Genomic DNA, 57,671 nt, shown 5'->3' on the forward strand with positions numbered 1-57,671 from the left:
CGGACATTCACTGTCTGATCACACCAATCACAAGGAGGAATAATTTTGCAGCAATTTTGGGTTGTCTTACAGGAGCTTCGCAAGTGGTTCGAATCATTTGGTTGGTATCGTCAATTAAGGAAGTATGACATGCAGTTGTTATTCGGCGGTCTGGGAGTCGGATTTCTGTATGAGATCCTATATTTGATCCTTCCTTATCAAAGTACCTCGGGACTGATTACGCTGTTCTATACCATCCCTCTACTGGCACTGGCTCATCAAGCCTTTCTGCTTGGAGCCTGGCTGACACTGACTTCCGGGAATATCAAGTACCTGCCTTACGCATTATGGCTTGAAGCTGTACTCATCATCTTCCCCTTCTCGCATATTACGCTCTCTGGCTTAATTCCGGCTGCCGTATATGCACTTCTTGGATACTTTGTCTTCAAATATACAGCTACTGCTTATACGGACAAATCGGGTACTCCTTAAGGGAGGTAACCTGATCACAATTGACAGGGGCCGTCCCGCAAGATCTTGGATCTTATGGGACGGCCCCTGATTTTAGTTAAGGTGTTCGGTTGGTGTTAGGGCAGCTCTCAGGATCGTACGCTGCTCTCGGGAGCTGCTGAGCTACATGAGCAACACCAGTTACACCAGTTACACCAGTTACACCAGTTACACCAGCTTCCGGTACAGTTGTCTCAAATAGCGTGAGCGTGTGATGAGGAAGTAGACAATCTGAATGAACAGGAATGAGGCAAATATCGCAACAGCGTATTGAAAGACCGAGTAGGAGATCAGCTGCTGAAGGGCTGCCATTGCGACGGCGCTGTGGATCATCGCCAGCACAAGAGGCAGGAAGAACATCAGAACTAGCTGCTGGGTTACGGTTTTATTGAGTTCCTTCCGGCTTAGCCCCACTTTGGCGATCATTTTGTACTGCTGCTCATCTCTTTCGGAATCAGCGTATAGACGGAAGTAGATGAAGCTGGCAGCGAAGGTGAAGAAGACAACACCTACGAGTCCGCTCAAGATGAGCAGAATGCCGTTAACCTGCTGGGACTCAGTCCATTTATCGACCAAAGAAGATAAAGTGTAGTGACTGTTGTCCTGAGGGATTAACTTCTTAAGCTGCTCTGAGACGGCCCGGCTATTTTGCCAGTCCTCTACGACAAAATGATAGGTTTTGTTGATATTTTCCTTGGCCTGCTTGGCAAAGATCGTATGGAAATCCTTATCTGTAACAATGTATAAATTCCACATGTTTGGAAGAACGACATATTCAAGCGCTTTTTTGACCTTGAATGTGTCCTTATAATCTCCCCTGATCACTCTCACTTGTTGCCTAGGAACTCCCTGTTTCTTGTAAGTCTTGGCCATATCTAACGAGGATGGTGCCAGAATGGTCATCTGATCCTGCAGCTGCTCGGCAGGTTGGCCCAGCGTCTTCGCAAGGCTGTTGTAATCACTCAGCTTGATCAAGGTTAGACCATTGTCGGACTGATCCGGTGAGACCGAACCCATCTTGTAGGCAAAATGATTCTTGGTCAGCTCCTGCTGAATCAGCCGGATGTGCTCCTGTTCTTTGGTATTCCCATAATATGAGGAGTAGCTGAACGAGTATGGATTAGTCATTTCAGCAAGACCGGGTGCCCCGATCGCCAGACAGGTTCCAATTGCGGTGAAGGCAACCGCTGAAATAATCGAGACCATGAAGAACATGATCGCATTGTCTTTCATCCGGTAGGTCAGCTCCGAGAAGGTGAGCAGGTTGGTACGCCGGAAGAACAGGCCCTGATTCCTCTTCAGCATACGAATGACATATACGCTTAGCTGTGTGAACAGGAAGTAGGTACCCAAGATAACGAGTGCGACACCAAGCACGAGAAGAGCGAGACTGAAGACCTCCATGAGTACGAAATAGAATACGCATCCATATCCAGCAGCAATCAGAAGCACAGCAAGGAGAGCTAGCAGCCAGGATGCCTTTGGCTCAGGCTTCGGTTTGTCGGAAGATTTGATCAGCTCTACCAGCTCCACCTTGCGTACCATGAGAGAGGTGAAGAGCGAGATGACCAGGAACATCACCGCGAACGCGCCGGCGGTCAGCCAGATTGCTTTCAGCGGAATGTAGAACCTGAGTCCTCGTTCAATCGCCAGCAGGTTCGCACAGATCAGCAGGATGAGCTTGGAGAAAATAAGGCCTACCGCAATTCCCGCAACAATAGAGCCAAAGCCGATCAGAATGTTCTCGATGAACAGCAGCTTATGCAACTGCCTCCGCGACATGCCCAGCAGCAACAGAATACCAAATTCCCGCTTGCGCAGCTTCAGGAAGCTGCTAACTGAATACAGCAGGAAGAAGAAAGAGAAGATGAAGACAATATACTGGCAGATTATCATGCCCATACTCGCCAGCGCACTCATCGTTCTGCTAGTGGATGCCAGCTCTCCCTGAAGATCCGGATGGTAGAGAAGCAGCGCATAGATGAAGAAGATCATGACTGCGAAGGCGCTGCTTAGAAAATGGGCAATGTAAGTCCGCTTGTTGCGGATCACATTGTTAAATGCGAATTGTCTGAAATTCATCAGCATTCCCTCCCATTAGCGACAGAAGATTGATGATTTTCTGGTAAAAGGCCCCGCGGTTATCCCCGTTATGAATCTCATTGTACAGCTGCCCATCTTTGATGAAGACCACCCGGTTACAGTAGCTGGCCGCTACAGGGTCATGGGTGACCAGCATCATGGTGGTACCGTCCTCCTGATTGCGCTTCTCCATGATCTCCATAACATCACGGGCAGCCTTGGAATCCAGATTCCCAGTAGGTTCATCGGCCAGCACCAGCTTGGGCTCATGAATCAGAGCGCGGGCAATCGCGGTCCGCTGGGCCTGGCCTCCCGAGATCTCATAGGTGCGCTTTTCCAGAATGGAGGTGATGCCGAGCTTATCCGCCAGCTGTTCTATGCGGGAGTTCATTTCCTTCAGATTCATTCCGTCCAGAGCTAGAGGAAGGAGAATGTTCTCCTTAACAGTAAGCGTATGAAGCAGATTGAACGACTGAAATACGAATCCAAGCTCTCGGCGCCGGAAGACGGCAAGCTGATTCGCTGAGAGCGTATGCGGATTGCTGCCATTAATGAGCACTTCGCCCGAGGTGGGCGAGTCAATAGTGGAGACCAGATTCAGCAGTGTAGTCTTACCGCTGCCTGAAGGCCCCATAATGCCGACAAATTCACCTTGGTTAACAGACAGCTGAATCTTGGATAAAGCCTCGTAAGATACAGCACCTTTATATATTTTACTGAGATTATTCACTTTCAATATTTCCATGATGGTTCATTCCCCTTCCATTAGGTAATCCACGATTAATCCAGAATTAGAGACAGATAAAGTCTTAGAGATAACGCGCCGACGGCTGTATTAGTTACAAAAGCTGCACTCGCCGGTAGCCCGATCGCTGTTCCAAGTGTAAGACACGACGGAGCAATGTCCTATTGATCAAGCTTTCAGCAAGCTGACAAAGTTGTAAGAATAGTATGGTGACTGGTTCGGTCAAACAAGCAAAAACCCCCTCATTCGCTAGAATGGGAGGTTCGGCCTCATGCGTTTGGAAATCGAATACGTACGGTCGTGCCGCGGGATAAGGCAGATTCCAGTTCAATTTCATAACCTAATCGATCAGCGACCTCCTTGACCAGGTACAGTCCCATACCACTAGATTCCTTGAAGATTCTTCCGTTCTCTCCGGTGAAGAAAGGGCGGAAGACACGGGCGATATCGGACTTTGGAATCCCGACTCCGGCATCGCGAATCTCAAGACACAGCGCCTGCTCATCACGGAAGGCAGTGAACGTAACGGTATTGCGGCTTCCTGCAGAGTATTTTATGGCATTGGAGACGAGCTGCTGCAGCATGAAGCGAAGCCATTTGGCATCGGTCCGAGCTGTATATTCGGCTGGAATTTGATTGTCCGGGTAGACACTGCTGCGGATAAAGTACAGCTTGTTCTCATGAATAACGTCTTGAACGATATCGCGAAGACAGATCTTGTCTACATAGAAATCCTGCTCGAACGTCTCAAGTCTGGCCATGTATAATACCATCTCAAGCCCGCGTCTGATCCGGTCTGCCTCCTCAGCAATATCCTCGAATTGGGGATCTTCTTCACGCTGGGTAATCAATTCGATTACGGAGAGTGGGGTCTTCATCTGATGCACCCATTGATTCATGAACACCAGATGCTCCTGCTGCCGCTGTTCGTATCTCGTAAGCTGGTCTTGATAAAATTTGAACTGAACATCCATCAGCCTGCCGACAGCCGCGGATAACGGGGCAGAATCTCCATCTTGGATAGAATCTATGAGTGCTGCGGGCGGGTGGGTCAGACGCCTGTATAGCTGACGATGGGTATAGTATCTGAATCCGAGATAGACGGCGAACAGGCAAAGGCTAAGGAAGCAGGCATATAGAGCAGTCATGGGGTGCCTGTAGCCATCGTACCAGTAGACCAGCAGGACCAGAAGCTGCTGTGCAATCCCGAATAGAAATAGAGGAATATGCTCCCGTACAAACAGCTTCATGACCCCGTCTCATCCTTCCAGGTGACATTAAGGCGGTATCCAACGCCTCGCATCGTCTCCAGGGCATCCTCAATGCCCAGATCGGCCAGCTTCTTGCGCACCCTGGTAATATTCACGCTCAGCGTATTATCGTCGACAAATGAATCGTCCCACAGCTTATCCAGAATCTTGGTCCGGCTTATGGATCTGGGACTTCGTTCGAGCAGAGCTTCGATAAGAACCGTCTCTTTCTTGGTTAAAGTCACGGTGTGATCCCCAAGCTTCAGCTCCATTCTCTCCGGATAGAGAACCAGCCCGGCCTTAGATACGGTTCGCTCCTCCATCTTGGAAGCATAGTCTCCATATACCCGTCTAAGCTGACTGCGGATCTTGGCCATCACGACTTCATAGTGAAAAGGCTTGGTAATATAATCATCTGCCCCGTTCTCGAGTGCGCGCACCTGATCCATTTCTCCGCTGCGGGCGGAGATGAAGACAATCGGACAGGTGGACACGGTCCGAATCTGGCGGCACCAGTAATAACCGTCAAAGCTGGGCAGATTAACGTCCATTAGTACAAGGTGGGGCTCTAATTGTCTGAATTGATCTAACACTTGATCGAAATCTCCTATAGCTTCTGCCCGGTCTCCATATTTCTCGATATGAGACTTTAGGAGAGACCCAAGCTTCGGATCATCTTCCACAATCATAATGGTATACATCGGAAAACTCCTTTTAATAACTATAATGCGAGAGAATAAATCTAAGACCCCGGTATACCGGGAAAAGATACCTGTTGTAAAACTTACCCATATTATACATGAAGGAGATTCCGATGAATCTTATTTTCTGTCCGGTGAAGGGCTTGGCTTTGTTACTCAGGCGCTCATATTCCGAGCGAAGAGAACCGCAAAAAGCAGCCACCCGGGGATGGCTGCTTCTCTGTAATTGGCTATATGCCAAGGCACTCTACTGACCCATGCTTACACTAATACATTCTTGAATTCCTGGGTTAAAAGAGGCACGACTTCAAATAAATCTCCGACGATCCCGTAATCTGCTACTTTGAAGATGGGAGCTTCCGGGTCCTTGTTAATCGCGATTATCACGCGGGACTGGCTCATGCCGGCCAGGTGCTGGATCGCACCGCTGATCCCGCAGGCGATGTAGATTTCAGGCGTGACGACCTTGCCGGTCTGTCCGATCTGCATGGCATAATCGCAGTAGCCGGCATCGCAGGCACCACGAGAAGCGCCGACGGCACCGCCCAGAACATCGGCCAGTTCTTCCAGCGGCTTGAACCCTTCAGGGCTCTTCACACCACGGCCGCCGGAGACAACAAATTTGGCTTCGGTAAGATCGACCTTGCCCGAGGTTTTGCGAATGACGTCCTTAATGACTGACCGTAGATCTGCAGCAGGCGAATAATCGGTCTCCACAATTGTTCCGGGATTGGCGGCTTTACCGGCAGCAGGGATATTGTTGGGGCGAATGGTAATGACCCTGGGACCATCGGTGAACTGCTTCTGTTCAAAGGCTTTGCCCGCATAGATCGGGCGGGTGAACGATGCGGATGAGCCAGTGCCCTGGGTCGCTGTAATATCTGAAATCTGGCCGGCCTCCAGATGAGCGGCAACCATAGGAGCGAGGTCGCGGCCGATCGCGGTATGTCCGAATACCACGGTATGAGGGTTAAGGGCATCGAGAACTGGAGTAAGGGCTTGGAAATAAGCCTCGGCATTATAATTTTCCAGGGCTGGATGATCCACGACATGCACTTCTCCATCCACATACTCTGCCAGCTCGCTGGCAAGCGGGGTAATCTGAGATCCGATAAGGACAGCGGCCGCCAACTCGCCTTCTTCTTTGATTAAAGATACAGTATGAAGCGCTTCCAAAGTAACTTGGCGTAAGGCTCCAGCACGAACCTCAGCAACAACTAAGTACGCATGACTCATATCCGTTAACCTCCTATGGATTGGATTCTTATGAACCGCTATTTCAACTTATATCCTCAGATTAATTTAGCTTCTGTCCGCAGCAGCTGAACAAGCTGAGCAGCCTGCTCAGCCAAGTCCCCCTTCATGATCTGTCCCGCTTTACGGGCAGGAGGCAGGTCTAGAGACAGACGCCGGGTCTTCGAGGCAATCTCCGTCTCAACCATACCCAGATCATCCAGGCTTAAAGTCTGAAAAGGCTTCTTCTTCGCCTTCATGATCCCCGGAAGAGATGGATATCTCGGCTCGTTCAGCCCCTGCTGCGCTGTAAATAGAGCCGGGAGCGAGACCTGAACCGTCTCGGTATCGCCTTCGGAGTCCCGCTGAACTTCTGCAGCCATGCCGCTGATGTCCAGCTTGGTAATCGAGGAGACATGAGGGAGGCCCAGGAGCCGGGAGATACGCACGGCCACTTGTCCTCCGCCGCTGTCGACGGAGAAGTTCCCGCCTAGAATGAGATCAGGAGACTGCTTGCCGAGATAGGCAGCCAGCACCTTGGACACGCTGAACTCATCTGCCGGAATGCGGCCATCCGTAATGAGGACTGCTTCATCGGCCCCCATGGCGAGGGCTGTACGAAGTGCTTCGGCAGATCGCTCAGGACCCACGGAGAGGACCGTGACCGTGCCGCCATGCTGCTCCTTTTGACGGAGCGCTTCCTCCACGGCGTATTCATCATACGGATTGATAATGTACTTCACCCCATCATCCGATATTTCTCCACTAGCAATTATGATTCTCTCCTCGGTGTCGAACGTTTGCTTCAGCAGCACGTAGATATTCATATGCCAAGCTCCTCTCTAAATTTAGGTAGGCAGGAAGTCATGATCGATCACATCTGCTATTTAAGTCCTTTGAGGAAAAATTCCACCGTCTTGTCGACCTGTGCAGTGAGTGAATATTTCTGGCCTGAGATCAGCCACGATGTCACCACTTCATCCAGGGCGCCAAAGATAAGAAGGCGGGTTAGCTTAATATCCAGGTCGGCACGGAACAGCTTCTCCTGAATCCCTTTCTCCAGAATATGCTCGATTAATTGGATATAGGGCTTCACTACGTGCCCAATGGCCACGCGCAGCTCCAGGGAGCTCTGCCTAAGCTCAATCTGGGTTACATAAGCCAGGTTCACATTGTTCTCAAGCTCACTGTAATGGATCTCGCATACTTTCCGAAGAGCTTCTTCTGCGGTATTGGATTCCTTGACGCTCGCATGGAAGGACGCAATCAGGTCGCCAAGGCGCTCCTGAAATAGAGAAATAAGGATATCTTCCTTCTTCTTAAAATATAAATATATCGTGCCGTCCGCTACACCAGCCTCCTTCGCAATCTTGGAAATCTGAGAACCATGAAAGCCGTTCTCAGCAATCACTTTCAGCGCAGCTTCCAGGATCAGTTCGTATTTTTCCATTTTCCTACTTGCCATAGTTCCACCCCGGTGTTAGAATTCGAATTAACTGAATGAATACTCATTCATTTTTCTTAATCTTAGGCTAAAGCGTGCTAGATGTCAACGTTTTTGGCCTAAGATTTTACTATATAAGACGCAGTTACCCATGTTCACCTGTGTGGGCACGCACCTTATATAGACATATGTAACCGCTTACGAAGGCTTGGCCGTCACGATCAATATCTACTCGGCAGAAAGGACGGATGCTCCGATGCTATGGCAAATTGTTAATCTTCTCTTGTTTCTTGCAGTAACCGGGTATGGGATTTATTTGTTCTACAAGGCTGTGTACCACCGCTGGCTGTATGTGAAGCTCGGCAAGCCGTCCGACTTTCGCAACAAGAGCGAGGGGAGGTGGAGGGAATTCCTGACGCAAGTGTTCGGGCAGAAGAAGCTGCTTAAAGATCCGAAGAGCGGCATCATGCATATCGTTATTTTCTATGGATTCATCATTCTTCAGTTCGGTGCTCTGGATCTCATTATTAAGGGATTGACGAGAGGCGATGGACATCTGCCCCTTCCTGGCTATGAAGTATTTGGACTGCTCCAGGAGATTACGGTGCTGCTCATTCTCGTCGCTATGGGCTACGCCGCATACCGGCGCTACGGGGAGAAGCTGGCGAGACTTAAGCGAGGATTCAAGCCAAGTATTGTTGTGATCTTTATTTTCTCCCTGATGCTTTCGGTGCTGCTGTCTCTTGGATTCGAACGAGTATGGCTCGCGCTGCCGGCCTCGGGGTATGCGCCCATCTCGTCAGCGATTGCAGGGGTGTTCGGCTCTATAACGGCCACGGCCGCCGCAGCTCTATTCTATATTTTCTGGTGGGCACATTTGATCATTCTTCTCGCCTTCCTGGTCTATGTGCCTCAGTCGAAGCATTTTCACCTGATTACCGCCCCGATCAATATCTGGCTTCGCCGATCTGAGCCGGTTGGCCGGCTTAAGAAGCTGGATCTGGAGGACGAAGAAGCTGAATCGTTCGGCGTCGGCAAGATTGAGGATTTCACCCAGAAGCAGATGATTGATTTCTATGCCTGTGTGGAATGCGGGCGGTGCACGAATGTATGTCCGGCTTCGAACACCGGCAAGGTGCTGTCGCCTATGCATCTGATCACCAAGCTTCGGGATCATCTCACAGAGAAAGGAACAGCTATAACAGGAAAATCTCCCTATGTGCCGGAGTTTGCTTTTGCCGGGGGGAGCGGTGCGCATGCCCTTACGGGGACTCAACAGCATGAACTGGATTGGAACGACACCGGAATTACGGATATCCGTCCAACCCTTGCCTGGCAGAAGTCAGTATGGAACTCCAGTGAAAAGTCGCCGCAGGAGCTGAATCTGGTTGGTGATGTGATGACCGAGGAAGAGATCTGGTCCTGCACGACCTGCCGCAACTGTGAGGATCAGTGCCCGGTAGGGAATGAGCATGTCGACAAGATCATCGATCTTCGCAGACATCTCGTGCTTATGGAAGGCAGCATGCCCCATGAAGGGCAGCGGGCCCTGCAGAATATTGAGCGCCAAAGCAATCCTTGGGGACTGAACCGAAATGACCGCGCGCAGTGGAGCGGTGAAGTGGAAGGTATCAAGGTGCCAACTGTTAAGGATCAGCCTGATTTTGAATATTTATTTTTCGTAGGATCCATGGGTTCTTATGATCTTCGCAGCCGTAAGATTTCTCGTGCCTTTGCGAGACTGCTGAATGAATCTGGAGTAAGCTTTGCGATTCTTGGCAACGAGGAGAAGAACTCGGGTGATACACCGCGCCGGATGGGGAACGAGATGCTGTTCCAGCAGCTGTGTATGGAGAACATTGAGACTTTTGAGAAATATGGGGTTAAGAAGATCGTCACCGCCTGCCCTCATACGTTCAATACGCTGAAGAATGAATATCCGGATTTCGGGCTTGAGGGGGTTGAAGTGCTTCATCATTCACAGCTGCTCGATCAATTCATCAAGGAGGGCCGGCTGCAGCCCCGTCATGAGGTGAAGGAACGTGTGACGTACCATGATTCCTGCTATCTGGGCCGGTACAACAACGTGTATGAGGAACCCCGCAATGTGCTTAGAGCCATCCCAGGTGTAGAGCTTGCCGAGATGGCACGTTCCCGGGAGAACGGGATGTGCTGCGGCGCCGGCGGAGGCATGATGTGGATGGAGGAATCCTCTGGCAAAAGAGTCAATCTGGCGCGAACCGAGCAGGCGCTTGAGGTGAACCCCACTGTGATCAGCAGCGCGTGTCCCTACTGCCTGACCATGATGGAGGACGGCACGAAGATGAAGGAAGTTGAGGACCGGGTGAAGGCAAGAGATATTGCTGAACTGCTTGAGCTGTCCGTCTTCGGCGGTACTCCGGCACACCCTAATCATGAACTTGAATTGGAGGCTGGCAGGTTATGAATTTATCCATTCGTAAAGCGGCCGTTATCGGCTCAGGTATTATGGGTTCACAGATTGCAGCACACCTGGCGGGTGTAGGGATCAAGACGATGCTGCTGGATATCGTACCGAAGGCATTAACGGAGGATGAAGTCGGCAAGGGTCTGACCCTTGCAGATCCGGCAGTTCGGAGTCGATTCGCCATATCCGCAATCAAGAAGCTGTCCAAGATCAATCCGGCACCTCTCTATGATCCGGCGTTCGCGGATCGAATCACACCCGGGAATCTGGAGGATGATCTGACCTCCCTTGGGGATGTGGACTGGATTATTGAAGTGGTTGTGGAGAATCTTGAGGTGAAGAAGAACCTGCTGAAGCAGATTGAACAGCAACGTAAGCCGGGGACCGTCGTTAGTTCTAACACCTCGGGCATATCCATCAATGCGATGGCTGCAGATTGCGGGGAAGAGTTCCAGAAGTATTTTCTCGGTACCCATTTCTTCAACCCTCCACGGTATATGAAGCTTCTGGAGATCATTCCGGGCGAGAATACGGATCCCGAGCTGGTTAGTGCGATGAAGGCTTTCTGCGAGAAGGTGCTTGGCAAGGGAGTTGTTCTGGCCAAAGATACCCCCAACTTCATCGCCAACCGGATCGGGACGTACGGATTGCTTGTGACCCTGCAGGAGATGCAGAAGAACGGCGGTTATACGGTCGAGGAAGTGGATGCGGTGACCGGGCCTGCGATGGGCCGGCCGAAGAGTGCGACGTTCCGGACGCTGGATCTGGTAGGACTGGATACCTTCGTTCATGTCGCAGACAACGTGTTCCAGAATGTGACGGACGAACAAGAAAAGGCGGTCTTTGATACGCCGGATGTGCTGAAGAGGATGACGGAGCTGAAATGGCTGGGGGAGAAGACGGGAAGAGGCTTTTACCTTAAGCAAAAAGGGGAAAAGGGCAGCGAGATCCTGTCTCTGAACATAGCGACGATGGAATATATTCCGCAGCAGAAGCCAAAAGGTGCCTCGCTTGAAGCGGCCAAAGCCGCCAAAGGCACTAAGGAGAAGCTAAAGGCGCTCTTGTCCGGCAAGGACCGGTATTCGGAGCTGGCCTGGAACATTCTAAGGCCAGTGCTTCTCTATTCCGCCGAGAAGGTCGGCGAGATCTCGGACTCCATCGAGGAAATTGATGATGCCATGAGATGGGGCTTCTCTTGGGATCTTGGACCGTTCGAGACCTGGGATGCCATCGGGCTGGTTCGTTCAGTCGAGCGCATGGAAGCGGAGGGCTTAACCTTACCACAGTGGGTAAAGGACTGGTTGGCGGCGGGCCACACCTCCTTTTATAAGACAGAAGAAGGTCAGCTGTACTCAGTTCATATCGGATCACAGCAGTATAAGCAGACCCAGCAGGCGCCTGAAGTGATTTCACTTCGCAGGCTCAAGGAGCAGAACAAGGTGATTAAAGGCAATTCGGGAGCGAGTCTGATCGATCTTGGAGAGGGAGTTGCCTGCCTGGAATTCCACTCGCCTAATAATGCGATTGGGGAAGACATCCTGTCGATGCTGCAGCAGAGTGTAGAGGAAGTCCGGAAGAACTACCTTGGCCTGGTGATCGCCAACCAAGGCAGGAACTTCTGCGTCGGGGCCAATATTATGCTCCTCTTGATGGAGGCCCAGGACGAAGAATGGGATGAGATTGACGACATTATCCGCATGTTCCAAAGCACCATGTATAAGGTCAAGCGGCTGGAAAAGCCAGTCGTTGCCGCACCGCATCGGATGTGTCTGGGGGGAGGGGTGGAAGCCTGTATGCCTGCGGACCAGGTCATTGCCTCAGCCGAAACCTATTATGGGCTTGTCGAAGTGGGCGTGGGGCTCATTCCGGCAGGGGGCGGCTGCAAAGAATTCGCGCTTCGCGCAAGCCAGAGTCTTCTGAATGCGGAAGCGGATCTGCAACCCTATCTGAATCAAGTATTCGAAACCGTTGGCATGGCCAAAGTATCGAGCAGCGGGTATGATGCCAAGCGGCTCGGGTATTTGAAGTCCTCCGATCGGGTTGTCGCTAACCAGGATCACTCGATCTATGAAGCGAAGCAGGCCGTGCTTGGCCTCGCTAGATCCGGCTACGAGCCGATCCCAGAGGAGAAGATCCGCGTTGCCGGTACGGAAGGCAAGGCCGTCCTGCAGCTTGGAGCGATCGGTATGAGGCAGGGCGGCTACATTAGTGACCACGACCTGCTCATTGCCAAGAAGCTGGCCCACGTGCTGGCCGGAGGCGATGTCCCTGCCGGAACGCTCGTGACGGAGCAGTACATGCTCGATTTGGAGCGGGAGGCCTTCCTCAGCTTGTGCGGGGAGCCGAAGACGCAGGCCCGCATGCAGCATATGCTCACGAAGGGCAAGGCGCTGAGGAACTAAGAGCGAGAAACGGAGGCAGCGAATCCAATGCCGGAACTGTGTAGCTGCGGAGTAATGGGGCAGCGGACCCAATGTCGGAACTGCTAGCAGCGAAGTAGCGGAGGAAGCGGAACAATCCTGAAGAAGCGAAGCGCTCGCCTTTGTCCCCGGATTTGAACATTGCAGGAGTTAATTCAGCAAATCCGGGGACAACAGCGATCGTAAGGATGTTCCGCATCCGGAGTGGGCATCTAAGGTGGAACGGTCCGCAGCGGGAATGTCTGGTCAAGGTAGACGGCATGCATTCAAAGTGGTTGCCGATGGGACTAAACCGAAGCCGGAGTGACAACGCCCAAGGTGGAAAGATCCGCTTGCAGAGCAGAATTCCGACAAGGAGAAAAGGTCTTCAGTTCTTGATCGGCAATAGTCATTGCCGAGTCGAAGTGTCGGAACTGCTAGCAGCGAAGTAACGGAGGAAGCGGAACAATCCTGAAGAAGCGAAGCGCTCGCCTTTGTCCCCGGATTTGAACATTGCAGGAGTTAATTCAGCAAATCCGGGGACAACAGCGATCGTAAGGATGTTCCGCATCCGGAGTGGGCTTCCAAAGTGGGACGGTCCGCACACGGAGTGGGCTTCCAAAGTGGAATGTTCCGCATCCGCAGTGGGCATCAGAAGTGGAAACCTCCGCATCCGGAGTGGGCATCGACAGCGCGAAAAGTTCCACATGCAAATCCAACTTAACTTCCCAAGGAGTGTGAGAACACGATGAAAGAAGCTGTAATTGTATCGATGGCGCGAACCGCCATAGGCAAGGCGAAGAAGGGAAGCCTTACGCAGACCCGTGCCGATGATCTCGGCAAGGTGGTGCTGGAAGCCGTGATTGAGCGGGCGCCAGGACTTAGGAAGGAGGATGTCGAGGATGTCATTATTGGCTGCGCCATGCCGGAGGGGGAGCAGGGGCTGAATTTTGCCAGAATCATGTCGCTGTATGCCGGCTACCCGAACACGGTCCCTGCTCTTACGATCAACCGCTTCTGTTCCTCGGGACTGCAGTCAATTGCTTTTGCAGCTGAACGAATCATGCTGGGAAATGCGGATGTGATGGTGGCGGGAGGCGTAGAGAGCATGAGTCATGTTCCGATGACGGGCTTTAAGATCTCTCCGAATTTGAAGCTGGTGGAAGAAATGCCGGAAGTATATATCGGCATGGGGCATACGGCTGAGCTTGTAGCTGAGCGGTTTGGCATCTCCCGCGAAGATCAGGATGCCTTTGCGGCACGCTCGCATCAGAAGGCAGCCGCGGCTATTGCGGAGGGCAAATTCAAGGAGGAGATCGTTCCTTTTGAGGCTGAGCTCACTCGTGTAGATGATAAAGGGAACTTACAGAAGAAGAAGTTCGTCTTCGACACGGACGAAGGGGTGCGAAGCGATACATCCGCCGAAGGCCTTGGCAAGCTGAAGCCAGCTTTTAAGATAGGCGGTTCGGTTACAGCCGGAAATTCCTCACAGGTGAGTGACGGAGCGGCAGCGGTCGTCGTGATGAGCCGCGAGAAGGCCGATGCGCTTGGCCTGAAGCCGCTGGCGACGTTCCGGTCTTTTGCGCTAAGTGGGGTTGAACCGGAGATAATGGGAGTTGGTCCTGTCAAGGCAATTCCCAAAGCACTTAAAATGGCAGGCATCACACTGGAGGATGTGAGCTTGTTCGAGATTAATGAGGCTTTTGCAGCCCAATGTGTGCAGGTCATTCGGGAGCTTGGAATCGATGAGGAAAAAGTGAATGTGAACGGCGGTGCCATTGCGCTGGGCCATCCACTCGGTTGTACGGGTACGAAGCTGACAACAACAATGATCAGCGAGCTTCGCAGAAGAGGCGGCGGCTATGGTGTGGTATCCATGTGCATTGGCGGGGGAATGGGCGCAGCCGGCGTATTTGAAGTTCATGCAGGATAACATGAATCTGGAGAGGAGCAAATAATCATGAGTATAGCGGTGAACAAAGTGATTGGTGGAAGCTTTATGATTCAGGACGTTGACTATCAGCAGATCGTAACCCCGGAGGATTTCACCGAAGAGCATCGCATGATTGCCAAGACTACCCAGGATTTTGTTGAAGGTGAAATTGTTCCTCATGACGAAGAAATTGAGAAGTTGAACTACGAACTAACCGTGGATTTGCTTCGTAAAGCCGGAGAGGTGGGCCTTCTCGGAGCCGAAGTCCCGGAAGCGTATGGCGGACTTGGTCTAGACAAGGTCAGTGCAACGCTGATTAGCGAGAAGCTGACCCCGGCGTCCGCTTTTGCCTTATCGGTTGGAGCCCATGTCGGAATCGGTACACTGCCGATCGTCTACTTCGGTACCGAAGAACAGAAGCTGAAATATCTGCCTTCGCTCGCTTCAGGTGAGAAAGTTGCCGCCTACTGCCTAACCGAACCTTCCTCTGGCTCCGACGCATTGGGCGCGAAGACAACCGCCACACTTAGTGATGACGGTGAATATTATATTCTGAACGGCAGCAAGCAGTTCATTACGAATGCAGGATTTGCGGATGTGTTCATCGTATATGCGAAAGTGAACGGCAAGGATTTCAGTACTTTTATCGTGGAGAAGGAGATGGAAGGGGTCAGCATTGGACCGGAAGAGAAGAAGATGGGGATTAAAGGCTCATCTACTTGTCCCCTGATCCTAGAAGATGTGAAAGTCCCGGTAGAAAATCTGCTGTGGGAAGTTGGCAAAGGCCATCTCATTGCCTTCAACATTCTGAATATCGGCCGCTTCAAGCTTGCCGCTGGGTGTGTAGGCGCATCCAAGGATACCCTCGCACTTGCAGCAAAGTATGCGAATGAGCGGACTCAATTCGGCAAAGCCATATCCTCGTTCCCGCTGATCGGCAAGAAGCTGGCCGAGATGAATACCCGAACCTTTGTGCTGGAAAGTATGGCCTACCGCACCGCAGGATTGTTCGATATCGGCCTTGCTGAGGTGGACCATACCAGTGAAAATGTAGGATACCAGTCAGCGAAAGCCATTGCAGAATACCAACTGGAGTGCTCCATCAATAAAGTATTCGGTTCGGAGGCGCTGGATTTCGTCGTTGACGAAGGCGTGCAAATCCACGGTGGCTACGGCTTTATCCAGGAATACCGTGTTGAGCGGAATTACCGGGATTCGCGGATCAACCGGATTTTTGAAGGGACGAATGAGATCAACCGGCTGCTGATTCCTGGCACACTTATCAAACGCGCGATGAAGGGCGAGCTGCCTCTTATGCAGAAAGCTATGGCCCTGCAGGCTGAGCTCATGCAGCCAATTCCTGGCCAGACCTTTGAGGGAACACTCGACCAGGAGACGCATCTACTTCATATGGCCAAGAAAATTTTCCTGATGACCGGCGCGCAGGCTGTGCAGAAATACCAGCAGAAGCTTGAGGAACAGCAGGAGATTCTCAGTCATCTGGCAGATATGATGATTCAGGTCTATGCGATGGAGAGTGCACTCCTAAGAACACGCAAAATGATTGGGCGTTCCGGGGAAGCCAAAGCCGAGCTCGCGGTTCTGATGACAACCGTGTTTGTTCAAGAGGCTTTTGGGCAGATCGAGACCTGGGCCAAAGAAATCCTGGCGGCCATGGAGACGGGGGACACACTTCGCACCCAGCTGTCTGTTCTGAAGAAGCTTACGAAGAGAGCTCCCGTTAATACGATAGAGATGAAGCGCAGCATCGCTGCCAAAGTGATTGAGGCGGAGGAATACGTACGGTAACCACTGTTTAAGAATTGGGGTGTCCTGAATGCTGAACAAACCATGGTTCAATCATTACCCGGATGAGGTCCCGCATTCTTACGATTATCCGAAACAGAATCTGGCCAAATTTCTAATCGATTCGGCCCACCAGTATCCTGATCACATAGCGCTCGATTTTATGGGCAAGAAGATCAGCTACAGTTCTCTGCTGAAATCCGTATACCGCTTTGCGAATGCCCTGCTTCGGCTGGGTATTCGCAAAGGCGACCGGGTAGCCATTATGCTGCCGAACTGTCCTCAGGGCGTTATTGCATATTATGGCACGCTGTTAACGGGCGCCGTGGCGGTGATGACCAACCCGCTGTACGTTCCAAGGGAGATTGAGCATCAATTAACCGATGCCGGAGTTCGTCTCGTTGTAACGATGGATGCCCTGGTCTCCCGGGTTCAAGAGGCGATGAAGGGTGATCCCCTGGAGTATATCCTGGTGACGGAGATGAAGGATTACTTACCTTTTCCGAAGAACATGCTCTATCCTATTAAAGCTAAGAAGGATGGAATGAGTACCTGGACCGAGTATAACGAACGCGTACTTTCGTTCAAAAAGTGCCTCAAGGATTCTTCCGACCTGCCCTGTCATATCGATGTGAATCCCGACGAGGACTTGGCCTTGATCCAGTACACCGGAGGAACTACCGGGGTTGCCAAAGGGGTGATGCTCACCCATATGAATCTGATCTCCAATACCGTTCAAGCCCAGCTTTGGTTCTACAAAAGCAAGAAGGCGAACGAGAAGTACCTGGCGGCGCTTCCCTTCTTTCACGTCTTCGGGCTTACGGTTCTGCTTAATCTGGCCATTTATAATGCCGGCACCCTGATTCTTCTTCCGAGATTCGAGATCAATCAGGTACTCAGAACGATCGATAAGCTCAGGCCGACTATTTTTCCAGGTGCGCCAACGATGTATATCGCAGTGATTAACCACCCTGAAGTAAGCAGGTATGATCTGTCATCCATCAATATCTGTATCAGCGGTGCGGCTCCCCTACCTGTCGAGGTGCAGGAAAGGTTCGAGCGGATTACCGGCGGTAAGCTGATTGAGGGTTATGGACTTACGGAGGCCTCGCCCGTTACTCATGTCAACAATATTTGGGAGCTGAGAAAAAGCGGCTCAATCGGAATCCCCGTTCCGGATACGGAAGCCCGGATTGTGAATGCTCTGACTGGTGAAGATCTTCCGCTCGGAGAGATCGGAGAGCTTATTGTCCGCGGACCCCAGGTGATGAAAGGATACTGGCAGCGCCCCGATGAGACCGCAGCTTCCCTACGTGACGGCTGGCTCTACACAGGCGATCTGGCGCGCATGGATCAGGATGGGTTCTTCTTCATTCTGGACCGGCGCAAGGATCTGATCATTGCCGGAGGGTATAACATCTATCCCCGTGAGGTGGAAGAGGTGCTGTTCGAGCATCCGGATGTGGAAGAAGCCGTGGTCGCTGGAACCGTTGACCCATACCGCGGTGAGACGGTAAAAGCCTATATCGTCCTGAAAGAAGGCTCCAAAGTGACCGAGGCTGAGCTAAAGAGCTTCTGCAAAGAGCGGCTTGCCGTATACAAGGTTCCGAAAGTATATGAATTTAGGAAAGCGCTTCCGAAGACGCTGGTCGGGAAAGTTCTTCGCCGCAAGCTGATTGATGAAGATGCTGGGAAGCGCCTCCCGGACGACAACGAAGAAGCTTAAAGCCGCGGCAGTGCCTTTATTCTTAGAGTATCGCTGGCTTTATGAACAGAGAAGAGCACAGGAAAGCCAGTCTTCAGAAAGGAGGCCCTAAACTTGGAGACCGAATCAAGGAAGCATGGTCCGAATCTAGAGAGGTTGGAAAAGGCAGCCCGGAACACGTTCTGGGATTATCTCGGCTGCGAGATTGATGAGCTTGATGATCAGAGGGCTGTCGTTTCTTTTGACATACAGCCTCATCATCTTAATCTAATCGGCATCCTGCATGGCGGCGTTCATGCGGCTGTGATCGATTCCGCTATGGGTCTGATCTTAATGTTAGCCAGGCCGGAGTCCAGCATCGTGACGATTAATCTGAATATGAATTATGTCGCACCCGTGAAAGGGGGCAGGGTAATTGTGACCGCCAAAATTATTCACAGTACTCGAAAACTCATGACTGCGGAAGCGTACGCACGCAAGGAAGATGGGGACCTGCTGGCTTTTGGTACAGGAACCTTCCGTGTGCTGGATAGGCCAGCTCAGAATGATAAGCAACCCGGATAGAGAACGGGAATGAGATAGAAGCGAGCTTTAATGAATTGGAATGGGATTATGAGACAGCGTCCATGTGAAGCAGGGTTTATACAAAGTAGAATTCGAGATAAGCACAAAAAAAGCAGGGCTCTGTCATCTAGAGCTCTGCTTTTCTTGTGCTATATATTTGTGATATGAAGCGGACTTCAGGCAGAGCCAGAAGTTGACATGGACAGGGCAGGAACAGGCTTGCATCCTGGTGGATTCAGGCTTATTCCTGCTTTGGCTTGCGGGTCATTTCCGCCAACACATCCCACTGCTGCAGGGTTAACTGTCTGAGGTCATTGAACTGACCTGCACCCTGCAGCCATTCCCCGCCATCGATCGTGACTACCTCGCCATTGATGTAACCGGCATAGTCCGAGACCAAATACGCGGCAAGATTAGCAAGTTCATCGGCGCTGCCCACTCTGCGCAGGGGCACCCGGTTAATCATCTGTTCCTCCAGCTCAGGTGTAGGAGAAAGTCGGGACCATGCCCCTTCTGTAGGGAAGGGACCTGGCGCTATGGCTGCCTGCCGGATACCGTAAGGAGCCCATTCCACAGCTAGCGATCTGGTGAGTGCGAGTACACCTGCTTTGGCGGCAGCCGATGGAGTCACAAAGCCAGAGCCTGTCGAGGCATAGGTGGTTACAATGTTAAGCATCGTCCCCGGATGGCCCTGCTCGATCCATCTTTTGCCGACTTCAAGTGTCATATAAAAGGTTCCATGAAGCACAATATTCAGCACCGCATCCACCGCGCGAGGAGAGAGCCGTTCTGTCGGACTGATGAAATTGCCCGCCGCATTGTTAACCAGAACATCCAAACGTCCAAAATGGGCATAGATCGCTTCAACAAGCGTATGGATCTGAGCGGGGTCGCGTACATCACAGGCATGGTAGAATGCATTGTAACCGCTATCAATTAAGGTGTCACAAGCTGCCCGCAGCACCTCTTCTCTCCGTCCGGTTATCGCTATACTGGCCCCCAGCTGGGCGAACCTCCGGCCCATTGCAAGTCCGAGCCCGGTCCCTCCTCCTGTAATAAGCACAACCTTGTCTTTAAGCAGATCTGTACTAAAAGGTTCCATGGCTCTCATCCTCTTTCATCATTTAGTAGAAAGAAAACATTACATATTTCAAGTATAATATATGCCGTCCTGATCCGGGACATTTACATGGATTATCCCCTGTTGTCACCAGACAAAGTGCTAATTTCTTTCTTGTTCCGCATACAAATGAGGGAGAAGAGGGGAGTGGGAGTGTGGACAAGAAGGTGGAACTATATTTTGAGTTGAAGCAGCAGCACAAGGCAATTGAGCTTCAGCTTGCTGAACTTCGCAGTGAAATAACTGGCTATCTGGGCGATCATAACTTCACCGAGCTTGACATTGGCAGCTATAAGATTAAGCTGGTCCAGCAGGAGCGGAGGGAATTTGATGAGAACAAATTGTATCAGGCACTTCAGGGCCCGGAGCTTTGGCGGCTTGCATCAAGGCCGGATTCCTCCAAAATCTCAAGCCTGCTTAAGCTGAATGTCCTCTCAGAAGCCCAGTTGAAAGATACCTACTCAGTTAAGCCGATAACCCTTCTCCATGTTGAGAAGAAATAGCCTACTAACCAAAAACACATAGACCAAAAACAGACACGGCTTCCTGGTTAAGGATAGCCGTGTCTGTCTGTAGTCATTGAAGACTGGCAGCGGGCATTAGCTAACGCAACCATTAGATGGACTTAAGATTCTCATATGATACAATTTATCCCAGAAGAACTTGGTATTAAAAGGAGGGGCAGGAAACATGCGAGAGGAACAGGAAATATTCACCGGCGAAGGATATAACAGGTCGTACGCAATTGCTACGGGTATGCCGATTTTGAATCTTAGGGGTAGCATACCGCGTGAAAGTAACGGCCAACTACCGTTTCCGTGGGTGACAACGGGCATCAGAATTGATAAAGAACAGATGTTGGAAACCGTTATGAAGCAGAAGACACTCGAGTATTTGTTCAAGATGCAATTCAGTAAGGAGGAAATGACCGACCGCAATTTGGTTGTAGGCTGTTATGAATACAGGGATCCGAATGACAAGGAACAAATAATGCTATATGCGCTGGTTTCGTTGAAGGAATTTCTCGCGAGATACGGCGCGGAACTGGCAGTGGAGATTCTGATGCGAGTTGGCTGCACATACGAGAAGATTATGGAGGAATGCGATGAAGCCATTGAAGAGCACTATGCAGTGCTGCGCCGGGCACTTCATTTGAAGAATTTGAGGGAAAAATATGATGTCGTCTACGAGTGGGTTGAAGAGGAAGGGCAAAAGACGTACATAAACAGATACACCAAATCAAGTTATACGAAGATTAAAGCTAAATCATTCGTAGAGTTGACCAAACTCTATGATGAGCAACGGAAGAAGGATGTAAAGAAGACGTTCGCGACTTTGGAGCCGTTAGAAGCCTTCATGCAAGCATAAGAAGTCCTGGCAGAAAAGTTTACTGTCCGGACCCCATTGGGTAAACAATGGGTACAGAGTGCAATCTCAGTTTTATTATTGCAAATTTAACTAACAAGGATGAAGTCACATGGAATTGCAGCGTGAAGGCAGCGTAATACGATATCAGCGCGGACGGATTAATCTTGAGCGTGATTTGGTTGTTACGGAGCACCCGGTCACCCTGAAGATCAATGGCGAGGAATTCGCCACCCTGGTCTGTTCACCCGAATATATAGAAGATATGGCGGTAGGATATCTGGCATCCGAAGGCGTTATTAAGGACTATCAAGATATCGAAGAGATCTGGGTTCAGGAAAAAGAAGGCTTTGTACACATCAAGACCAGCCGGTGGAATCCTCAGCTTCAGAAGCTGTACACCCAGAGGTATATCACCTCCTGCTGTGGAACAAGCCGCACTGGATTCGTGTTCTTCAATGATGCCCGGACAGCTAAAGTGATGAACGATGTGCATGTTCAGGTTACGTTCAAGGAGATCTTTGAGCTGATGGATGAGGTGCTTCTGCGGGCGGACTTGTTCCAGCGCACCGGGGGAGTGCATAGTGCTGCACTCTGTGATACGAAGCAGATTCTGCTGGCCCGGAGCGATATTGGCCGTCATAATGCTTTGGACAAAATCTACGGTTATTCTCTGAAGCACGGGATGAATCTGGAGGACAAGATCATTGTGTTCAGCGGCCGGATATCGTCAGAAATTTTGCTCAAGGTAGCCAAGATTGGCTGCGAGATCGTTCTGTCGAAATCAGCTCCAACGGCGTTGGCTCTTGAACTTGCCGAGGAGCTCGGCATTACTACAGTGGGATTTATACGAAGTGACTCGTGCAATGTGTATACCCATTCCCGCAGAATTGTAGAATGCCAGGACATGGAGCAGGATGAAATGTTAATCTAATACAATAAGGCAGCATCAAGGCAGATAGAAATGGGGAGAATGCTATGACCGTCTACGATAAGTTAAGTCGCAATCTGAGGGACCTGCGTATTTCGGTCACGGATCGCTGTAATTTCCGCTGCCGTTATTGTATGCCGGAGGAAATCTTCGATAAGGATTATGCATTTCTTGCAGCAGAGCGAGTTATGACAGCCGAGGAGATCGTGCGGTTGGCACGCATATTTGTCTCTCTGGGTGTCCGGAAGCTCCGGATTACCGGAGGAGAGCCGCTGCTTCGTAAAGATCTTCCGGCGATTATAGCCAGGTTGGCCGAAATCCCGGGCGCCGAGGACTTGTCGCTGACCACGAACGGCAGCCTTCTGGCTTCTCGTTCCAAGTCGCTTAAGGATGCGGGCCTGCAGAGAGTGACGGTAAGTCTGGATGCCCTGGATGACCCTACTTTTATGTTCATGAACGGTGGAAGGTCTAAGGTAGAACCGGTGCTCGCGGGAGTTGAAGCGGCCAAGCAGGCCGGGCTTCTGGTGAAAGTGAACATGGTCGTGCAAAAGGGTGTGAATGATCATGCGGTCATCCCGATGGTGGACTATTTCAGAGGCCAGGGGATCATCCTGCGCATGGTCGAATATATGGACGTTGGTAACACTAACGGCTGGAACCGGGAACAGGTTGTAAGCAAGCAGGAACTGCTGAAGATGATTGGTGAGAAGTGGCCCATTGTACCGCTGAATCCCAATTACACAGGCGAAGTCGCGACCAGGTACCAATTTAAGGACGGGATGGGTGAGGTCGGATTCATCTCGTCCGTCACCGAGGCATTTTGTTCCTCGTGTACGCGTGCCCGGCTATCTGCCGAGGGGAAGCTGTACACCTGTCTTTTTGCATCCAAGGGACATGATCTGCTTGAGCAGCTAAGAGCCGGGAAGACAGATGAAGAGATGACAGAGGGGATCCGGCTGATCTGGGAAGGGCGGCACGATAAGTATTCTTTGGACCGGGGAACTCATCAAGGGGACGGGCCCCGGGTGGAGATGTCCCATATTGGCGGATAATCTCAAGGAGAAGGCTAAGGACAAGCCTAACTGATTATAGATACGGATACGGGTAAAAGGTAAAAGCCGTGGTTTCGCCAATATCTGGCTGACCACGGCTTTGATAATTTTAGTGTTGATCAAGATGCACCTGCTTCAGCAGAAGGTTACCCTTCACTGCGTTCGCAGCATACTGCGCTTACTTGTCCTGAGCGTCCTCGTGGGAGCCTGCGGAGGATGGGCGTGTTCCATCCGGTCTCTCATTCGCCAGCGCGTCCGGCAGATCCACGCTGTCCGGGTAAGAATCCTTCACGAACATGCCGGATTCCTTGTCAATATCGCGCTGGGTTACCAAGTCATCTTCTTCATGGGTTTCATTGTGTTCATTCATTCCTTTGACCTCCCTTACTGATGCATTCTCTATATATATCCCCGTTTGGGCGATTAACCAATCACGAAGAAGAGAAAGCCGCATTGGAGCTTTCTCTTCTCTCTTTCTATAGGTCATTGAATGCTAGATCAGGGCAATAGCCAGAAGTGTGAACAGGCTCAGTGTTAGAATTTCATTGGCATACCCATAGTTATAGGGTGAAAAAGCAGATGTACGGATCGGGCCGCCGCCTTCAGGCCGAAGATAGACATTTTCGGGGTCGACATCGACAATGGTTCCGCGGTAATGCTGTCCGTCCACTGTAAGTATACGGACTTTCTTATTCATACAATGCAGACAATTATAATAGGCTTCCATCATAGTCACTCTCCTTTCGTATAGTTGTATAGTATGAGCAGAGGAGTTTCATGGAACGGCATAGGTACCCATATCCGGTGATCAGGCGCTCGTTTTTTCAAATCGTAAGGAGTATGCTATATTTGTACAAATAAAACTATAAAAAAGGAGCAGACCGATGCAGGTTATCGATATAGAACAAGTTCAGAACAGAATCGATTCATTTAAGGACCAAGATATCTATGTTCATTTGGAGTTAACAACGGGAGCTTATGCATCCCATCACGACAGCTCGAAGCATCCGGCTGCCAATTTCATAACCAACGCAGTTATTCGTTATTCCAATGGCTCCATTGTCGGCAGTAACGGCATTTACCGGGCAGGACTCAAGATGGAGCACGGCTGGTTATACGCGGAAGGTCTTACAACCTGGGATGAGAGTGATCCGGACAGGCTTATTCTTGCCGGGCATGATGGTCAGGGCAAGCTCGTTGTCGCCTTGCAGCTGAGCAGGGAGCCATTTTAATGGGGGAGGAGATGAATATGATGCATCAGCGGATACTAGTCGTGCTTCCTCATCCCGATGATGAGGCGTTCGGATTGTCAGGTACACTGGCCAAATATATTCAGCAGGGAGCCCAGGTGACCTACGCCTGCCTGACCTTGGGTGAAAGAGGACGGAATATGGGCATACCGCCTTTTGCTAACCGGGTTACTCTTCCTGATGTGCGTAGAAGTGAGCTTCTGGAGTCATGCAAGGCGATTGGAATTCAAGACCTAAGAATGCTTGGCTTCCATGATAAGACGATTGAATTTGAGGACAAAGAGCTGCTGGATGGCCGGATTATGGAGATCTTGCAGGAGATTCGTCCGACGCTTGTATTTACCTTCTACCCGGGGTATAGTGTGCATCCTGACCATGATGCTACCGGAGCCGCCATGGTACGGGTCATGGAAAGCCTGCCTGCCAAGGAACGTCCGCCTCTGCTCTGCTTGGCATTCTCCAAGAACTGCTATAGTGTTCTGGGTCAGCCGGATGTCAGTGTGGATGTAACCGACTTTCTGGAGCACAAAATGAAATCCATTCAAGCTCACCGTTCCCAGTTCCAGGCAGCCGAGCTGCTTGGAAACAGAACGCTGAAGGACAAGGAAATCCTGGATCGGTTCGGAACAGAACGATTCTGGACTTACCCCATGAACAAATAAGGTGCTGTGAAGGATTCGATTCGGATGAAGATCTCCAAGCTTTTGGCTTGGGGATCTTTTTTGCCGCCGAGGCCCCTACCAGACATGAAGACCTGATGAAGTCCTAAATTGCGGGGGTTTGGTGACCGATAATATACAGTAGATATATATTAATTTTGGATTTCGGAGATGATTGGATGCATCACAACATACTTCAGGGTCAGTACAACTATTACATGGTGCTTCTATCTTTTATGATTGCTGTAATCTCCTCCTATTCAGCCCTGACTTTGGCAGCCAAAATTAATCATGCCAAAGGCCGTGCCCAGCTTGGCTGGCTGCTTGCAGGTTCCTGTGTGATGGGCTGCGGTGTGTGGGCCATGCATTTTATCGGTATGCTGGCTTTTAATCTGGACATTCAAGTCACTTATAACGCAGGCATCACGCTTCTCTCCCTTCTCTTCATGATCCTGGCCTCCTACATTGCCTTCCGGATTACTCTGCCGGCAAAGGTTTGCTTCAGACAGCTTGCCATAGGCGGTTTCTTCATGGGCGGCGGGATCGTGGCGATGCATTATACGGGTATGGCCGCCATGCAGATGCACGGGACCATTACCTATGATCCTCTATACTGGACTTTGTCTGCCGTTATTGCCCTTACCGCATCCTATGCCTCGCTGTACTTGTTCCTGAAATTCAGAAACCGCTCGTCGGCAAGCATAGCGAAATGGATTTCTGCGGTTATTATGGGCCTGGCGATCTGCGGAATGCATTATACAGGCATGAAGGCTATGATCTTCTCTTCCAGTCATAACGAGAGGGGCATAGTTCCGAATTCAGACGCCGATATGCAGATCAGATTGATTCTGCTCGTCTGTGTATCGGCTGCAGTCCTGGTTATCCTCATGATCTCCTCGCTGGCCGTCTACTTTGATCGGCGTATTATGAAAGGGATGGCCTATACGGACGAATTAACCGGATTACCGAACCGGTACCGGATGAATCAATTTTTTGATGCGTACGATTTCCAAGGCTCGGATGATCAAATGGCGCTGCTGTTCATTGACCTGGACCGGTTCAAGAATGTGAACGATACGCTGGGTCATGACTTCGGAGATATGCTGGTGAGAGCTGTAGGCGACCGTCTGCGGAAGACCCTGAATCGGAGTGAAATTTACCGGCTTGGCGGAGATGAATTCCTGTGTGCGCTAAGCGGTGCAGGGAGAGCGAAAGCCGAACAATGGGCTAAAACTCTGCTGGAAGAAATTCAGAAACCTTTTGTACTGGACGGATATGAGCTGTATATAACGAGCAGTATCGGGATAAGTCTCTCCCCTCTTCATGGGCAGGACCGGCATGCGCTGCTGAAGGCGGCAGATACCGCGATGTACAAAGCTAAGGCAGAAGGCAAGAACCGCTACAGGGTATTTGATGAATCCCTCGATCAGGGAATGATCCGCCGGCTTGGTCTTGAGAATGATCTGCGCAGGGCGGTGCACAATCAGGAATTCTTCGTGTTGTATCAGCCTAAATGGGATGCTTCCTCCGGTAAAGCTGCGGGCATGGAAGCCTTGATCCGGTGGCGTCATCCAGAGCTAGGAATAATCTCTCCTGCCGAATTCATTCCCATTGCCGAGGAGACGGGCCTCATTATTCCGATGACGCGCTGGATTATGTGGGAGGCCTGCCGCCAGAACCAGCAGTGGCAGGACGAAGGATATGAACCGCAGTGCATCTCGGTGAATCTGTCAGTACGGGTATTTGAGAGTCAGAATCTGCTGGATATGATCCAGTGTGCGCTGACTAAGACCGGACTTGATGCCCGGTATCTTGAAGTAGAGATCACCGAGTCGATTCTCGCCTCGGATATTCAGGGGATAATCGGTCAGCTGCTGAAGATCAGGGAGCTTGGGATCAAAATTGCCATGGATGATTTCGGCTCCGGATACTCTTCGCTTGGATCACTGGATCAGCTGCCGATTGATACCCTCAAGATTGATCAGCTGTTCGTCAGAGAATACGAATCGGGTTCCAAGAAGGCGATTATTCAGGCCATCATTACGCTTGGGAAGCAGCTTAATCTGGAGCTTATAGCCGAAGGAGTCGAGACGATTGAGCAATCTGAATTCCTGAATGGTCTTGGCTGCAGCATCATGCAGGGTTATTACTATGGAAGACCCATGAATGAGGATCAGATTCGGGAATGGCTGAGTCAAACTTCGGATACTTACACAAGTACAGGTCACAGTGAATTAAGCGCAGCTGGAAATTATCATTCAGAGTAATGACCGATTAAGCGGCTCCAGAGAGGAGCCCAAGCCGCAAGAGCCAGTGGAAGCACTGGCTCTTTTTTGCGTATAGATGCCGAATCGTTAGACCTGCTCTATCGCATCAGGCGAGGAGTCAGCTTTCCCCTTACATGCCAGGACCTGATCCCAGCTAGGAGTCTTAAGCTTATCTTAACTTTGCTAATTTTAATCATGACTTGATTCTGCCTCCTTATACTTAAAGGGAATTTCCAAATTAGGATTGTTAAGGAGCGATTCCCTTTGTTGCGAACAAGATCCCTACTCCGAGTGTTGAAATGGTTCTTCCTAGGTTTACTCATTTTGACGGCCGCAGGCGTGACTTATGAACAAATTGCTGAAAATATGACCAGCCGTAAATACCCGGCACCAGGAGAGCGAGTGGATATCGGCGGTTACAAGCTTCACATGATTACGGAAGGTAAGTCAGCCGGTCTGCCGACTGTGGTATTGGAATCGGGACTTGGTGTCCCGAACCCGGGTGAGGATTGGAGTAAGGTGCAGCCCGAGCTGGCCAAATTGACAAAGGTAATCAGCTACGACCGAGCGGGTTATGGATGGAGTGATCAGGCCGATACTGAGCGGACTGCGTCAGCATCAGCACAGGATCTTCATAAGCTCCTGCAAGCCTCGGGCAATTCAGGTCCGTATGTGCTGGTTGGCCATTCCTACGGGGGATTTATCGTGCAAATGTTCGCTTCACTATATCCTGAGGAGACCGCCGGCTTGGTCTTGGTCGACAGTTCTCAGGTAGGTCAGCAGCTAAGCTTCCAGAACTGGCAACTGTTCCTGATGCAAGCCTCCAGAATAACTGGGGTGAATCGTCTCTTAGGAGAATTGGGGCTTGTTCCTCTGCCGGATCAAGACTCGAAGTTCAAGGATTTGTTCTATCAGATGGCTTATAACAGTAATCATATCAGCGAGCTTCGCAATATGATGACCAAGTCCAAGGACCAAGTCCAGGCTGCTGAGTCTCGGGGCTTTCACAGCTTGCCTTTTGCGGTGCTGGCCGTTCCGAACGAGCATGCGAATTGGCTGGGTATGCAGAAGAAAATGTCGGCGTTATCCTCGCACAGTTCTTTTCAAATTGTTCAGAATTCAACTCATTTTGTTCAGAAAGATCAGCCTGCACTTCTTATTATCACGGTGGCCAGATTACTTAGGGAGATAGGCACCAAATAATGCTTTTGACTTAACTCTATTTGTTCCTATAATTGAAAAGGCAGCAAAGTGTTATGACAGAAGATTAGATAGGGGAAATGGAGAATGGTTCTGACAGGTGCGTTAGTTAACGGAATTGCGGTGGTAGGAGGAAGCCTGCTTGGAAGGCTTTTGCACCGAATACCCGAGCGTATCAAAGATAGCGTGATGAAGGTGATGGGGCTTGCGGTGTCCGTGCTGGGGATCCAGATGGGGCTGAAGAGCGCAAGCTTTCTTATTGTTATTATAAGTCTTGTACTAGGGGCCATATTTGGCGAGCTACTGGCTCTGGATGATCGATTGAACAGCCTTGGAGGCTGGCTGGAGAGAAGAATGGGCGGTGCGGAGGAGGGCAGCATTTCCCTTGGTTTTGTCACAGCTACGCTGATCTTCGTCGTGGGGGCCATGGGGATTCTTGGAGCACTGGACAGCGGCATCAGAGGTAATCATGATGTGCTGTTCACCAAAGCAATTATGGACGGAGTGATGGCCTGTATTCTGACTACGACACTCGGGATCGGGGTGATATTCTCAGCTGTGCCCATTCTGCTATACGAGGGTCTAATTGCGCTGGGGGCAACCCAGATCCACCGCTTCGTCTCGGACGAGCTGATGAACCGCTTAATTACTGAGCTGACCTCCACAGGGGGTATCATGATCCTGGCGATCGGGCTGAATCTGCTCGGACTGTCCAAGATAAAGGTAGCGAATCTGCTGCCGGCCATTGTTGTGGTAGCGGTACTTGCTGCGATATTCAAATAGCCGGGTGGAGGCTGCTTAACACAGGCGGTAAGACTTCTAGGGCAGAACGCATATAGGCAGTAGGCCGGCTCATATAGACCGCAGGAGTCTTAGATCGAGCCACAACTTTACCCATTGTTATTCCCCAGGGATACAGTGGGTTGTTTTTGTATATTGGTAACAAAGAGTGGGGGACGGATGCTTAGCTGATCACTCGGTAAATTAGTCGGGATGACATGCTTCTTCCTAAAAATACGCCGTACAGGCACGACTGGGCGGCCGCCCACATACAATGAAGTGACCGCACAGAGGTTGCACGCATTTATGCAGGAGGTGGCAGCATTGCCCGGATTGTTTACCGCAATTGCATTGTTCATCAAACAGTTGACCCTTCTCGTGTCCTATGTCAAAAATAATGCGTTTCCCCAGCCATTAACCGAGGAAGAGGAAGCCAAGCATCTCCAGCGCATGGCGGAAGGCGATCCTGTCAGCCGCAATATTCTGATTGAGCATAACTTGAGATTAGTCGCCCACATCGTCAAGAAATTCGATAACACCGGCGAGGATCTGGAGGACCTGATCTCCATCGGTACGATTGGCCTGATCAAAGCCATCGAAAGCTTCCGGCTGGGCAAAGGCACCAAGCTGGCTACTTTCGCGGCTCGTTGTATAGAGAATGAGATCCTGATGCATTTGCGTTCACTCAAGAAGACGAAGAAGGATGTCTCCTTGCATGATCCCATTGGAACGGATAAGGAAGGCAATGAGATTACCTTGATCGATATCCTCGGTTCCGAGAACGACGATGTCGTTGAGCGGGTGCAGCTCAAGATGGAGAAGAGCAAGATCTATCAGAATCTGGATATCCTCGATGAACGTGAGCAGGAAGTGATACGGGGACGATTTGGTCTGGATCAGGGCGGAGAAGAGCGGACGCAGCGGGAGATAGCGAAAGAGCTGGGGATCAGCCGGAGCTATGTATCCCGGATAGAGAAGCGGGCGCTGATGAAGCTGTATCATGAATTTTACAAAGCGAAGCGGTGAGAGAAACCCGGGATGGAGATCCCGGGTTTTTTTGAATAAAGTCAACATTAAATGCAAACGGGCACTGGGCGGTGAACTTTATGACCGATTGAGTTGGGAATAGTAATCGTTACCCGTTTTTCCTTTCAAATTCGAGATTATTCTTAGCCTCTTCAATGGCACGATCCATTTCTGCACAGGGTTGCTTTAGCATTTCTCCGTGTCCTACTGCCAATAATGAAGGATGGTGTCCACGGAGCTTGACGGCACTTTCCAGTGCAGTTTGTTTATTCCATGTGGCCCTTGCAGGGAAGGGGAACAACGGTCGAAGCTGCCCGCTAACTGCAATACCCCCTTCAGTCTGAAAAGCGTCACCGGCAATTAAGGATTTGCTGCGGATATCAAGAAATGCCATCGAGCCAGGTGTATGGCCAGGTGCGGCCAAGGCGAGTAACGATCCTATCTTATCCCCCTCCCGAAGGTGAAAGTCAGCTCGCGTCTTCAACTCTTTTGGTATGATACCGCGGATCGGGGTATCGGCTTCGCCCGGATCAAGTGTGTAGTCACCGGCCAACAAGCGGGCTTCCCTACTGGAAATATAGACTGGGACTTGAGGGATCGCCTGCTTCAGCTCATCGAGTGATCCTACATGATCATGATGGAGATGGGTAAGAACGATGCGTGTGATTGGCTTGCCAATCGTGCCAGCTGATTGAAGAATTTCATACGAGCTGCCAGGCATTGCAGCATCAACAAGTGTTAATCCGTCTTGTTCCTCTACCAGATAGCAATTGACCGATAAAGACTTGCTATTATAAAACGTTAATTGGTAGATCATATTTTCGTGAATAATACGCATGTTAATTTACATCCTTCCTCAAAGGAGAATTAGCCACCATGTAATCTTTTTAGAATGCCAACAATGTCCAGATGACTAGCAGCATAGATTAATCCCCAAATAACGATTGCGGTTATCATTATAATTACAGTGATTATAATTTTTTTCCCCATTCCCTTCCCCCCGTAAAAATAATCGAAGCTATCTTAATGATTCCGGATACCAAATGGATCAAGAAGATGCATGGTTAGTCCTAAAACCGCTACGACAATGATCACAATCGCAGTAATTTTCATTATTTTCCTCATCATGGTACTTCCTTTCTAATTTGAATTTTCAGACATGAGCCAGCGTTTCACGTATGGTCAGTCGTGATGCCTGCCAAGCTGGATATGCACTAGCGGCAATGGATCCAAGAACGATGATGGTCAGCCATATGACTACGGCCATGGGCGACAAGACCAAAGATAGTGGAGTCTTGAACGATAGATTGCCGATGAGTCTACCAACATATAAGGAAACGGGAAGTGAAAGTATAATAGCGAAAGCCCAGCTCATGAGACCGATGATAATTCCTTCACTTATAACGTTGCGAATAACCGTCCCCGATCTACCGCCAATGGTGCGCATGATCCCGAATTCGCGGGTGCGCTCGGCCACATTGGTACCCATCGTCGACATGAGACCAAGGCCTCCCACAATGGCCATCAGCACAGCCATTATAATTAATGCGAAAATGAGAATATAAACATGACCATTTAGAGCTGAGTCCAACCTCGTCTCAGAGATATCAACTTTCATGCTTATATTTTCTTTCTCAAGTGCACGTTCAATTTCTTTGGTAACGGTACTTATGGTGGTAGTATCGTGTGATTTCGTAACAACGCGGAAGGCATTGGTTTGGCCTGATTTACCGAGTATTTTGGCAAATTCATCTGGAGATATGTAGGCTGAAGCCGGTGTTATATTTCTCGTACGATGCCAACTACCCGTAAAATGACTGGCCTTCCGTTAACAGTCAACTTGAGGGGATCTCCTACCTTCAAATTTGGAAATAACGCATGCGCTGTATGGTTTAGTACGACACCGTCGCTATCCCCCTGCTGAAGCCAGCGCCCGCTTTGTAGAGTTAAATGGACTGGTTCCGTATCCGCAGGGACTGAACGTATATTAAAGCTGCCATGTCCCCCGTCCGGATAAGTTTTTACAATATTCAGACCATCTGGACGATCCGCTGCAGCGGGTAATATGTTCCAAGTCTCTACTTTTTGTACACCAGAGACGCTGGAAACGGTCTGTAGCACTTTTTCTTCGGCTTCCGGATGATTCAGACGAATTTCGAGATCGTAATTTCGGTCGGAAGCTGCTTCGGCAAGATTTTGTTCCCATGCTGCCTTTAAGTTTAGGCTGGTCATGAACATTCCACCGGCGGCTGCCAATAAGGCAAGCGTAAGCAGCACGCGCCCTCGGCGCCGGAACGTATTTCGAAGAGCCAGTAAAAGGGTGCGGTCCACCCCGTGTATTTTCCCGAGCCATGTGTCCAGTCTGCGTGTACCGAACGACTTACTCTTGACGCCAAAATCATGAATTGCTTCTTGAACGGTTGTTCTTGTGGCCTTGGAAATCGGGATAAGCGCTATAAATAAAGGTACAAGGATTCCAGCTAATACCTGCACAATGAAAACCCAACCAGGGATAACTTCGCTGTATATCGTAAAATTCAAAAGCTCAGCAACTACTCTTGCAAAGAAACGACCTGTAAGAATACCTAGCGGTAAGCCAATAACAATGGCTGTAATCCCGATCATTACAATCAAAGTAAGATATAGACTGGCTATCTGCCATGATCGCGCACCAATCGCTTTCATGACGCCGATTTGGCGCACCTGTTGAGCCAATAAGCCGCCGATCATCGTTGCCGTAAGAATCGCGCTAAGAGCAAGGGCTAATAAACTAAAGATAAGCATCATGACCAATATTGAATTCATCTGATTTTGATGCGGATGTTTGCCTGGAGGCGGAATACGTATTTCTTCGACCGTATTCCCCGTTCGGTTCAACCATCCTGCTAGATCGCGGACTGTACTTTCGATGGATGTCATATTGAGCGATGGATCTTTTACAGTGATTTTCAGGATATGCAAAGTACTGCTTTCACCTAACATAACCAACGTAGATGGGGTGATATATCCATATACGGTCTGCTCCTGTCCCGCAGGTGCTAAGCCCGGATCGTGAACAAGTCCAGATATGCTAACTTCACGCTTGGGACCGTTGGGGGTCTGAACTCTTAGTTGTTCGCCTACTTTTGCATTTACTAGCGGCAGCGCTTCTCGTTCCAATAACAAGGAACCATCCGGCGGTGGCCATGCGCCAGATTCAGGCTGGAACGTATTGATTTTCATCGCATTGAAGTCTTTCACAACGAACAGTAATAGGGGCAGCCACTCATTTGGCTTCACCTCGATCCTCGCAGTAACTGTGGAACCAGCTTCGGCAGCTTTGATTCCGGGACGAAGTCTTACGGCATCGACCAAGGAATCACTGACCTGCTTCATTTCAATAAGTGCGGAGGCAGGATTCGTTCCAAGATAATTACGGCTGATTTCACGAGTAAGAATGCTATATGCACTTAGAATGGTCCCAACGCCGAATATACCGATGGCGATGGCGAATACCATCATCGTCATCCGGCCCTTCGCTGTTCGAAGATCACGCAATAATTTCATCCAACGTGGGCTTATCATTTTTGACTCACCCCTGATGTTGTTGGTGTTTCTGAAACAATAGCTCCATCGGCCAGAATGATCGTTCGCGTGAAATATCGGGTTAAGTCACGTTCATGCGTCACCATGACAACTGTTTTTCCTTCTAAAGCTAAATCTGCGAATAATTGCATGACTTCATCCGAGGTTTGGGAGTCAAGATTGCCGGTAGGCTCGTCGGCTACAAGAATGGGGGGATCATTGGCAAGGGCGCGTGCGATAGCTGCACGTTGTTGTTGGCCTCCTGACAGATCAGAAGGAAGTTTATCAGCCTGTTCAGCGATTCCAAATTTGTTCAGTAACGAAATCGCTCTTTCTCGACGTTCACTCGCCTTATAGGTTTGGCAGAAGTCCATGGGCAGCATCACATTTTCCACAACAGTGAGGGTAGGAAGTAACTGGAAAAATTGAAAGATAACACCCGCGTTGATTCCACGCCAAATTGCTAGCTGCTCCTGACTCAGGGCGTGTATAGCCGTAGAAGCTACATGTACTTCTCCAGAAGAGGGGGCATCGATACCGGTAATCAAATTGATCAAAGTTGATTTTCCACTACCTGATTTGCCGACAACGGCAACAAATTCACCTTTCCTGACTTCCAGGCTAACGTTCCTTAGCGCAATAAAGGAACCGGAAGGCGTATCATACTTTTTAGAGACCCTGTTTAGTGAAATAATCAGGTCGCTTTGCGATGACTTTTTGTTAAAAAGCTCTCTTGCTGTTTTATGCTGGTTCATAAGCCCAACCCCCTTGTACAGTATGTTTATAATTGAACACATTGTTCGTTTTCGATTATAATATTCATAAATAATTGGTCACAATAACCAAAGATGGTCTGTTTGTTCCAAATGAAACAATATGAATTAATCTGTTCAGAAAAGGGGTGTAACGTTGGGCGAAAAAAAGGAAGACAGACGAGTACAGCGCACGCGAAACATGTTGTATGATGCCTTGTTCGATCTTATGATCGAAAAGGGGTACGACGCTATAACGATTCAAGACATTATTGATCGAGCGAATGTAGGGCGGTCCACATTTTATTCACATTTCCTTGATAAAGAACAGCTGCTATTAGGCAACATTGATCAACTGCGTGAACTCCTAAAAGAGCAATGTAAAATACATTCTTCCCTTTCTACTGAACTGGGGGGTGGATACCGATTCGGATTCAGTTTGGCAATGCTTCAGCATGTTCAGAGCCATAAACAAATATATCGAGCAGTTACTAGCAAACAAGGTGGTACTCTTGTCCTATACCATTTAAAACGTATGCTTCTGGAAATAACAAGAGAAGAGATTTCAGCCATTCTTCCAGATTCAAAGGCCTCAAAGGCTCCTCAAGACGTTGCGATAGATTTTGTTGTCAATACATTTTGGTCTATTCTAACCTGGTGGATGGAGAATAATATGCCCTATTCCGCAGCAGAAATGGACCAGATGTTTCACACACTGGCGTTTTCCGGCGTTAGTGCGATTCAATGATCTTTTGCATAAAAAAGAGGTCAACCAGTATCAACTGGCTGACCTTTTAATTGGTAAGGCAAGGACGATATTTAAATTAGGGTTGTCATTTCAGCCCAACCAGAGACTCAACTTCCAGAACTTGAATCTTCTCATCGAAGTCTTCTATATCTGCACAGGCACTCATATAATATCCCTCTTCTATGAAAAAGGTACGAAAGTACCATGGCTTGTCCTCGATTATTTGATTCCGGGCTATTAGATCTCCATCAACGGTGGAGAAGCTGTCCAACGGAATAGACATTCCTTTACCTGCGGCCTTGATATAGCTTTCCTTCGCTGTCCAAATACGAAAAAACTGCATTAATCTATCCTCATGAGAATGCTGCTTCGTAATAGATTTGTATTCTTCCTCCGTATAGAACTGCCTGGCTACGTCAAGGTCCAGTGCATTCATCCGCTCTACATCTATACCGATCTGTAAAGATGAACCGGCTGCCAAGGCGACCCAATCCCCAGAATGGGAAACATTGAAGCCGACCTGATCCTGTCCCAGTAGAACAGGCTTCCCGTATGAATTCGTACCGAACTTTAATTCGTCAGCTGTGCAGTTTAGCATTTGGGTCAGCACCGTTCTTATTAGCAGATCACCAATTACACCGCGCAGCTTATCCTCCAGGAACCGAAAGCCCATGAGCTTGCGCTGTCTTTCTGTCGGGAGTCCGGCCAGGATGTAATCCAGATGTTCTGTTGGAAAGTCCGTTATCCGAGCAGCATATACCTTTATCAACCTTGATCACTCCCGGGTGAAATGAATAGCCTGAATCCTACTGTACATTCTCAAAGTATACGCTAATTAGACGATATTGGTGAGCGCTCATATCTCTATTTATTTAGTGGGTGAATGTCTTAGGGTGAGCGCGACTACAGAACTGGGTAGTGTCCCTGGAAATTAGATCGGGGCGAACATGAACTTGAGAGTAGGAGCTAAGATGCAGGTGGGGCGATGGAATTTATTTGGGTTATGCAAACGTTTTCGCAACAAAAATACATTAAAGAAGAAATTGGAATTTCCTGTGAAAAACATAACGCCAAATCGATGTCTTGTAAAGGGGATATAGAGGTAGCTATCTAGAAATCCAGACTAATTCAAAGGACCTAATAAATAAAAAGTATATTAATTTTGTAGTTCTAAAAGCATAAAAGAAGGCAATTTTAATAAATTTTGCTTGAAATGTACGATAGATTTCGATTATCTTTAATATAAAGATAAATACAAAAATTAGCATTTATGGACTAACGATCTGTTATGTAATCTAACTTTGTGCAAGCCTTTGCACACCGTAAGCTTGCTTGCAAGCTAGAGACTTCCTAAATTAAGTATGCGCTTTCAAACAATAAGGGGGCAATGTATGCATAACAAAACGTTATTAGATTCATTGGAGGTTAGCGCGCAAACGGATAAAGGGATTACCTTTATTGAACGAAACCAGGATTTGCTAGTCACCTATCGTCAGCTCTACAACGAATCGTTAATGCTTCTGTATCATCTTCAAGAACGAGATTTACGCCCCGGAGACAAACTCCTTTTTCAAATTGAGGAGCCACGAACTTTTCTTACTTACTTTTGGGCCTGCCTGCTCGGCGGAATCATTCCCGTACCGGTCACCGTAGGAACCACGCCTGAACACCGTTTGAAAGTGCAGCGAGTATGGGAAATTACCGAGAAGCCTTTTGTAACCGTTTCACCTGATCTGCTTCAATCATTTACTGAACATCTGGGACATGACTCCCCGGATCTGCAGACACAGGAATTTTTGGAACGATTATGGAATGCGGACGAGATGATGTCAAGCTTGTCCAGACAGGGAATCCCGCAGGCTGCACAGCCGGACGATATTGCACTCATTCAATTTTCATCTGGCTCTACCGGCGATCCCAAAGGCGTTATCCTGACACATCACAATTTGCTCACCAATATCGAAGCTATCCTGACCTGTTCGGCAGCCGCTCCAACAGACAGGTCACTAAGCTGGATGCCGCTTACACACGACATGGGTTTGATCGGATTTCATTTATCGCCCCTTGTCGGACAGATGGACCAGTGGATGATGCAGCCAAGTCTTTTCCTGCTAAGGCCGCACATCTGGCTGCACAAAGCTCACGAATATCACATTACACAAATTTGCTCCCCTAACTTCGGCTACAAACACTTCATGAGTCATTTTAACCCGCAAAATGCCATCGATTGGGATTTATCTTCCATACGCTATATATTCAACGGTGCCGAACCGATCTCACCACAATTAGCACAAGACTTTTTATCACTCCTAGAACCCTATCATTTGCAAAAGAAAGCGATGTTTCCTGTATACGGTATGGCTGAAGCGAGTGTGGCTGTTGCCTTTCCTCCAGTGGAAGAGGAACTTCAAGCTGTCTATGTAGAACGGAAGCAGTTGGCCTTTGGAAAGGAAGTGACCTATTCTTCACCAGAAAGTAAGACAAGCCTTGGATTCGTAGATGTTGGCTATCCGATAGCCCACTGCGAAGTGCGGATATGCGATGACAAGAACACACCGCTTGGCGAAAGTTATGTCGGCAACATACAGATTAAAGGAGGAAATGTTACAAGAGGGTATTACCGTAATGCCGCTGCGACTGAGCAAGTCTTCACCGAAGACGGCTGGCTGCTGACAGGCGATTTGGGATTCATGCGGCAGGGAAGATTGGTCATTACCGGCAGAAAGAAAGACATCATTTTTGTAAATGGCCGCAATTATTTCCCGCACGATCTGGAATGGCTGGCTCAGGAAGTTGATGGCATAGAGCTCGGCAAAATCGCAATATGCGGAGTTACCAATCAGGCTTTAGGCAAAGACGATGTAGTTGCTTTTCTTCAGCATCGCGGACGCGGCGATTCTTATGCTGCAACGATTGTAGCGCTTAAAAGGCATATTTCCAGGACAATCGGTCTGGAACTGACCTGTATTCTGCCTGTCCGGCATATTCCCAAGACGACTAGCGGGAAATTGCAGCGTTACAAGCTGGCAGAGATGTATGTGAACGGGGATTTCACCGAACAGGTGCTGCAATATGAAAGCCTTCTTAGCTCCCTGGCTGAGGCAGCCGGGAAAGAACCTCCAGCTGATGAGCTGGAAAGACGGATGGCCGAACTATGGACGGATGTGCTCGGACAGGGAACGCTGATCGGCGTGACGGATTTATTTGCTGATTACGGAGGGGACTCGTTGAAAGCGGCCGTATTACTGGCCAGAATCCACAGACAATTTGAGGTGGAAGTTCCTCAGCATAGCTTCAGTCATGATGCTACCGTCAGGTCGATCACCGATCTCGTGAGAAAATCTGAAGCTAGTCCATATGTGCCCATTGTCCACGTGGAGCCTGCTGCGCACTATCCGGTGTCTCCGACGCAGCGAAGAATGTATATTCAGGAGCAATTCGGCGGCGCCGGGACGGCTTATAATATGCCATTTGCCATCAAGCTCGAAGGTGATGTGGATGTCAGCCTGCTGGAGCATAGTCTGCAAAGACTTATCCAGCGTCATGAATCGCTTCGCACGGCTTTCATTATGGTTGACGGCGATGTCAGGCAGATTGTACATCCTTTTGCAGCGATCAGAATTAGTTCACTAACTGCAAATGAGCATGAGGTTACAGAAGTGCTTCAAAAGCTTATACGTCCGTTTGATCTGCACGACGCACCATTAATCCGCAGCTTCCTGATTGACGTTCAAGGCAGCGAAGCATACCAGATTCTGCTGGTAGATATTCACCACATTTGCTCCGACGGGATTTCAGCGCAAATCATGCTGCAGGAATGGATGCAGCTCTACCAAGGTCAGGAATTGCCACCGCTCACTTTGCAGTATCGGGACTACGCAGTGTGGATGGAACAACAGTCACAGGAAGCAGATCTGTCTGAGGCGCGGTTGCATTGGACCAAGCGTCTTCAGGGCGAAATTCCTGTTCTGGAAATGCCTTTGGACGGCAGCAGACCGCACACAAAAACTTTTGACGGAGACACAAGCCGTTTTGTTATTCCTAGAGAAACAGCTGAACAGCTGCGGAAGTTCATTAAATCAAGGAACGTGTCGCTCTACGAGCTGCTATTGACGACGTATTCGATATTTCTGCATACCTACACGCGGCAAGAGGATATGATCGTGGGTGCATTAGTTGCCGGCAGGCAGCATGCCGATCTGGAACAGATGCTGGGGGCTTTTGTAAACTATGTTCCTGTCCGGTTTCAGATCAATGCGAAGCTTACGTTTGACGAATATATAAAACAGGTCACCACAGGTATGCAGGAGGATTTCGGACATCAACAATATCCGTTTGATGAGATTGTCGCTTTAACAGGCGGCATAACGCAGCCTTCGCGTAATCCGCTGTTCGACACCATGGTTATTCTACATAATCAAATGGATATTGCTAAAGCGATTGCCTCAGATGTCATAAAAGCAGCCTATTATCCGCTGCCCGGGGTTACGTCTAAGTTAGATTTCAAGTTGGATGTCTATGTGAACGGCGATCTCGAACTAGAGGGCGTATGGGAATACAATACGAATCTGTTCCGCAAAGAAACGATAGAGCGGTTCAGCGTTCATCTGCTTCGCTTACTGGATCAGGTCATCTTGAACCCGAATATGCGGCTTGAGGAGTTGCAGCTGCTGACAGGCGACGAACAGTCCAAGCTACTGCAGGCCTTTAATCCAGCTCCGGTGCCCTATGCGGAGAAGCGGCTTATTCATGAGTGGATCGAAGATCAGGCGAAGATCAGGCCTGAGCAGACGGCTGCGATCTTTGGCGATAGCCGGCTCACCTACGGGGAGCTGAACGCTAGAGCCAATCAGCTGGCCCGGGTACTGCGCACTCGGGGAGTTAAGCCGGACAGCATCGTACCGATCGCGCTGGACCGTTCGCCTGAGATGATCATCGGCATTACCGCGATCCTGAAGGCAGGCGGAGCTTACCTGCCGATTGCGCCGGATGCTCCGGCGGAACGCATCCGCTACATGCTGCAAGACAGCGCAGCCGAGCTGCTGCTGGTGCGCGGAGACCAGCTTGGCGGTGTGCGGGATGGCGATGCCCCGTTTGATGTAGAGCGGATATCGCTGGACGACGAAAGCCTATATCAAGGTGACGACAGTGATCTGCCACATGCAGCCACGGCGAGAAATTTGGCTTATGTGATCTATACTTCAGGATCGACGGGGAACCCGAAAGGGGTCATGATCGAGCATCATTCGGTGATCAACCGGATTGCGTGGATGCAGAAGGCCTATCCGCTTACAGCGGAGGATGTCATTTTGCAAAAGACGGCGTTCACCTTTGACGTATCGGTATGGGAGCTGTTCTGGTGGGCGCAGGCGGGAGCCGCCGTGCACTTCCTCGTTCCGGGAGGAGAGAAGGACCCGGAACAAATCATGCAGGCGATCGAGACAAGCCGCGTGACGACGATGCATTTCGTGCCGTCCATGCTGCACTTGTTCCTGGCGTACCTTGAAGCCAGACCAGAGCATGCGGAACGCCTGCTGAGTCTGCGGCATGTGTTCACCAGCGGCGAAGCGCTGCTCGTACACCAGGTGGAGCGGTTCCAATCGCTGCTCGGTGAGCGGTATGGCACGAAACTGATTAATCTGTACGGGCCGACTGAAGCTACGGTGGATGTATCCTGCTTCGAGTGCAAGGCAGGCGAGACACTGAGCAGCGTGCCGATTGGACAGCCGATCGACAATACCGAGCTGTATGTCGTGGACGGTGAGCTGCGGCTGCTGCCGCCGGGGATCCCGGGCGAGCTCTGTATCGGCGGCGCGGGACTCGCTAGAGGCTATCTGAACCGGCCTGAGCTGAGCGAGGAGAAGTTCACGGCCAATCCATTCCGGCCGGGCACCCGCATGTACCGGACAGGCGATTTGGCGAAGCAGCTGCCGGACAGCAATATCGAATATTTGGGAAGGCTCGACCATCAGGTGAAGATTCGCGGTTATCGGATCGAGCTTGGTGAAATCGAGTACCATCTGCTTCAGCATGAGGCCATAACAGAAGCGGCTGCGATTGCGAAAACGGCGGGCGGTGAGCATGCCGATCTGTACGCTTATTTCGTAGCCAATAAAGCGATAGATACGGCAGCACTACGTGCCTTTTTGAAGACCACGTTACCGGATTATATGGTGCCTGCTTACTTTGTTCAGCTGCCAAGCATGCCGTTATCCGATAATGGCAAGATCAACCGTAAAGCGCTGATGAATGTCATCAGCGAAGTGCCGATAACGCGAGAATACACAGCTCCGGGGAATGAGATAGAGAACGCCCTGGCGCATATTTGGCAAGAGGTACTGCGTGTGGAGCGTATCGGAGTGAACGATGACTTCTTTGAACTGGGAGGCCATTCCTTAAAAGCGGCGCAAATTGTATCCAGAATTCATCAAAGCTTCCAAGTAGAAATTCCGCTTGCGGAGATGTTTGATCGATTGACCATACGGGAGCTGGCCAGCTGGATTGAGCAGGCGGAGAAGCGCAGTTATGAACCTATTGGTGTAGCGGAGTCACAGGACCATTATCCGCTGTCCTCGGCACAAACGCGCCTATATATTTTGGACCGGATGGAAGGGATCGGAACGGCCTACAATCTGCCCTTTGCCATTGAGATCAGGGGAGTCCTTCAAATCGAACGGGTCAAAGAGGCATTTCAAGCGATTGTGAATCGCCACGAAACGCTGCGTACTACTTTCAGCTTGCGGGATGGCGAGTTAAGGCAGGAGATCTTGGCTGCCCATACGGTAGAGCTGCCTGTTACCTTTAGCACGGCAGCGGTAGACAACGTTGATGCGGCGATTCATTCGTTCATCCGGCCATTTGACCTTGAGCAGGCGCCGCTCTTTCGAGTAGGAATCATCACGCTGTCTGAGGAACGCCATTTCATCGTGTGCGATATGCACCATATCATTTCGGATGGGATATCGATCATCGTGCTGATGGAGGAATTCATTCAGTTATACGCGGGAGAAGATCTTCCTCAGCCAAATATTCAATTCAAAGATTACACGAACTGGATGTCCCGGCGATTGACATCGGATCATCTGGAGAAGCAGGAGGCCTACTGGCGTCAAGTGCTCCAGCAGCCTCTGCCATCTGCTGAAATGCCGCATGATGCGAAGCGGGCTCCGGCGCTTTCTTTCAAAGGGGACCGGTATACGTTCGAGCTGGATTCAGGCGTCATTCAGCAAATCAAATCGTTAGCTAACGAAACGAATACAACGCTGTACATGTGTCTCTTGGCTGTGTGTAACGTGCTGCTCGCCCAATATACAGGCCAGGAAGATATCATTGTCGGCTCGCCTGTGTCGGGAAGACAGCATCCAGATCTGCAAAGAGCGATTGGAATGTTCGTGAACACGCTGGCTGTGCGCAATTACCCGGAAGCTTCCAAGTTATTCAAGGACTTCCTGCAGGAGGTCAAGGCGAATAGTCTATCCGCGTTTGAACATCAGGAGTATCCGCTGGAGCAGCTGCTGCAGAAGCTGAATATTTCACGCGAAATGAACCGCAATCCGCTGTTCGATGTCTTGTTTGTGGTACAAAATATCGGGATCAAAGACAAATGGGAGACGGATGGTCTCAGCTTTAGCCGATATCCGCTGGTCAATCCGGCTAGTAAATTTGATCTGACCATAGAAGTGATCGAGACGGAGACCGATCTTTCCTTCACGTTCGAATATAATACCGATCTGTTCCGCAGAGACACGATAGAACGGCTTGGCGTTCACCTGCTTCGATTGCTGGAACAGGTTACTCTGGAGCCGAATACGCGGCTTGGCGATTTGCGGCTGCTGACGGATGAAGAGCAATTGCAGTTGCTGCAAGCCCATAATCCAGCTCCGGTGCCCTACGCGGAGAAGCAGCTTATTCATCAGTGGATCGAAGATCAGGCGAAGATCAGGCCTGAGCAGACGGCTGCGATCTTTGGCGATAGCCGGCTCACCTACGGGGAGCTGAACGCTAGAGCGAATCAGCTGGCTCGCGTACTGCGCGCCCTAGGAGTGAAGCCGGACAGCATCGTACCGATCGCGCTGGACCGTTCGCCTGAGATGATCATCGGCATTACCGCGATCCTGAAGGCAGGCGGAGCTTACCTGCCGATTGCGCCGGATGCTCCGGCGGAGCGCATCCGCTACATGCTGCAAGACAGCGCAGCCGAGCTGCTGCTGGTGCGCGGAGATCAGCTTGCTCATGAGGAGTTTAACGCTGAACAGTTGAACAATGAACAATTACACGTGGAACACATTTCGCTGAACGACGAAAGCCTATATCAAGGTGACGACAGTGATCTGCCGCATGCAGCCACGGCAAGAAATTTGGCTTATGTGATCTACACTTCAGGATCAACAGGGAACCCGAAAGGGGTCATGATCGAGCATCATTCGGTGATCAACCGGATTGCGTGGATGCAGAAGGCCTATCCGCTTACCGCGGAGGATGTCATTTTGCAAAAGACGGCGTTCACCTTTGACGTATCGGTATGGGAGCTGTTCTGGTGGGCGCAGGCGGGAGCCGCCGTACACTTCCTCGTTCCGGGAGGAGAGAAGGACCCGGAACAAATCATGCAGGCGATCGAGACAAGCAGGGTAACAACGATGCATTTCGTGCCGTCCATGCTGCACTTGTTCCTGGCGTACCTTGAAGCCAGACCAGAGCCCACGGACCGCCTGGGGAGTCTGCGGCATGTGTTCACCAGCGGCGAAGCGCTGCTCGTACACCAGGTGGGGCGGTTCCAATCGATCCTGGGTGAGCGGTATGGCACGAAGCTGATTAATCTGTACGGGCCGACCGAAGCTACGGTGGATGTATCCTGCTTCGAGTGCAAGGCAGGCGAGACGCTGAGCAGCGTGCCGATTGGACAGCCGATCGACAATACCGAGCTGTATGTCGTGGACGGCCAGCTGCGGCTGCTGCCGCCGGGGATCCCGGGCGAGCTCTGTATCGGCGGCGCGGGACTCGCCAGAGGCTACCTGAACCGGCCCGAGCTGAGCGAGGAGAAGTTCACGGCCAATCCATTCCGGCCGGGCACCCGGATGTACCGGACTGGCGATTTGGCGAAGCAGCTGCCGGACGGCAATATCGAATATTTGGGAAGGCTCGACCATCAGGTGAAGATTCGCGGTTATCGGATCGAGCTTGGTGAAATCGAACATCATCTTCTTGGGATTGAAGAAGTTCAGGAAGCCGCCGTATTGGTGAAGGAGGACGGGACGGGAAATAAGTACTTATGTGCTTTTCTCGTCATGAAGGAGCAGGTTCCTTCATCAGTCATACGTTCCTCGCTATCCCAGATACTTCCCGACTATATGATTCCGGCGCATTATGCGTATGTAGCACAAATGCCGCTGTCCGCAAGCGGAAAGCTGGATCGCAGACAGCTGCAGCATCAGCCGCTGATTACGGAGACTGAGGATACGTTCACCGCGCCGCAAGACGAGCTGGAAGAACAGCTCGCGCTGTTGTGGAGAGAATTGCTGAATAAGGAGCGCGTCGGTATTCACGATCAATTTTTTGAAATTGGCGGGCACTCGCTGCTGCTCTTGCAGCTGCACACTCGCTTGGAAGCTTCTTACCCGGGCTTAATCCAGGTAACTGATTTGTTCGCTTACCCGACTATTTCCAAGCTGGCGGCATTCATAAGACAAGTAGGGGAGCAGCATTCGGCTGCACCGATCTCCTATCTGACGCTGCCAAGCGATTATTTCGTTCCGCAGACGACTATGGGTCAGCAATCATCATATAAGCTGCAGCTAAGCGAGCTTGACACGAAATTACTTGCCGAATTTGAGCAATCCGGGCATGTGAAGCGGCACGTTGTGCTGCTGGCCAGCCTCTCTTATCTGCTCGCTTCTGTTACGAAGAGCATGGAACTGACGATCATGTATTCCGATTCCTTGCGTGAGTTCCAGGCAGCGGAGCTGCAAATGGGGCAGGTGAGTGAGATCGCAGACTTGATGTCCTTGGTACACAGTGCCCTGCACGAGAGCCAAGCTGGAGAACTGCAGTTGGAGCAAATTCAGCCTGTGAATACCAGGGAATATCCGACGGCTGTGCTTCCACTCTTGTATCAAAGAGGGGGCGTTCCCATTCGGGATGCGCATCGCAGCAGATTCGACATCCAGTTCTCCTACTATACAGAGAATGACCAAATCTATGTGCTCTGTGAGTACAACGATCAACGTCTATCGAAAGCGAAGATGAAAGAATTATTCAGCCAGTATATCCGTATTATTCGTACCGTCATTCAGCAGTTCGCCAGAAAAATTCAATTCATGGAGGCCGCTGCGGCAAGCGAGAACAGGAAGGTGGAGAGAAGCTAATGAAAATCGCCTTGATTTTCCCCGGATCAGGGACCCAGTATGCGGGGATGGGCCAGGCTTGGCATGGAACGTATCCCATTGTCAGGGATACGTTCGATGAAGCGAGCGAGCGGATGGGATTCTCCTTCCTTGACCTTTGCTCAAGCGAAAAGCTTCAGCAGGACATGGATCTAGTGACTGCGCAAGCGGCTGTCTTCGTATGCAGTGTTGCAGCCTATCGTGTCTATATGCAGGAGGTGGGCATCACCCCGTATCTATCGGCTGGACATAGTCTGGGAGAGTATGCCGCCTTGGTCTCGGCAGAGGCCCTGCAATATGTCGATGCGCTCGATCTCGTCTGCTTGCGAAGCAAGCTGATGATCGAAGCGGCCGATCACATAGCGAGCGGGGTGATTGCGTGCAAGCAGCTTCCGATCCAGGTTATCCACCGGGAAGTGATGAACTGGAATCGCAACTATCCTGACCGTCCTGTGGATCTTGCCTGTTATAACGCGCAGGATCAAGCCGTCATCTCGGGCTATAAGCCGGATACGGAGCAGCTTGCTGCCATACTGGAGGGACTTGGAGGCAGGGCGATCCCCCTGTCTATCCAGGCACCCATCCATAGCAGACTGCTGCAGGGAGCGGTCGCTCCTTTCCGCGAGCAGCTGGCCCGGACGCCTGTACAGATCCCGAAATGGTCCGTCATTTCCAATGTCACGGCCAAGCCTTATACGGATGCGGAGTCCATTGTGACGGGGCTTGCTTTGCAGTTAACGCAGCCTGTCCAATGGCTTGATACCGTAAGACATATGCAGCGAAGCGGGGTATCCCACGCGCTTGAGCTGGGCCCCAAATCAACGTTATCCACGCTAACCAAGCGAACTGCGCGGAATATCAGGACCTACGCTCTGGATAAAGCAGATGACCTGCCCAAGATCCTGGCACTAAAGTATTCTACTGGCGATCTATTAGGAAAATGTCTGGCGCATGCCGTCTCCTGCCGGAATCGGAACGATGACACTAAGCAGTACACAAGTGAAGTGGCAGAGCCATTTCACAAGCTGGCAGAGCTTGCGAATGCCCATGCGGAGCGCAGCGCAGGCTCACCATCTGAGCAAGATGATGAGCTGCAGACGGCTATTGAACTGCTTTTGCAGATCATGAACGGTAAGAAGGTGCCTGAGGACGAGCAGCAGCGCAGATTAAACCGCTTGTACGCTGAAGGCTGCGCTGCAGCCAGAAGCATAGAGGATTTGGCGAAAAGCTATTAAGGGGTGTATGGATGAGAACATTCAAAACGTATTTTTTCACATTGGGCGAAGTCATTTTGCTGGCTGGGGTCTTTCTTGCGGTAGCGGTTCTGCACAATTACGTGCTGGTTCCGAATTCCGGAAGCTATGGGCAATATTTGATGCACAATCTGCCATTATGGATTTCCATCATGTTTGCAATCGATACTGTGCTGCTTACCGTCTATTTTCTTATCAAAAAGTCGATCTTGAAAGAACGTTACATCAAGGTCTCGCAGCTTTGCAATTTCTCCCGGTTGAAAGGGAGAGACTTTCTGATCTCCACGTATGTTGCGATGGCGGCAGGACTGCTGTTCGTCTGCCTGTTGAAGCTTCCATTCGTGAAGACGACATTCCCAGACATGGCGGATTACATTAATTTATTCATGAATTCTGACAGCTTCATTCTGACCTTGCTTGGACTTGCCGTTATCGGACCGCTATTTGAAGAAATCTTCTTCAGAGGCATCTTGTTCTCCATGATGCGCGGCAAGCTTCCTTTCCTCGTCGCATTGCTGGTACAGGCCGTCATCTATGGCTACTGTCAGCCGAGCCCTTCAATTCAGGTTACCGGATTCTTCCTCGCCATTATGTATGGAATTATGTACACGAAGATGAAGACGCTTCTGTCCACCATATGGACGGCCGTGCTGCTGAATGCGTTTATTTTTACGTCGAAACAAATCGGGCTGCATGAAGTAATTGAAAGCTTCTCGCCTTCCACGCTGCTTATCATCATCGCTCTGTGCCTATTCGTCATCGTCTCCAGTCTGGTTGTGCTGGGACAAGAAGAGCGGAAAGTTCCTTATGTCAAGGTTATTGGCAACCTGCTGCTGTGGACAGGACTTTACGTTGTCATCTACTACCCGATTCTATATATCTGGAACAACAATATCATGAGTATCAGCTCTATCTCAGGCTGGCTGGGCGAGAACAATGTACTTGGTTTCATTTTCTTCGATACGATTTCGTTAGCCGTGTTCTATCTGGTAATGAAGCTTATCCACAAAAAGAGCCTGATCGTCGAATGCAACTTCTCCGCTATCCCTCCTAGGGCCGGAGTAATGATGGGCATTTTAGGCGCGGCGATGGGAGTCTGGGTACAATGCTTTTTCAAAATTCCTTATTTCGCCGATAATTTCCCGCAATTTCAGCAGCTGTTCGACTACTTGACGACGGCTTCGCTGCCTGTATTTATCGCATTCTTAATACTTCACTCGATGTACAAAGAAGTCTACTTCCGGGCATTGATCTATAATGTGCTGCGTCCTGCTTTCTCGGTTCCGATGTCGATCATCGTGACCGGTATCATCTACGGCGGCCTGTTCTTCAACTGGGATATTCCGCTCACGATCTATGCTTCGGCAGGGGCGCTGATCTTCGGCCTGCTGTTTGAGTGGTATCGCTCCATTTGGGCTCCGATTATTAACGAGATTGTCTTGTTCGGCACGTACTTTGTGATGAAAAAATTGCAGCTCTCCTTCTCCACGGGGATTGTTATCGCGATGGTGGCAAGCTCGGTAGTGATCATTTACACGATGTATTGGTTATGGAAGCGCAGAGAAATTGAGCAAAAGAATGCGAATTCGGCCCCTGTTCAGACTGCTGTTCAATCCGCCGTATCACTTTAAGCCCCGAGGAGGACCAGGATGTTGAATTTGAACTGGCTTGATGAGCAGCCCCAAGATGACATTGAGATTGAAGAGCTATCCGTTCAGGATATTGCCATTATCGGGATATCGGCCAACTTGCCGATGGTTGATGATCTGGATCAGTTATGGGAATTCCTCAGCAGCGGTGTGGACTTCATCTCTGAATTCCCGCACAGCCGCCGGAAAGATACGGATCCTTTCATGCAGGCAAGAAGAAAGGTTAACCCCTCAGCAGGATATATGGATGGGGCTTACTTGGATGAAATTGATAAATTCGACCATGCCTTCTTCAGATTGTCTCCAAAAGAAGCGAGCTTGATGTCGCCGAATCAGCGCCTGCTGCTTGAGACGGTGTGGAAGTCGGTTGAGGATGCAGGGTATGGAGGGGATGCGCTTGCCGGGAGTCGGACGGGTGTCTTCATTGGTCTGAATAATGACGCGATCTACGACTACAAACGAATGATCTCCGAATCGGATCTCTCGCTGCTCTCCTATGCAGTTCCAGGCAATTTGACCAGTGTGACGGCTGGAAGAATCGCTTATGTTCTCGATTTGAGAGGACCGTGTGTGTGTATGGACACAGCCTGCTCCTCCTCGCTGGTGGCCTTGCATACGGCCTGCCAGTCCATCCGCAATGGTGAATGCGATTCGGCGATTGTTGGCAGTGTGAAGGTCAACCTGCTGCCTCTGGATGAAATCAAGATTGGGATTGAATCCTCCGATTGGCGGGCAAGAACTTTTGACGACAGCTCTGACGGTACCGGGGGCGGGGAAGGCGTTATTTCTCTGGTCATCAAGCCGCTGAGCAGGGCGATCGAAGATGGTGATTCCATTTATGGCGTCATTAAAGGAAGTGCGGTGAATCAGGACGGGAGGTCGATTGGGCTCACAGCTCCAAATGTACTGGCCCAGGAGGATGTATTGGTTCGCGCATGGACCCATGCAGGAATCGACCCGGCCACGATAGGTTACATGGAGGCACACGGTACGGGAACGAAGCTTGGGGACCCGATCGAGATGGATGCGATGAGCCGCGCCTTTCGTAAGTATACGGATAAAAGGCAGTTTGCTGCCGTCGGCTCTGTCAAAACAAATCTGGGACACCTCGACCATGCCGCTGGATTAATGGGCGTTCTGAAGTCTGTTCTTGCATTGAAACATAAGCAGATACCGCCACTCGTGCATTTCAACAAGCCGAACTCGAAGATTCCATTTATTGATTCGCCGGTATACGTCTGCGATGAGTTGACGGCATGGGAAGCTGATGAGCACCCGCGAAGATGCGGTGTAAGTTCTTTCGGCATGAGCGGCACCAACTGTCACGTCGTGCTGGAGGAATTTCAAGCGGGGCCTGTGATGGATGAGGATCGTAGTCCCCAACTGTTTGTTGTATCTGCCGGCAGCGAAGAATCCCTCCGCCGTCTGGTTGATGCGTACTGCCAATATGATGTGCCGGAGGATCGCCTCCGTGACATTTGCTTTACCGCAAGTGTTGGAAGGGGACACTTTGCCTATCGGCTTGCGTTCGTATTCAGTACGAAAGAGGAATGGATGCACCAGCTTCACAAGGTCAAGGAAGAAGGCCTTCATACAAGTGAGCAGTTCAGGATCTACTACGGAGATTCCAAGAAAGAGAGTGCGGGGGAAGAAGGTTCTTCGGCTTTATCTGCTGCTGAAATAGCGTTGAAAGCTCCAATGCGCCAAGTTGAAGATCTAAGTCATATCGCAGTCTCCTACGTACACGGGGCTAGTGTCGATTGGTCTTCCATGTACTCGGGAGAACGCAGAAAAAGAATCTCTCTTCCTACGTATCGGTTCGAGAGAACGCGCTGCTGGCTGGACGTTAGTGTAAGCACACTTACAGCTTCACCATCTCCAAGCCGTCATGACGGAATGGCTATCTCCGAAGTGAAGCTGCGGGGAAGAGAGTCGGAAGCATATTCTATCACTGAACGAACAATCGCTAATATATGGGGGGATATTTTAGGTATTCAGGAGGTTCATATTGAGGATACGTACTATGAACTTGGCGGGGATTCGATTCTGGCTTTGAAGATCGCCAACCGCATGACCAAGGAATTTGACGTCTCTATCGATATAGCAGACTTGCTGCGTTATGTAACGATTATGTCTTTGGCGGAGTGGATCGATTCGAGGCGATTGCCTGCCCAGACGGAGACGGAGTCAGATGCATTTCGCCTGGTTCCAGCCAAGCCGGCCGGCGGGTATCCATTAACACCTTCTCAGCAGCGCGTATACATTCAGGAGCAGATGGATCATATTCAGACAAGCCATCACGCGCCTTTTTGCGTCAAGGTGGAAGGGGAACTGGATACGGCCCGGGTTGAAAAAACGGTCAACCAAATTGTCGAGCGGCATGAAGCTTTTCGCACGGTCTTCGATTTCGTGGATGGCGAGCCCATGCAGCGTGTGCTGCCGCATTTGGAGATTAAGCTAGTCTTGGATGAGGCATCCGAAGAGCAGGTGGATGAACGGATCGAGGCCTTTATTCAGCCGTTTCATTTGGCGGAGGCTCCATTAATCAGAGTGGGTGTCCTGACCATTTCGGCAACACAGCACATCATCATGCTGGACATGCACCACATCATTTCCGACGGGGTGACGAACAGCATTTTTATCCGGGAATTTTGTGCCTTGTATCAAGGGCTGCCGGTGCCGCCGGTACAAATTCAATATAAGGATTATGCGGTTTGGCTCAATCGTCAATTAAGCAGCGGGGCTCTGGAGCATCGTGCCGATTATTGGTCGAAGCAGCTGTCCAGCCCGCTTCCTGTACTGAATCTTGCTGCAGACCGCAAGCGGCCGGAAGTCAAATCATTTAACGGTCAGTCCATGCGATTCACAGTTCCGGGTGAGCAGGTTCAAGCGCTGCGCGAACTCGCAGCCAAGAATCAGGTCACGCTCCATTCTCTATGCTTTGCGCTCTATTCTTTGTTAATTCGGAAGTTTTCAGGCCAGGATGAGATGATTATCGCTACTTTGGTTTCGGGCCGAAATCATCCGGATCTGGAATCGATGATGGGCATGTTCATCAACTTCCTGCCTATCCGGCTAAGAATCGATGAGCAATCAAGCTTCCCGGTATATGCCAAGGATGTGCATGGGCAGATTCTCCGGGCTTATGAACATGATTATCCGTTCGACAGTATGCTGCAGAATGTACCTTTAATAACCGATCCATCCCGCAATCCGGTCTACGATACGATGTTCGTATTTCATAATGAATTCAAAATGAATTCGCAGAGCGGTATGCTGCTGAGCAATGAAGGCCTGTATGTAGCGGAATACCCGATTCCTGGGCATACATCCATGCTTGATCTCAAGATGGACATGTGGGAACAAGAGGAGGGCAGTGTGCATGCGGTGTTAAATTACAGCACCGATCTGTTTGACGAGACTACAATGCACCGGTTCAGAGACGAATTCATGCGGATCATATCCGCTATTGTGGACGATCCAAGCAAGGAACTGGTTCACTATGAGGCGCTTGCTGCCCTAAAGCAGGCCGAAGTCACCAACCAGGCAGTATCCCTTGCTATCAGCGCAACCTTTACGGCGGAACCGATTGAGGATTATATCAAATGGTGGTGTGAACGATTCCAGATTCAGGCGGAAGTCTCGTTCGCTCCCTATCATCAGGTGTTCCAGCAGCTGCTTAGCCCGGATAGTCTACTCGCAGCGAATCAGGGAGTTAATCTGCTACTCATTCGTTTTGAAGATTGGATCGGGGGAGAGACACTCACCCAGGACAAGCAGATCCAGCAGTTAGAGAGAAGCTATGTTGATCTCATCCAAGCTGTTCGCAGCTTCGGGGGCCAGAGTCCTGTATGGGTGGCTGTCTTCCAGCCGAGCGAAGATTATGATCCTGCTGTAATCTCTTATATTCGCGAACTGAATGAGCGATTCAAGCAAATGCTTACGCCAATTGAGCATGTGACCTTGCTGGATCTTAGCGATATCGAGCATAGATACCAGGTTCCTGCGGTGTTCGATAGGGTCAAGAACCAGGAAGCTCATATTCCTTTTACGGATGAGTATTATGCAGCCTTGGGGACCGCTGCCGCAAGACGCATCGTGTCATGGAAAAGGCCGGATTTCAAGGTTATCGTTCTGGATTGCGACAACACGCTGTGGCAGGGCGTATGCGGGGAAGCCGGCGCATCCGGTGTGCAGCCTTATCTTAAGCTCCAACAGCAGATGGTCGCGAGCTGTGAGCAGGGCATGCTGCTGGCCCTTTGCAGCAAGAACAACGAAGCTGACGTCTGGGAAGTATTTGACGCGCATCCCGAAATGCCGCTGAAGAAAGAGCATCTTGTAGGCTGGAAAATAAACTGGCAGGCCAAATCTGCCAATCTCCGGGAACTGTCCGAGGAGCTTAATTTGGGACTGGACAGCTTTATCTTCATTGATGACAATCCCGTAGAATGCCGGGAAGTGATGCTGAACTGTCCGGATGTGCTGACGATTCAGCTTCCGGGTGGTCCAGAACAAATTCATCCGTTCCTGAAGCATATTTGGGCCTTCGACCGCTCACGCAGCACAGAAGAAGACCGGAATCGTACAGCGATGTACAGATCTGAGAAGCAGCGTAAAGCACTTAAAGAGCAAACAGAGCTTTCGTTAGATGAGTTCCTGCGGGATTTACGGCTTCAAGTAAGAATGCAGGAACTGGAGCCTGTACACATTCCGCGTGCTGCGCAGCTGACGGAGCGGACGAACCAATTCAACATGAGTACGATCCGCAGAACGGAGGATGAGCTCCGTGCATTAATGGCTGAGCCAGGTTGGAAATGCTGGACCGTTGAGGTTAGGGATCGCTTTGGCGATTATGGCCTCGTAGGACTGGTGATCGGCTGTGCAGAGCAGGATACCTTTGCTGTGGATACATTCTTGCTAAGCTGTAGAGTTCTGGGGCGGCGAATTGAATATGCCATCCTGTCTGTTCTCAAGCAGTTCAGCTTAGAGCTTGGCCTGACACAGATTCAGGCGGCTTATCGGCAAAGTTCCAAGAACGAGCCGTTCCGCCAGTTCCTGTCTGCCTCTGGTTGGACGGAAGCCGGGCAATTGGGTGAGCATCTGCTGTATCGTCTGCCGCTTGAGGCCATCGCTGATTCGGTCGAATATATTGAATTAACCGATGTCTTCGCTGATTCAGGCATGGAAGCGGGAACGCTGGCTGTTTCACAGATTGCGGCGGCAGCATCCGTAGACGCACAGGAGGAAGAACGCGTACAAGCTGAGGTCGATTTAGAGTGGGAGATGGAGCTTGGAGATAACGATGCGGTAGGCATGACACACAGGTCCTACCTGCTTCCGCTTCAGTATCATACAGCTAAAGCGATTATGCAGCTGCCGAGGCAGGCGCAGCCTAAGGATTTGAAGCGGGCGGTCTACATAGCTCCTTCGGATGAGACGGAACGTTCATTGGCTGGGCTATGGGAGGATTTGCTTCAGGCGCATCCTATCGGTCTGGAAGATCATTTCTTCCAAGCAGGAGGGAACTCTCTGCATGCAGCATCGCTGGCCTCGCGGATCCATAAGCAGTTCCAAGTTCCGATCACACTGAGAGATATTTTTCAGAATCCAACTCTTAGAGAATTGGCAGGCAAAATACGGACTTTGCTGGCGCAAGTGGACCCATCCGGCTCCGTAGTTACGATTCCGAAGGCGCCTATTCTTCCGCATTATCCCGTTTCATCGGCCCAGAAGAGGCTGCTGATCCTGCATCAGCTGAATCCGTCCGGGACGAGTTACAATATGCCGGGCGCGATGAGGATAGAAGGCATACTGGATAAAAGCAGATTGGAGCATGCATTCCGCCATATTATTGAGCGGCATGAGAGTCTGCGCACCTCTTTCCATTGGACCGCGGAGGGACCCGTTCAGCGAACCCAACAGGAAGTGCCTTTCAGACTTGAAGAACTGGACAAGGATGATCTTACAGCGAATACGGCTGCTGATCGGTTTGTGCGTCCCTTCGAGCTGGACCAGGCTCCGCTGCTTCGCGCAGGATTGCTACAGACGGATAAGGACAAGCATGTGCTATTCATCGATATGCATCATCTGATCTCGGACGGCGTATCGATGATGAACATGGCGAGGGAAATCATGGATTCTTATGAAGGAGTAGAGCCGCTAACAGAGCTCACGATTCAGTATAAAGATTATGCCGTCTGGCAGCAGCAGTCTTTGCAGCATGAGTCTCACAGGGAGCATCAAGCCTACTGGCTGGACCGCTTGAAGGGCGAACTGCCGCTGCTGGATCTGCCGCTCGATCGGCCGAGGGCTCCCTTGACCGATAACATCAGGCATGGATCAAGATTTCATCTGGAAGCAGACCTTGCCCTGCGTGCAGGCTTGGAACGATTAGCTGCGGACACTGGAACGACGACCTACCAGATCATGCTCGCTGCCTTTTCCATACTGTTATCCAAATACACCGGGCAGGAGGATATTATCATTGGTTCCCCGGTTGCCGGAAGAACCCATGCGGACCTCGAATCCATGATTGGCATGTTCGTGAACACGCTGCCTCTGCGTCTGCACCCTGAAGGCTACAAAACCTTCAGCCATTACCTTGATGAGGTGAAGAACGATACCCTGCAATCCTTTGAACATCAAGACTATCCTTTCGAAGAGCTTGTTGATCAGCTGCAGGTTAAGCGTGATGCTTCACGCAATCCTCTGTTCGATGTCTTCTTCGTGGTTCAGAACATGGACAGCTGGCTTCGGCAGGCGGGCGACCTGAGGTTCATGCCTTACGAATTACCGATTCGGCAGAGCCGATTCGATATCACGCTGGAAGTTATCGATCAGCCGGACCAATTCAGGTTTACGTTCGAATATGCGGTGCAGCTGTTTGACCGCAGTACGATCGAGCGAATGGCAGGCCACTTCGTACAGCTGCTTGAATCCATCTTGATGGATCGAGAGGTGGTCCTCTCGCAAATGAACATGCTGCCGGAAGCCGAGCAGATCAGACTGCTCCAGGAGTTGAATCCGCGTCCAACGCCATATGCCTCCGATCAGACCGTGCCAGAATGTGTGGAAGGAATAGCGGCCATGCAGCCCGGTCATATCGCCTTGGTATTCGGGAACCAAACCATGACCTACCGTGACTTGAACGAGCGCGCGAATCGGATGGCCCATTACTTGCGTGGGCGAGGCGTTACTGCGAATTGCATCGTTGGCATTATGGCCGATCGGTCGATGGATATGATTGTGGGTATCCTTGCTGTGCTGAAAGCGGGAGGCGCCTACCTGCCTCTTGATCCTGCCTATCCGCGGGAACGCTTGGCCTATATGATGGCTGACAGCGGGACCAGATACGTGTTGGGTCATTCATGTTATGCCGGTCTGGTCGATTTTGAAGGCGAGTGGCTGGATGTATCGGAGGCTTACGATCAAGAGGAGTGCGGTAATCTGGACCGTGTGTCCAAGCCGACGGATCTTGCTTATATGATCTATACATCGGGTTCAACAGGGAAGCCGAAGGGCGTTATGGTCGAGGGCAGAGGACTGCTGAATTTGCAGGTGTTCTTTAAACAGGAACTCGGTGTCACCCCAGCTGACCGGATTGTTCAGTTTGCAAGCCTTTCCTTCGATGCCTCGGTCTGGGAAGTGTTCATGGCATTAATGACAGGGGCTACGCTGGTGCTCGCAGAGAAGGATGATCTGCTGAGTTACCGCCAGTTCGAGGATTTCTTGAATGAGCACCAGATTACCACCGCAACGCTTCCGCCTACTTACACGGTGCATCTGCAGCCGGAAAGGCTCCGAACCCTGACCAAGATCATCACGGCCGGCTCTGCCACGACGTTTGAGTTGATTCGGACATGGACGCCTTATGTGCGTTATTTCAATGCATACGGCCCAACGGAGACGACCATCTGTGCAACGATTTGGGAAGCGGAGACGGAAGGACGCAGTGAATCTGCACCCGTGCCGATCGGCAGGCCGATCACGAATACGAGCATCTGCATCCTTAACCGGGATCTACAGCTGCAGCCGATTGGCGTTATCGGTGAAATTTGCGTTGGAGGCGCGGGTCTGGCCCGCGGCTATTGGGGGAAGGATGCACTAACTCGTGAGAAGTTCATCCAGCATCCTTTTCAGCCGGGGGAACGGTTGTACCGGACTGGAGATCTGGGCAGGTGGCTGCCGGACGGAACGATCGAATACTGCGGCCGAATTGACGATCAGGTGAAGATTCGCGGGTTCCGGATTGAGATTGGGGAGATCGAGGCTGCTCTTGCGAAACAGGAAGCGGTCATCGATCAAATCGTCCTCAGCCGTACAGGACCTAATCATGAGGCCTATTTATGCGCTTATTATACGGGAACAAGACTTATATCGGCAGGAGAGCTAAGAAATGGGCTTCTACAGTATTTGCCGGAATATATGGTGCCTGTCACTTATGTTCAACTAGATCAGTTCCCGCTTACACCAAGCGGCAAGATCGACAAACAGGCATTGCCTGAGCCTGATTCGCTGCCTGCGGCAGATTATGTGGCTCCTAGCACATCTACGGAACTCCAGCTGGCAGCTTTATGGCAGGAAATGCTGGGACGCAGCCTGGTCAGTGTGCGGGACTCCTTCTTCGAAATCGGGGGAGATTCCCTGAAGGCTGCCCTACTGGTAGCTCGAATCCATCAACAGTTTCAAGTGGATATCCAGCTTGGCGACATATTCCGCAGTCCGACGATTGAACAAATGGCGCAAGTTCTGCAGCAGATGGACAAGTCGATCTTCCAGCCGATTCCGAAGGCCAATGCAGCCGATTATTATCCGCTCTCTTCAGGTCAGCATCGGATCTTCGTCATGCAGCAGCTGGACGAGGACGATGTCAGCTACAA

Annotated in this window: 39 protein-coding genes (2 of these 39 only partly in view); 23 read left to right on the forward strand and 16 right to left on the reverse strand. The window is 50.5% G+C overall.

The window, feature by feature from the left end; translation table 11 throughout:
- A protein-coding gene (locus ACEN86_RS06500) for a zinc ribbon domain-containing protein (RefSeq protein ID WP_495633502.1) crosses the window boundary here: on the forward strand, positions 1 to 43 show its final stretch. It extends 410 nt beyond the left edge of the window; only the last 43 of its 453 coding nucleotides appear in the window; the start codon falls outside the window, past its left edge; it ends in the stop codon at positions 41 to 43.
- A 2-nt stretch (positions 44 to 45) separates the two neighbouring features.
- The gene (locus ACEN86_RS06505; protein WP_495633503.1) at positions 46 to 471 is read left to right on the forward strand and encodes a hypothetical protein; all 426 of its coding nucleotides are present in this window, start codon (positions 46 to 48) and stop codon (positions 469 to 471) included.
- Between the two features lie 186 nt (positions 472 to 657).
- Here the strand turns inward: ACEN86_RS06505 and ACEN86_RS06510 are convergent, their stop codons facing one another.
- The 7 genes from ACEN86_RS06510 to fadR all read right to left on the reverse strand — a co-directional run bounded on the left by ACEN86_RS06510 (position 658) and on the right by fadR (position 7,965).
- Positions 658 to 2,571: an ABC transporter permease gene (locus tag ACEN86_RS06510; RefSeq protein ID WP_495633504.1), complete on the reverse strand. Its 1,914-nt coding sequence runs from the start codon at positions 2,569 to 2,571 to the stop codon at positions 658 to 660.
- A complete protein-coding gene (locus ACEN86_RS06515) occupies positions 2,546 to 3,316 on the reverse strand; it encodes an ABC transporter ATP-binding protein (protein WP_495633505.1) in 771 nt (256 codons plus the stop codon). The genes ACEN86_RS06510 and ACEN86_RS06515 overlap by 26 nt, the downstream gene beginning before the upstream one ends.
- Positions 3,317 to 3,585: 269 nt before the next feature.
- Positions 3,586 to 4,566 carry a sensor histidine kinase gene (locus tag ACEN86_RS06520; RefSeq protein WP_495633506.1) on the reverse strand — a complete coding sequence of 327 codons (981 nt, stop codon included), beginning with the start codon at positions 4,564 to 4,566 and terminating at the stop codon, positions 3,586 to 3,588.
- Positions 4,563 to 5,267, reverse strand: coding sequence for a response regulator transcription factor (locus ACEN86_RS06525; RefSeq protein WP_495633507.1), 705 nt, complete (start codon positions 5,265 to 5,267; stop codon positions 4,563 to 4,565). Before ACEN86_RS06525 ends, ACEN86_RS06520 begins: the two co-directional genes overlap by 4 nt.
- Before the next feature lie 261 nt (positions 5,268 to 5,528).
- A complete protein-coding gene (locus ACEN86_RS06530) occupies positions 5,529 to 6,503 on the reverse strand; it encodes an electron transfer flavoprotein subunit alpha/FixB family protein (protein ID WP_495633508.1) in 975 nt (324 codons plus the stop codon).
- A gap of 56 nt (positions 6,504 to 6,559) precedes the next feature.
- Entirely contained in the window at positions 6,560 to 7,327 is a 768-nt protein-coding gene (locus ACEN86_RS06535; protein WP_495633509.1) for an electron transfer flavoprotein subunit beta/FixA family protein, read from the reverse strand.
- Between the two features lie 56 nt (positions 7,328 to 7,383).
- Positions 7,384 to 7,965 carry a fatty acid metabolism transcriptional regulator FadR gene (gene fadR, locus ACEN86_RS06540; RefSeq protein ID WP_495633510.1) on the reverse strand — a complete coding sequence of 194 codons (582 nt, stop codon included), beginning with the start codon at positions 7,963 to 7,965 and terminating at the stop codon, positions 7,384 to 7,386.
- 235 nt (positions 7,966 to 8,200) lie between these two features.
- Here fadR and ACEN86_RS06545 point away from each other — a divergent pair, with 235 nt between their 5' ends.
- Positions 8,201 to 10,390: a (Fe-S)-binding protein gene (locus ACEN86_RS06545; protein WP_495633511.1), complete on the forward strand. Its 2,190-nt coding sequence runs from the start codon at positions 8,201 to 8,203 to the stop codon at positions 10,388 to 10,390.
- Positions 10,387 to 12,792, forward strand: a complete 2,406-nt coding sequence (locus ACEN86_RS06550; protein ID WP_495633512.1) for a 3-hydroxyacyl-CoA dehydrogenase/enoyl-CoA hydratase family protein — start codon at positions 10,387 to 10,389, stop codon at positions 12,790 to 12,792. Before ACEN86_RS06545 ends, ACEN86_RS06550 begins: the two co-directional genes overlap by 4 nt.
- A gap of 406 nt (positions 12,793 to 13,198) precedes the next feature.
- Here ACEN86_RS06550 and ACEN86_RS06555 read toward each other — a convergent pair whose 3' ends face one another.
- A complete protein-coding gene (locus ACEN86_RS06555; RefSeq protein WP_495633513.1) occupies positions 13,199 to 13,441 on the reverse strand; it encodes a hypothetical protein in 243 nt (80 codons plus the stop codon).
- Positions 13,442 to 13,537: 96 nt separating this feature from the next.
- Here ACEN86_RS06555 and ACEN86_RS06560 point away from each other — a divergent pair, with 96 nt between their 5' ends.
- The 4 genes from ACEN86_RS06560 to ACEN86_RS06575 all read left to right on the forward strand — a co-directional run bounded on the left by ACEN86_RS06560 (position 13,538) and on the right by ACEN86_RS06575 (position 18,797).
- Positions 13,538 to 14,722, forward strand: a complete 1,185-nt coding sequence (locus tag ACEN86_RS06560) for an acetyl-CoA C-acetyltransferase (RefSeq protein WP_495633514.1) — start codon at positions 13,538 to 13,540, stop codon at positions 14,720 to 14,722.
- A 27-nt stretch (positions 14,723 to 14,749) separates the two neighbouring features.
- Positions 14,750 to 16,531 (forward strand): acyl-CoA dehydrogenase FadE, encoded by a 1,782-nt coding sequence (locus ACEN86_RS06565; RefSeq protein ID WP_495633515.1) that lies wholly within the window; start codon positions 14,750 to 14,752, stop codon positions 16,529 to 16,531.
- Positions 16,532 to 16,559: 28 nt separating this feature from the next.
- On the forward strand, positions 16,560 to 18,254 hold the full coding sequence (locus ACEN86_RS06570; protein ID WP_495633516.1) for a long-chain-fatty-acid--CoA ligase: 1,695 nt from the start codon (positions 16,560 to 16,562) through the stop codon (positions 18,252 to 18,254).
- A gap of 93 nt (positions 18,255 to 18,347) precedes the next feature.
- Positions 18,348 to 18,797 carry a PaaI family thioesterase gene (locus ACEN86_RS06575; protein WP_495633517.1) on the forward strand — a complete coding sequence of 150 codons (450 nt, stop codon included), beginning with the start codon at positions 18,348 to 18,350 and terminating at the stop codon, positions 18,795 to 18,797.
- Between the two features lie 241 nt (positions 18,798 to 19,038).
- Here the strand turns inward: ACEN86_RS06575 and ACEN86_RS06580 are convergent, their stop codons facing one another.
- Positions 19,039 to 19,899, reverse strand: coding sequence for an SDR family oxidoreductase (locus tag ACEN86_RS06580; protein ID WP_495633518.1), 861 nt, complete (start codon positions 19,897 to 19,899; stop codon positions 19,039 to 19,041).
- Positions 19,900 to 20,072: 173 nt separating this feature from the next.
- Here ACEN86_RS06580 and ACEN86_RS06585 point away from each other — a divergent pair, with 173 nt between their 5' ends.
- From ACEN86_RS06585 to moaA, 4 genes are all read left to right on the forward strand, one after another.
- A complete protein-coding gene (locus ACEN86_RS06585; protein ID WP_495633519.1) occupies positions 20,073 to 20,420 on the forward strand; it encodes a hypothetical protein in 348 nt (115 codons plus the stop codon).
- 187 nt (positions 20,421 to 20,607) lie between these two features.
- Complete coding sequence (locus ACEN86_RS06590) at positions 20,608 to 21,285, forward strand: hypothetical protein (RefSeq protein WP_495633520.1); 678 nt, start codon at positions 20,608 to 20,610, stop codon at positions 21,283 to 21,285.
- Positions 21,286 to 21,394: 109 nt separating this feature from the next.
- Positions 21,395 to 22,216: a formate dehydrogenase accessory sulfurtransferase FdhD gene (gene fdhD / locus ACEN86_RS06595; RefSeq protein WP_495633521.1), complete on the forward strand. Its 822-nt coding sequence runs from the start codon at positions 21,395 to 21,397 to the stop codon at positions 22,214 to 22,216.
- A 44-nt stretch (positions 22,217 to 22,260) separates the two neighbouring features.
- A complete protein-coding gene (gene moaA, locus ACEN86_RS06600) occupies positions 22,261 to 23,265 on the forward strand; it encodes a GTP 3',8-cyclase MoaA (protein ID WP_495633522.1) in 1,005 nt (334 codons plus the stop codon).
- A gap of 178 nt (positions 23,266 to 23,443) precedes the next feature.
- Here moaA and ACEN86_RS06605 read toward each other — a convergent pair whose 3' ends face one another.
- Complete coding sequence (locus ACEN86_RS06605) at positions 23,444 to 23,635, reverse strand: hypothetical protein (RefSeq protein ID WP_495633523.1); 192 nt, start codon at positions 23,633 to 23,635, stop codon at positions 23,444 to 23,446.
- Between the two features lie 123 nt (positions 23,636 to 23,758).
- A complete protein-coding gene (locus tag ACEN86_RS06610; RefSeq protein ID WP_495634232.1) occupies positions 23,759 to 23,992 on the reverse strand; it encodes an LSm family protein in 234 nt (77 codons plus the stop codon).
- Between the two features lie 157 nt (positions 23,993 to 24,149).
- Between ACEN86_RS06610 and ACEN86_RS06615 the strand changes: the two genes are divergently transcribed.
- The 6 genes from ACEN86_RS06615 (at position 24,150) to sigK (ending at position 30,447) form a co-directional block, all read left to right on the forward strand.
- The gene (locus tag ACEN86_RS06615; protein WP_495633524.1) at positions 24,150 to 24,497 is read left to right on the forward strand and encodes a YojF family protein; all 348 of its coding nucleotides are present in this window, start codon (positions 24,150 to 24,152) and stop codon (positions 24,495 to 24,497) included.
- Between the two features lie 20 nt (positions 24,498 to 24,517).
- Positions 24,518 to 25,177, forward strand: coding sequence for a bacillithiol biosynthesis deacetylase BshB2 (gene bshB2, locus ACEN86_RS06620; protein WP_495634233.1), 660 nt, complete (start codon positions 24,518 to 24,520; stop codon positions 25,175 to 25,177).
- 176 nt (positions 25,178 to 25,353) lie between these two features.
- Positions 25,354 to 27,441, forward strand: a complete 2,088-nt coding sequence (locus ACEN86_RS06625) for a bifunctional diguanylate cyclase/phosphodiesterase (RefSeq protein ID WP_495633525.1) — start codon at positions 25,354 to 25,356, stop codon at positions 27,439 to 27,441.
- Between the two features lie 264 nt (positions 27,442 to 27,705).
- Positions 27,706 to 28,644, forward strand: coding sequence for an alpha/beta hydrolase (locus ACEN86_RS06630; RefSeq protein ID WP_495633526.1), 939 nt, complete (start codon positions 27,706 to 27,708; stop codon positions 28,642 to 28,644).
- Between the two features lie 84 nt (positions 28,645 to 28,728).
- Positions 28,729 to 29,424 carry a DUF554 domain-containing protein gene (locus ACEN86_RS06635; protein WP_495633527.1) on the forward strand — a complete coding sequence of 232 codons (696 nt, stop codon included), beginning with the start codon at positions 28,729 to 28,731 and terminating at the stop codon, positions 29,422 to 29,424.
- Between the two features lie 321 nt (positions 29,425 to 29,745).
- A complete protein-coding gene (gene sigK, locus ACEN86_RS06640; RefSeq protein ID WP_127200399.1) occupies positions 29,746 to 30,447 on the forward strand; it encodes an RNA polymerase sporulation sigma factor SigK in 702 nt (233 codons plus the stop codon).
- A gap of 109 nt (positions 30,448 to 30,556) precedes the next feature.
- Here the strand turns inward: sigK and ACEN86_RS06645 are convergent, their stop codons facing one another.
- From ACEN86_RS06645 to ACEN86_RS06660, 4 genes are all read right to left on the reverse strand, one after another.
- Entirely contained in the window at positions 30,557 to 31,285 is a 729-nt protein-coding gene (locus ACEN86_RS06645) for an MBL fold metallo-hydrolase (RefSeq protein WP_495633528.1), read from the reverse strand.
- 315 nt (positions 31,286 to 31,600) lie between these two features.
- Positions 31,601 to 32,065, reverse strand: a complete 465-nt coding sequence (locus ACEN86_RS06650) for an ABC transporter permease (RefSeq protein WP_495633529.1) — start codon at positions 32,063 to 32,065, stop codon at positions 31,601 to 31,603.
- A gap of 161 nt (positions 32,066 to 32,226) precedes the next feature.
- Entirely contained in the window at positions 32,227 to 33,954 is a 1,728-nt protein-coding gene (locus tag ACEN86_RS06655) for an ABC transporter permease (RefSeq protein WP_495633530.1), read from the reverse strand.
- Between the two features lie 53 nt (positions 33,955 to 34,007).
- On the reverse strand, positions 34,008 to 34,766 hold the full coding sequence (locus ACEN86_RS06660) for an ABC transporter ATP-binding protein (protein WP_495633531.1): 759 nt from the start codon (positions 34,764 to 34,766) through the stop codon (positions 34,008 to 34,010).
- A 154-nt stretch (positions 34,767 to 34,920) separates the two neighbouring features.
- Between ACEN86_RS06660 and ACEN86_RS06665 the strand changes: the two genes are divergently transcribed.
- Positions 34,921 to 35,511, forward strand: coding sequence for a TetR/AcrR family transcriptional regulator (locus tag ACEN86_RS06665; protein WP_495633532.1), 591 nt, complete (start codon positions 34,921 to 34,923; stop codon positions 35,509 to 35,511).
- A gap of 85 nt (positions 35,512 to 35,596) precedes the next feature.
- On the opposite strand, the gene ACEN86_RS06670 is transcribed toward ACEN86_RS06665, so the two are convergent.
- Entirely contained in the window at positions 35,597 to 36,280 is a 684-nt protein-coding gene (locus ACEN86_RS06670) for a 4'-phosphopantetheinyl transferase family protein (protein ID WP_495633533.1), read from the reverse strand.
- Between the two features lie 622 nt (positions 36,281 to 36,902).
- On the opposite strand from ACEN86_RS06670, the gene ACEN86_RS06675 reads away from it, so the two are divergent.
- The 4 genes in view from ACEN86_RS06675 to ACEN86_RS06690 are tightly spaced (at most 18 nt apart) and all read left to right on the forward strand, a layout consistent with a single transcriptional unit that may run on beyond the window.
- Positions 36,903 to 45,872, forward strand: a complete 8,970-nt coding sequence (locus ACEN86_RS06675; protein ID WP_495633534.1) for an amino acid adenylation domain-containing protein — start codon at positions 36,903 to 36,905, stop codon at positions 45,870 to 45,872.
- On the forward strand, positions 45,872 to 47,125 hold the full coding sequence (locus tag ACEN86_RS06680) for an ACP S-malonyltransferase (RefSeq protein WP_495633535.1): 1,254 nt from the start codon (positions 45,872 to 45,874) through the stop codon (positions 47,123 to 47,125). Before ACEN86_RS06675 ends, ACEN86_RS06680 begins: the two co-directional genes overlap by 1 nt.
- Before the next feature lie 11 nt (positions 47,126 to 47,136).
- Positions 47,137 to 48,774 carry a type II CAAX endopeptidase family protein gene (locus ACEN86_RS06685; RefSeq protein ID WP_495633536.1) on the forward strand — a complete coding sequence of 546 codons (1,638 nt, stop codon included), beginning with the start codon at positions 47,137 to 47,139 and terminating at the stop codon, positions 48,772 to 48,774.
- An 18-nt stretch (positions 48,775 to 48,792) separates the two neighbouring features.
- Positions 48,793 to 57,671 carry the 5' portion of an amino acid adenylation domain-containing protein gene (locus tag ACEN86_RS06690; protein WP_495633537.1) on the forward strand. Its footprint extends 1,249 nt past the window's final position, so only the first 8,879 of its 10,128 coding nucleotides appear in the window; it begins with the start codon at positions 48,793 to 48,795; the stop codon falls past the right edge of the window.

This window comes from Paenibacillus sp. Paensp111 (assembly GCF_059492195.1).

Bases quoted from the DNA above. Each gene is read 5' to 3' on its own strand.
- ACEN86_RS06650 (WP_495633529.1), bottom strand. From the start codon at position 32,065: ATGAAAGTTGATATCTCTGAGACGAGGTTGGACTCAGCTCTAAATGGT.
- ACEN86_RS06555 (WP_495633513.1), bottom strand. From the start codon at position 13,441: ATGCCCACTGCGGATGCGGAACATTCCACTTTGGAAGCCCACTCCGTG.
- ACEN86_RS06645 (WP_495633528.1), bottom strand. From the start codon at position 31,285: ATGCGTATTATTCACGAAAATATGATCTACCAATTAACGTTTTATAAT.
- ACEN86_RS06550 (WP_495633512.1), top strand. From the start codon at position 10,387: ATGAATTTATCCATTCGTAAAGCGGCCGTTATCGGCTCAGGTATTATG.
- ACEN86_RS06530 (WP_495633508.1), bottom strand. From the start codon at position 6,503: ATGAGTCATGCGTACTTAGTTGTTGCTGAGGTTCGTGCTGGAGCCTTA.
- bshB2 (WP_495634233.1), top strand. From the start codon at position 24,518: ATGCATCAGCGGATACTAGTCGTGCTTCCTCATCCCGATGATGAGGCG.
- ACEN86_RS06535 (WP_495633509.1), bottom strand. From the start codon at position 7,327: ATGAATATCTACGTGCTGCTGAAGCAAACGTTCGACACCGAGGAGAGA.
- ACEN86_RS06580 (WP_495633518.1), bottom strand. From the start codon at position 19,899: ATGGAACCTTTTAGTACAGATCTGCTTAAAGACAAGGTTGTGCTTATT.
- ACEN86_RS06520 (WP_495633506.1), bottom strand. From the start codon at position 4,566: ATGAAGCTGTTTGTACGGGAGCATATTCCTCTATTTCTATTCGGGATT.
- ACEN86_RS06605 (WP_495633523.1), bottom strand. From the start codon at position 23,635: ATGAATGAACACAATGAAACCCATGAAGAAGATGACTTGGTAACCCAG.
- ACEN86_RS06570 (WP_495633516.1), top strand. From the start codon at position 16,560: ATGCTGAACAAACCATGGTTCAATCATTACCCGGATGAGGTCCCGCAT.
- fadR (WP_495633510.1), bottom strand. From the start codon at position 7,965: ATGGCAAGTAGGAAAATGGAAAAATACGAACTGATCCTGGAAGCTGCG.
- ACEN86_RS06525 (WP_495633507.1), bottom strand. From the start codon at position 5,267: ATGTATACCATTATGATTGTGGAAGATGATCCGAAGCTTGGGTCTCTC.
- ACEN86_RS06515 (WP_495633505.1), bottom strand. From the start codon at position 3,316: ATGGAAATATTGAAAGTGAATAATCTCAGTAAAATATATAAAGGTGCT.
- ACEN86_RS06625 (WP_495633525.1), top strand. From the start codon at position 25,354: ATGCATCACAACATACTTCAGGGTCAGTACAACTATTACATGGTGCTT.
- ACEN86_RS06545 (WP_495633511.1), top strand. From the start codon at position 8,201: ATGCTATGGCAAATTGTTAATCTTCTCTTGTTTCTTGCAGTAACCGGG.
- ACEN86_RS06590 (WP_495633520.1), top strand. From the start codon at position 20,608: ATGCGAGAGGAACAGGAAATATTCACCGGCGAAGGATATAACAGGTCG.
- ACEN86_RS06510 (WP_495633504.1), bottom strand. From the start codon at position 2,571: ATGAATTTCAGACAATTCGCATTTAACAATGTGATCCGCAACAAGCGG.
- ACEN86_RS06565 (WP_495633515.1), top strand. From the start codon at position 14,750: ATGAGTATAGCGGTGAACAAAGTGATTGGTGGAAGCTTTATGATTCAG.
- ACEN86_RS06610 (WP_495634232.1), bottom strand. From the start codon at position 23,992: ATGGAAGCCTATTATAATTGTCTGCATTGTATGAATAAGAAAGTCCGT.
- ACEN86_RS06675 (WP_495633534.1), top strand. From the start codon at position 36,903: ATGCATAACAAAACGTTATTAGATTCATTGGAGGTTAGCGCGCAAACG.
- moaA (WP_495633522.1), top strand. From the start codon at position 22,261: ATGACCGTCTACGATAAGTTAAGTCGCAATCTGAGGGACCTGCGTATT.
- ACEN86_RS06560 (WP_495633514.1), top strand. From the start codon at position 13,538: ATGAAAGAAGCTGTAATTGTATCGATGGCGCGAACCGCCATAGGCAAG.
- ACEN86_RS06635 (WP_495633527.1), top strand. From the start codon at position 28,729: ATGGTTCTGACAGGTGCGTTAGTTAACGGAATTGCGGTGGTAGGAGGA.
- ACEN86_RS06615 (WP_495633524.1), top strand. From the start codon at position 24,150: ATGCAGGTTATCGATATAGAACAAGTTCAGAACAGAATCGATTCATTT.
- ACEN86_RS06685 (WP_495633536.1), top strand. From the start codon at position 47,137: ATGAGAACATTCAAAACGTATTTTTTCACATTGGGCGAAGTCATTTTG.
- ACEN86_RS06655 (WP_495633530.1), bottom strand. From the start codon at position 33,954: ATGACGATGATGGTATTCGCCATCGCCATCGGTATATTCGGCGTTGGG.
- ACEN86_RS06680 (WP_495633535.1), top strand. From the start codon at position 45,872: ATGAAAATCGCCTTGATTTTCCCCGGATCAGGGACCCAGTATGCGGGG.
- fdhD (WP_495633521.1), top strand. From the start codon at position 21,395: ATGGAATTGCAGCGTGAAGGCAGCGTAATACGATATCAGCGCGGACGG.
- ACEN86_RS06660 (WP_495633531.1), bottom strand. From the start codon at position 34,766: ATGAACCAGCATAAAACAGCAAGAGAGCTTTTTAACAAAAAGTCATCG.